The sequence below is a fragment of the Pseudomonas sp. WPR_5_2 genome, assembly GCF_003634475.1.
Lineage (GTDB): Bacteria > Pseudomonadota > Gammaproteobacteria > Pseudomonadales > Pseudomonadaceae > Aquipseudomonas > Aquipseudomonas izuensis.
On record NZ_RBLA01000001.1, the window covers coordinates 806,870 to 859,021 of the forward strand.

A 52,152-nucleotide genomic window follows, 5' to 3' on the forward strand; every position below is an offset into this window, starting at 1 on the left:
CAAGCCACGCTCCCACCGGGTTTGGTGTCGATTGCATAATTCGAGAACGACACAAGAACCTGTGGGAGCGAGCCTGCTCGCGATGGCGGTGTGTCAGGCGACATCATTGTTGGATGTGCTGGCCTCATCGCGAGCAGGCTCGCTCCCACAAGGGGGCAGGTGTTGAGTTCGGGATCAGTGCTTGGCCACCAGATCCTTCGGCAACTTGAAGGTCCAGAGCATGCCGCCCTGGTTGAAATCCTTCACCCGCTTGGCCACTTCGCCGCCCCACAGCGGAACCGCGCCGCCCCAGCCGGACAGCACCGAGACGTACTGCTCGCCGTCCATTTCCCAAGTCACGGGTGAGCCGAGCACGCCGGAGCCAGTCTGGAACTCCCAGACCTTCTCGCCGGTCTTGGCATTGAACGCCTGCAGGAAACCTTCCGGCGTGCCGGTAAACACCAGGTTGCCCTTGGTGGTCAGCACCCCACCCCACAACGGCGCGTAGTTCTTGTGCCGCCAGACTTCCTTGCCGGTCTTCGGATCGATGGCCCGCAGCACACCGATGTAGTCTTCATTCAACGGTTTGATGGTGAACCCGGCGCCAAGGAACGCTGCGCCTTTCTTGTAGGCAATCCCTTCGTTCCAGATGTCCATGCCCCACTCGTTGGACGGCACGTAGAACAGTCCGGTGTCCTTGTTGTAGGCCATCGGCATCCAGTTTTTCGCGCCGAGAAACGCCGGCGCCACGAACACCGAACTGCCCTTGGCTTCTGAACCCGGCGCACCGGGACGGCTGGCTTCGTTGTAGATCGGCCGGCCGGTTTTATCCAGACCCGTGGCCCAGGTGATCTTGTCCACGAACGGGAAACCACGGATGAACTTGCCGTTGGTGCGATCCAGCACGTAGAAGAAGCCGTTGCGGTCGGCGGTGGCCGCCGCTTTGATTTCCTTGCCGCCTTCGTTGTAGTTGAACGACACCAGCTCGTTCACGCCGTCATAGTCCCAGCCATCGTGGGGCGTGCTCTGGAAGTGCCACTTGATGGTGCCGTCGTCCGGGTTGAGCGCCAGGCGCGACGATGAGTAGAGATTGTCGCCCGGGCGCAGGTGCGAGTTCCATGGTGCCGGGTTGCCGGTGCCGAACAGCAGCAGGTTGGTTTCCGGATCGTAATAGCCGCCAAGCCAGGGCGCCGCACCGCCGGTCTTCCACAGGTCGCCCGGCCAGGTCTTGCCTGCCTCGCCACCAGAGATACCGTTTTCCACGGCCTTGCCGTCCTTGTACACGTAACCCATATGGCCCTCGACCGTCGGCCGGGTCCACAGCAAGTCACCGTTTTTCGGATCGTAAGCTTCGATCTTGCCCACCACGCCGAACTCGCCACCGGCCACGCCGGTAATCAGCTTGCCGTTGACCACCAGTGGCGCGGCGCTGATTGAGTAGCCTTCCTTGTGGTCGGCGACTTTCTTGCTCCAGACAACTTTACCGGTGTCCTTGTTCAGCGCCACGAGCTTGGCGTCGAGGGTGCCGAAGATCACCAGGTCGCCATACAGCGCGACACCGCGGTTGATCACGTCACAGCAGGGGCGAATGTCATCGGGCAGGCGCGCATCGTATTGCCAGAGCTTCTTGCCGGTGCGTGCATCCACGGCGAACACCCGAGAGTACGACCCGGTCATGTACATCACGCCGTCCTTAACCATCGGCTGCGCCTGCTGGCCGCGCTGTTTTTCGCCGCCGAAGGAAAACGCCCACGCCGGGCGCAATTCCTTGACGTTCTCGACGTTGAGAATATCCAGCGGGCTATAGCGCTGCCCCTGAACGCCCAGGCCGTTGGTGACGACCTGCTCCGGGTTCTTGGGGTCTTGGAGAATGTCCTGGTCGGAAACGCCGGCCAGCGCCTGGCCGGACAACAGCATGGCACTGAGCAACAGGCTCAGGACGAAGGGCTGGCGACGTGCGGGTTGAGTCATGACGGCTTCCTCTGCGGTTTTTGTTATGCCCGGGAAATTTTCCCGGTCTGGTGCAGATTCTTGAGCGCCGCCGCCCTGCCAACAATTGGCCGCAATGTGGAGATTTCTAGTTCCTTGGTACAGGTTCGCCTCCCCCTGTAGGAGCGAGCCTGCTCGCGATGAACCCGAGAACGCCGCGGGGTGTCAGATTTCCAGCGTTATCGTTGACCACCATCGCGAGCAGGCTCGCTCCTACAGGGGGGCGGTGTTGATTATTGCTGCGTGGTGGAATCAACCCGTGTCATCTGTGCGCGCTCATAGCGCGGATACAGATGACTGATGCTGCGAATCAGCTCATAGCGACTCAGGCTGATCCCGGCGAATCGCTCCGGGATGGGACTGCGGATCATCTCGGCCATATCGCTGCCATTGGCCGCGCCGTCGCGCATCAGTTGATCGAGCCAGCTGAGGTAATCGTGCATCTGGACGAAGGGTTGTGCATCGCTGGCCACCGGTCCGTGACCGGGTACGATCAGTGACCAGGGCAACCCCTGCAGGGTCGCGATATCCCCCAGCCACACCGCCAGCCCTGGGCTGTTGGGCGTGGTCAGGGCCCGTTGATAAAACACCAGGTCCCCGGCGAACAGCACGCCGGTTTGCTGGTCGAGAATAGCCAGATCCGCACCCGTATGCCCACCCAGACCTATCAGGCGCAGATCATGATTCCCAAAACTTTCCACGCCAGGGGTCAGCGTTTGCGTCGGCAAGACCACCTCGGTGCCACGCATCCAGTCGCCCACCAGTCGATACATGTTTTCGGCCATGGCATCGCCCTGCTTTTTCAGCAGTTCGGTGGTGCCGGCCAGTGCGGCGATCGGCACGTCGGTGAAGGCCTGATTACCCAGTACATGATCGGGATGGTGATGGGTGAGCAACACCTGGATCACCGGTTTATCGGTGGTGGCGGCAATGGCCCGGCGCATGGCCTCGCCATAACGCTTCGAGGGTCCGGTGTCGATCACCACCACGCCGCGCTCGGTCACGATAAACGCGGTGTTGACGATATTGCCGCCATTGTCCTTGCCGAAATTATCGGTGCTGCCTTCCAGCAGCCAGGTGTCTTCGGCGATCTGCCGGGGCCTGAGCGAGTATTCGAGATCGGCCATGGCCGGCAGGCCGACGGCGATGAACAACAGCAGCATCCAGCGCATGACAGGCTCCTTTGGATCAGGGAATCGACGCATCAAATTGATTGCCGCTGTTATCGCGCAGCAGCAGGCGCGTCTGCCCTGCCCCCTCCAGATCGAACGCCAGGCTGGGGTTTTCGCTGACGGCGGGGAACAGTTCGAGGCGTGCCAGCAGTTGATCCTGTTGACCGCGCAACTCGGCCTGGTTGATAAAAAACTCCGGGATGCCGCTGACCATGCCGTTGTCCATCGGATGCGCCACCTGCAAGCGCAAGCGACTGAAATCCTTGCGCGGGTAGCGCCCGCCCAGCACCTCACCGACGTGTTCCTCCCAGCCCGGTTCGGTGCGTACCACGCTCGGCGCGGTGCAACCGCCGCCGGCCGCGTCGATCAGGGTCGAGCCGACATGCCACACCCCGTCACGGGTCAGGACCGCTGCGCGCAACGGTGTAGCCTGCTCGACGCGGATGCGGATCGACAGCCACGGCAGCACGCCAGTCACCGGCTCGAAATCGACGATTTTCGGCAAGGGATTGAGCTCGGCCCAGGCGAAGATTTTCACCACCTCGCCCTTGAACGCCCGGGCGTCGATCTCCAGGGGTACCTGTCGCGCATCTTCAGCAAAGGGCGGTGCCAGCAGCTTGACCCGCTCATCGAACACAAACGGTGCATCGCCCAGAAACTGCTTCTGATAAAAGGCCCACATCACCGATGGCACCGGGTCTTTGCCCGGACCAACTTCAGCGGCATGTACATTCAGGCTTAAACAGCAGGCCCACAGACAACTCCATTGCCATTTCATCGCCCACTCCTATTGGTACATTTCGGGCACGTCGTAGCGCAGGCCGTAATGCCCGTAGATGGATCTGACCGAACCCTCGCGGATCAGCCCTTCCAGCACTTCTTCCACGGCATACGCCAGTTGCCGGTTGCTTTCATGCACCGCCATGCCGATTTCCCAGAGTTGCTTGCCCATGTTCGGGTAGGCATTTTCGGCCAGCGCAATTTGCGGGTCGGCGGCTTCATGCACCTGCCAGTCGATCTCGCCGCGCATGGCCATGACCGCGTCGACCTCACCAGCCTTCATGGCGGCAAATGCCTGGGGCACGCCGGGGTAGTGATGGGTCTTGCCAGCGAGCATGCCGTTGAATACTGAGGTCAGGTAGAACGACGGCACGCTGTCGACTTCGACACCGATCGGGTGCTGCTCGAACACCGCAACGCTGGCGACTTTGTCGAGGCGGCGACGATCATAGGCGACTTGCCATTGCTCGTTCTGGTAAGGGCCGAACATCACCACATGGCCGTTTTCCAGTTCGCCAAGTTCATTGCGCTTTTGCGCGTAGTCGCGATCGTAAGGCACACGCATCATCAGGTCGGCCAGTTGCTGGTTGTGCAAGGCACTGGCACGCCAGATGTAGTCGCGCAGGTCGTCGTCGAGCTTTTCCCCGGGCGGCGCCCAGATCAGCGTCAGGCGCACGCCCAACGCCTTGGCCAGCGCCTGGGCCAACTCCACGTCGACGCCTTGGGGCTTGCCATCCTGCTCGAAACTGTAGGGCGCGAAATCCTTGTACACCGCCACCTTCAGCTCCCCGGCAGCGATCATTTCGTCGTAGTTGCGCACCTGCGCCTGCACCGACTGGCAGCACAGCCACACCGCGCCGAGCAATATCGCAAGCAGGCGCATGGGGTCACTCCTCGACGTGCACGGTGTCCAGATAAGTGCGAACCGCCCACAACGCTTCCTGACTCAGGTAGTCGGCCATTTTCGGCATGTACACCCGACCATCGCGCACTGCGCCATTGCGCACCCGTTCGACGAACCACTCATCACCGGCGTCAGCGGCATCGAGCATGCGCAAATCGGGGGCGATGCCACCGGACTTGGCTTCCAGGCCATGACAAGCCGCGCAGTTCTGGTTGTAGGCCGATGAGCCGATTTCCACTGCCTTATCGTGCTCCGGGGACGTACGGTAAGGATTCACCGAAGCCCAACCATCGGCATTGACCGGCACACCGGAATCCTTGATGGCAGTCAGTCCTTTGGTTTCGACGGCCTGTGGCACCACATTACCGTGGGCCCAGACGGAGCCGGCGCTGATAAGACCGGCCAACAGTCCGGTGACGAGCAAGGCGTTGCGTTTCGTTGTCATTGTTATGCCCTCAGGTTGCACGCAAAACCTCTTGGCAGAGGCTATGGCGCCATCTTAGGAACCCCGGCGCAGCGGTCCCATGCTGCTTTGGTGGCCGGCGTCTAATCCCTTGGTAGTAAGGCGTTTGGCGGGACGCCCGGATCATGTGGGCGCGCGCCGTGGAGCCGGTCGACGCCGATCAGGGTCAGGATCAGCAGAAATGGCAAAAGCAGTGCCTTGACGATACGCATGGTCAGTCCCCCCTGGAGTCATGGCCGCAAGAGCCCATGCTAAAACCGCGCCGACCGCCCGCAGCTACTACCTTGGTACTGGCTCGTCGATACTTTCTGCATATTTCCACGATGCCTGGGGCTTCCTATGCTGGCGCTACCTGTAATGGAGTGCCCTATGCGCCAGCTTGCCCCATACGCCCTGATCTACCTGTTGGCGATTGCCTGTGCCGCCGGGCTGGCGACCCAAAGCCAGGCCGCGGACGCGCCCTTGCAGGTACCCATCGGCTACCTGGGCTATCGCCCCGATCCCGGCCCGCTGCTGTCCAACGTGATTCCCGAACCCGCCGACGCCGGGCTGCGAGGCGCTGAACTGGCGATTATCGACAGCAACAGCACCGGGCGCTTTCTCAATCACAACTACAGCCTGGCCAGCGCCAGCGTCGATAGCCCCGAAGCCTTGCTCATCGCTGCGAAAGCCCAGCATGAACAAGGCCTGCGCCTGTTTGTGGTGAACGCGCCAGCCAGCAGCCTGCGCCAACTCAGTGCAGCCCTGCCCGACAGCCTGCTGTTCAACGCCGGCAGCCCCGACGACAGCCTGCGCACCACCGATTGCCTGGCGAACGTGCTGCACAGCTTGCCGAGCCGGGCGATGCTCGCCGACGCACTGGCGCAGTTCCTGGTGATACGTAAATGGCAACGGGTACTGCTGATCGTCGGCCCGACCGCCGATGACCAGGCCTACGCCGCCGCCCTGCGCCGGGCGGCCAAGCGCTTCGGCTTGCGGCTGGTTGCGGAGAAACCCTGGAGTTTCGATAACGATCAACGGCGCAGCGCCCAGGCCGACATGCCGCTGTTCACCCAGACCGCCGAATACGACGCGGTGCTGGTGGCGGACGAACGTGGGGACTTCGGCGAGTACGTGCCATACCAGACCTGGTACCCGCGCCCGGTCGCCGGCACCCAGGGCCTGACGCCGGTGGGTTGGCACAAGACCGTGGAAACCTACGGCGCCGCGCAGTTACAAAAGCGCTTCGAAGCCCTCGCCGGACGCTGGATGAACGACCGCGACTTCGCTGCGTGGATCGCCGTACGCAGCATTGCCAGCGCCGTGAGCAAACTGCGCCAGACCGAGCCGATGGCGATTCGTGCTCTGGAAATCAGCGATCAGTTGCCGCTGGACGGTTTCAAGGGGCGCAAGCTCAGCTACCGCCCGTGGAACGGCCAGCTGCGCCAACCGATTCCCATCGTGCAACCCCGGGCGCTGGTCAGCACTTCGCCGCAAGACGGCTTCCTGCACCCCTTCAACGAGATGGACAGCCTGGGTTACGACAAACCCGAGGTCAGCTGCCGCTTTCCCTGACCACAACAACTACAACAACAAGGACACTGTCATGCGCCGCACACTGCTTAGCCGTTCCCTACTCTCTTGGGCCCTGCTGCTTGCCGCCGGCCACGCGGTCGCCAGCACCGCCTGGGTCTCCAACGAAAAGGACAACAACCTGAGCCTGATCGACATGCAGACCCTGCAAGTCACCGAGACCCTGCCGGTCGGCCAGCGCCCCCGGGGTCTGCTGCTGTCCCACGACAACACGTTGCTGTACATCTGCGCCAGCGACTCGGACCGGGTTCAGGTGATGGACGTTGCCACCCGCAAGATCATCAAGGAACTGCCTTCGGGCAAGGACCCCGAGCAATTCGCCCTGCACCCCAACAACCGCTGGCTGTACGTCTCCAACGAAGACGATGCGCTGGTCACGGTGATCGACACCGAGACCTCCAAGGTCCTGGGACAGATCAACGTCGGCGTCGAGCCCGAAGGCATGGCGGTCAGCCCCGATGGCAAGTGGGCGGTGAACACCAGCGAAACCACCAACATGCTGCACTGGATCGACACCAGCACCCAAACCTTGGCCGACAGCACACTGGTAGATCAGCGTCCGCGTTTCGTCGAGTTCAGCAATGACGGTTCGCAACTCTGGGCCTCGGCGGAAATCGGCGGCACGGTGACGATTCTCGACGTCGCCAGCCGCCACATCCTCAAGACCCTGAACTTCCAGATCAAGGGCGTGCACCCGGACAAGGTGCAGCCTGTGGGGATCAAGCTCAGCGCCGACGGCAAATACGCCTTCGTAGCCCTGGGCCCGGCCAATCACGTGGCCGTCATCGACGCCAAGTCCTTCGAGATTCTTGATTACCTGTTGGTGGGCCGACGTGTCTGGCAACTGGCGTTTACGCCGGACCAAAAGCAATTGCTCGCCACCAATGGCGTCAGCGGCGATGTGTCGGTGATCGATGTCGACAGCCTCAAGGTCAGCAAGTCAGTGAAGGTCGGGCGTTACCCTTGGGGCGTGGTGGTGACGCCATGAACGCCCTGGAAGTCAGCGACCTGAACTTCTCCTATGGTTCTCGGGAAGCGTTGCGCCAGGTGAACTTCAACTTGGCACCGGGGCGTTTCGCCGCGTTGCTGGGGCCCAACGGCGCCGGCAAATCAACCCTGATCGCCCTGCTGACCCGGCTCTATGATTTGCAGCACGGCGATATCCGGGTGGGCAATTGCTCATTGCGCCAAGCGCCGCGCCCCGCGCTCAAACAGCTGGGCGTAGTGTTTCAGCAAAGCACCCTGGACCTGGACCTCAGCGTCGAACAGAACTTGCGTTATCACGCCGCGCTGCATGGTTTGTCGCGACATGAGACCGGCTTGCGCGTCAACGCGGAACTGGCCCGCCAGGGTCTGGATGAACGTCGCGGCGAGCGGGTACGAAACCTCAACGGCGGTCATCGCCGCAGGGTAGAAATCGCCCGCGCCCTGCTACATCAACCGCGCCTGTTATTGCTGGATGAGGCCAGCGCCGGCCTCGACCCGGCCAGTCGCCTGGCGCTCAACCGACACATTCGCACTCTTTGCCGCGAACAGCAGATCAGTGTGCTCTGGACCACTCACCTGCTGGATGAAGTGCAGCCCAGCGACGACTTGTTGATTCTCCATCAGGGCCGGCTGGTGGCCAGCGGACAGGCCGATGTGCTGAGCCTGGCGCACGGCGGCGACCTTGACACCGCCTTCACTTGCCTGACCACCACAGGAGCTGCCTGATGAATGCTTACTGGCAATGTTTCAGCGGCATCGTCCTGCGTGAATGGCTGCGCTTTGTGCTGCAACGCACGCGATTTCTCAGCGCCCTGGTACGGCCGCTGCTATGGCTGCTGGTGTTCGCCGCCGGTTTTCGCGCGGCACTGGGCATCGCCATTATCGAACCCTACGACACTTACATCCCATACGAGGTCTACATCATTCCGGGCCTGGCCTGCATGATCCTGCTGTTCAACGGCATGCAGGGCTCGCTGTCGATGGTCTACGACCGCGAAATGGGCAGCATGCGCGTGCTGCTGACCAGCCCCCTGCCCCGGACCTTTCTGCTGTGCAGCAAATTGCTGGCCACGTCGCTGATCTCGCTGTTGCAGGTGTATGCCTTCCTGGCGATTGCCTGGGTCTACGGCGTGCAGCCGCCGGCCATGGGCCTGCTGCTGGTGCTGCCCGCCCTGTTGCTGGTTGCATTGATGCTCAGCGCCCTGGGGCTGTTGCTGTCCAACGCCATCCGCCAGCTGGAAAACTTCGCCGGGGTGATGAACTTCGTGATTTTTCCGCTGTTTTTCCTGTCATCGGCGCTGTATCCGCTGTGGAAAATGCGCGAGGCCAGCGAATGGTTGTATTGGCTGTGTGCGGTCAATCCGTTCAGCCATGCGGTGGAGCTGGTGCGATTTGCCTTGTATGAGCGGTTCAACCCGCTGGCGCTGGCCGTGTGTGCGGGGCTGACGTTGGTATTCGCGCTCCTTGCCGTCCTGACCTTCAACCCCCAACACGCGGCCCTGCGCAAATCCACCTAACAAAACCAATCCCCTGTAGGAGCGAGCCTGCTCGCGAATGCGATCTGTCAGCCACATCAGAGTTTGATGTGCCACCGCAATCGCGAGCAGGCTCGCTCCCACAGGGGTTCTTCATTGGACGAGGAAAAATTACGACTTTAGTACTGGTTTTACCGACCTATCGTCGCATTCCCAACGCACTGCCACTGGCATGTAATGGGCGCATAACGATAAGGATCAATCCCCATGCCGCGTGCCCGACGTCGCCTGTTGCGTCCCACTCTCGCTGCGTTGTCGCTCAGCCTGTGGCTGGCTGGCGCGCAGGCGCAAACTCCGTTGTTTTCCCCTGATGGCTATCGCATCGACCTGTACCGCAGCCCCACGCCGGACCTCATGCAGGACGCGACCATCATCGATACACCCGTCCTGCAAACCCTGCTTGAGCAAAACCCGCCACCGGTGCTGATCGATGTCTATCGCCGCCAATGGCTGCAAGGTCGCTTCATCGAGGACCAACCTCACGAAAACCTGCCCGGCAGCCATTGGCTGGCCAACACCGGCGATGGCGAGCTGACGCCACAATGGCAGGACTACTTTGCGGGCAACCTGAAAAAGCTGACCCGTGGCGACCCGACGCGACCGCTGGTCTTCTACTGTCGCGCCGACTGCTGGCTGAGCTGGAATGCGGTCAAGCGTGCGGCGCGCCTGGGCTATACATCACTGTACTGGTACCGCGATGGCCTGGATGCCTGGCAAGCGGCCAAACTGCCGGTGACTCGAGCCCAGCCTGAACCCTTTCCCTGAGCTTTACGCGTGCACGTTGTTGCCACACCATAATCAAAATAATGAGGTGAAAGGCTATGTACAAAATTCTGATTGCCGACGATCACCCGCTGTTTCGCGAAGCCATACATAACGTCATCAGTGATGGTTTTGCCGGCAGTGAGGTGATGGAAACCGCCGACCTCGACAGCGCCCTGGCACTGACCCGGGACCACGATGACCTGGACCTGATCCTGCTCGACCTGAACATGCCCGGCATGCACGGGCTCAATGGCCTGATCAACCTGCGCAACGAAGCACCGACCATTCCCGTGGTGATCGTCTCTGCCGAACAGGACAAGCAGATCGTCCTGCAAGCCATCACCTATGGCGCGGTGGGCTTCATCACCAAATCCTCGCCCCGGACGCAAATGACCGATGCCATCCAGCAGATTCTCAATGGCAACGTCTACTTGCCGCCAGACATCATCCGCACGGCCAGAAGCAGCACGCATCGGCGCAACGACACGCCGAGCTTCCCACCGGAACTGCTCCAGGCCCTGACCCGCAAGCAGTTGCAGGTACTGGAACGCATGACCAAGGGCGAGTCGAACAAACAGATCGCCTACAGCCTGGAAATCGCCGAAACCACAGTCAAAGCTCACGTCTCGGCGATCCTGCGCAAGCTCAACGTGCACAACCGGGTGCAAGCAATACTGAGTGCCGGGGATATCGATTTCGGGGCTTATTTGCGGCGGTGAAACAGGTAGTGCGCGTCGCTCCCATCGCTGGCAAGCCAGCTCCCACAGGGCTTTTTGAACAACACACATCCATTGTGGGAGCCGGCTTGCCAGCGATGAGGCCCGCATCGACACCCGGGAAATCAGGATCTGGCGAGCAAATGACTCATCGCCATCTTCAGCTTCATCGGCCGTACCGGCTTGTGCATCAAGGTATGGCCCAGTTCACGGATCTGCTGCTTGAGCTCATTGCTGTAGTTGGCGGTGATCATCAGGGCCGGGATCGGTGAAGCACGACGAGCGTTGATCCGGGCGACGGCATCGACGCCATTCTGATCGTTGGCCAGGTGGTAGTCGGCGATCAATAAATCAGCGTCGGCATGATAGTTGTCCACCTGCCGCGCCAGGTCGTCTTCCGACAGGGACGTCACCACCCGACATCCCCAACCTTCCAACAGCGTGCGCATGCCGGCGCAAATGGTCGCGTCGTTGTCCAGCACCCACACCCGTGCCCCGCGCAGCCGTTCGAGCATCGGCTCACTCATCGGCAGGCTGGGCAAAGGTTTGGGCGCGGTGGCGCTCACGGGCACCTCTACCGAGAACATCGAGCCCCTGCCCGGCCACGAACGCACATCGATACGATGTCCGAGAATGCTGGCGATTTTCTCGACGATGGCCAGCCCCAGACCCAAACCACGATCCTGATCCGGCCGCTGCACATCCCCGCGCTTGAACTCCAGAAAAATCTCTTCCAGACGATTCTCCGCAATGCCTACGCCGCTGTCCCAGACCTGGATCGACAGGCGCTGGCGATGGCGCCGACAACCAAGGATCACGCGGCCGCTGGGGGTGTAGCGAATGGCATTGCTCAACAGGTTGCGCAGGATCCGCGCCAGCAGCTGGATATCGCTGCGCACCCATGCCGAACAGCCGATGAAGTGCAATTGCAGGCCTTCGCTGCGCGCGACCTGGGTGTATTCGCCGGCGAGATTTTCCAGCAGTTCGCTCAAGGCGAACGGTGCGATGTCGGCCTGGATCACCCCGGCATCGAGCTTGGAAATATCCACCAGAGTGCCTAACAGGTTTTCTACGTCTTCCAGGGAATTGCTGACATTGCGCACCAGCATCTCGCTGGCCATCGGCTCGCGCCGCTCCAGCAAGGCGCTGGTGAACAGCCGCGCGGCGTTGAGCGGTTGCAGCAGATCGTGGCTGACGGCGGCGAGAAACTTGGTCTTCGACAAGTTAGCCTGTTCCGCTTCCAGCTTGGCTTCGCGCAAGCGTGATTCGACCTGGCGACGTTCCTCGATTTCGCGCCGCAACTGGTCGTTGAGATTGGTCAATTCCGCGGTGCGCTCGCGAACCCGCAGCTCGAGGTTCTGATAAGCCTGATGCAATGCCTCGGCGGTGCGCCGGCGTTCGGTAATGTCGCGGATCAATACGAAAATCCCTACCACTTCACCGTTGGCCAGACGATTGGGCACATAGGAACGCAACATATAACGTTCCTGGTCGTTGACGTTGGTTTCGGCGAATTCGAAGGTCACGCTTTCCCCCGCCAGCGCCCTGCTCACATAGGACTCCAGCCGCTGGTAATGCTGCTCACTGTGCACTTCGCGCAGGCTCTGGCCGAGCATCACCCCGCGCGGCCAGCAGTACCATTCTTCGTAGACCTTATTGGTGAACTCATACACCAGATCGGCGTTGAGGTAGGCAATCAATGCCGGCACATGGTCGGTGATCAGGCGAATCCAGCGCTCGCTTTCACTCAAGGCTTCGGCGTGCTGGTAGCGTTCGGTGATGTCGGTGAAGGTATTGACGAAACCGCCAGTGGGCAACGGATGGGTGCGTACTTCCAGGACCCGGCCATCGCACAACCGTTGTTCGCACTCCTGTATGGGACGACCGTTCGAACCACGGCTGGCCGGGGTCAGCAAGGTCAACTCACTGTCGGCGATCACATCGGCAAACGGGCGATGAGCCGCCACCGGAGCCAGGCCGCTGAGCTCGACGAATCGCCGGTTCCACAGTTCCAGAATGCCTTCTGCGTTGACCATCGCCACCCCTTGGGACAGATTGTCGACCGCCCGTTGCAAGAGGTGTGACTTCTGCGCCACCGCCTGTTCGCGGCGCACGGTTTCGCTGAGTTTGACGTCAGTGATGTCAGTGAACAGGATCACCCGCCCGCCTTCCTGGGTCGGTCGCTCGCTGACTTGCAGCCAGCGACCGTCCTGCAGGCGATACAGCAGGTTTTCATCGGCATGCCCGCGGGGTTCCTCGGTAAACAGCCCATTGTTCATCATCAGGCGCTTGACCTCGGTCAGGCGCATGCCGGCGTTGATCCGCACCCGGCTGTTGCTCCAGAACGCCTTGAAACGGCTGTTGAACAGGACAATGCGCTGCTCGGCGTCGAACAGCACGAAGGCATCGGAAATACTCTCCATCGCGTCGATCAGATGTCGATGGGCGGTTTCGGCGCGCAGGCGGGCTTCGCTGAGCAAATGGTTCCCAGCCTTGAGTTCGCCCATGGCCTGATTCAAGGCGTCTGTGCGCTCGCGCACCTGCTCGGCCAGCACCACCGAATGCTGGAACGCCGCGTAGGGATCGTTGCCACGGGTGATGCCGGACTCGATCCGTTCGATCAGCGCGGCGTTTATCCGCTGCAGTTTCCGGTTGTCGTGTTGCAGGTCGGTAATCTTCGCCTGCAAATCAACGCTTGCCGAGAGACCGGCCCCGGGCAATGGCAACGCCGGTGAAGGTCTGGTTGATGTGCGTGCCATTGAACTGTTCTCCGTAGGTGTTGAAACCCATCACCCGCTGCTCGCGCAAAAAGCTGCCGATCTGTTCCAGGCTGCCGTTGTCTTCCAGCTCCAGGCGCCGCAGAAAACAGTCACAGCCGATGGTCAGCAGCAAATCGCCGAGACGTTCCTGCAAGCCGGTGAACAGGCTTTGCAGGTTCGGCAGCAAGGGCCCGGGGGTCATGGCGGTGAGGACGATGCCGTTCTCCACGGCACAATAAAAACTCAGGCTCAGGTCCGAATGAGCTTGCTGAATGGCCCGCACGTAATATTGCTCGTTGAACCGAACCGCCAGCGGGTGCGCGGCGAAAACCCGGTGGTCGAGCTCGGCCACCGGTACGCCGATGTGCCGGGCGTACTCGGCGGCAGCGGGCTCGGCATTGAGTTCGAAGACCCGTCGCGAAGCGCTGTCGACGCCAGTGACCACCAGTTTCTCCGCCCGTGGCAGGATGTGATGGGTGGTGAACACTTCAAAGTCCAGCCAGGTATTGACCAGCACCACCAGAGCCGCGCCGCTGTGAAATCCACCGTCGAAATACACATGGGTGTGAGTCAGGCAGTTGTCGTCCCCGGCCGAACCGCCGAAATGCGGAATGTCACCCAGCGCCGCGCTCAAGGCCGCGAGAACCGTTTCCTCACGACTGGACAATCCATCGAGCAAGGTCAGGGCAAAACTATTGCCCTTGATCGGGGCCAGCGTGTTACTGCGGCAACCACTGACCAGGCGCTCGACCATCTGCTGCGCGTCGATGAGGCTGAAGTGCTCCATTTCATCGATCAGTTCCAGAGCAATGGAAAAGTGTCGATGGTCGAAGCCCACCGCTGTCACGCAATTGCGCCCGTAACCCAGCGGGGTAATTTCCCCGGCGCTGGTGCAACCGGCCAGGCGTATGCCGCCGAAACTCTGCTGCAAGGCCCGGCCCAGCGCCTGCAAATCGTATCCGGCGGAACAGAAGAACAACACGAAACCCAGATTCGGATGCAACAACTGCCGCGCCAGGTCCTGTGCCGCCTGCTGAGGATCGGTGGCCAGGGACATGGCGCTGACGATACCTTCGTTCTGAACCTGCGCCATCGTCGCCCCCCGCAGGTGCGTGTGTATGAAGTGCGAGTGTACGAAGGCTTGGGACCGGGACGTATGCTACTTGGGTAGCGGTCAGGCGGTTCGATGGGATGAGATTGTTTGAGGCGATGGGGACTTGAAGGCTGTAGCAAAAGGAGAGATGCACGCGCTTTTGTGGCGAGGGAGCTCGCTCCCGCTGGCCTGCGCAGCAGGCCCGAAACCGGACGATGCGCGATCAGAATCAGGACCGCTACGTGCTCCAACGGGAGCAAGCGCCCTCATGAAAAATCAGAGCGAATACCAGCCAAATTTAAAGCTGCAGGGTTCCCCTGCAACATAGAATCTCCCACAGGAGCTGGTTCCGGTTTAGAGAACGGCGTTCAGCAGCATATAACCGGCAACCACCAGGCAGACGCTGGCAAACCCCACCTGCAACGACCGCGCCGGGACGCGGGCGCAGAGTTTTCGGCCGATGATCATGCCGACGATGCTGGAGACAATGAAAGCCACGCCCAGCCCGTCGATGCGCACCCCGGCGTGCAACGCGCCGATCACGCCGATGGCCGAGATCAGGCTGATCACCATCAGGGACGTGGCGATGATCCCGCGCATCTGCACGTCGGTCAGTTGCTTGAAGGCCGGCACAATCAGAAAGCCGCCACCCACGCCCAACAAACCCGAGACCACGCCGGTCACCGCGCCGAGGGCCGCGAGGGTCGCGGTGCATTTGGCCGTCCAGGAAAAGCGCCCGGTCTGCTGGTCGAGCATGCAGTTTTTCTGACCCCAATTGGCATGGCCGTGATCACTGGGTCCCTCGTCCTTGCGCTCCCGACGCAGCATCCGCCCGGCCACCATGACCATCAGCAGACTGAAGAGGATCATCAGGACTTTTTCCGGCAACTGATGGGCGAAGTAGATGCCCACCGGCGAAAAAACAGCGCCGAGCGCCGCAATCAACAACGCCGCACGATAGCGCACCAAACCGTGGCGCAATCCATCGATAGCCCCGACCGCCGCCGCACTGCCCACGGCAAACAGTGCAACGGGTGCCGCCGCGGTCATGCTCCACCCCAGGCCCAGCACCAGCGCCGGTACGGCAAGAATGCCGCCGCCGGCCCCGGTCAAACCCAGCACCAGCCCCATGACCACACCAAAAAAACTCGCCAGCAACATAGAACGCTCGTAATCCATGACAAAGGCCGGGAACGCCCGGTATCGATTGAGTGACAGGATAGAGCCCGCACGTTTTTTTTCATTAACAGAATTGACGCGGGACTGGTCAGCACAGCGAGAATGAAACTAACCTCATGGCTTCTCCACGAAGAAAAACACCATGTCAGCCTTGATTGAAGCCTTTTTTGACGACGCCTCGTCCACCTACAGCTATGTGATCTACGAAGCTGAAGGCGGGCAATGCGCAATCGTCGACCCGGTGCTCGACTACAACGCCGCCGCCGGCCGAACCGCTACCGTGCACGCCGACCGGATCATCGCATTCGTGCGCGAGCACCGGCTGCAAGTGCAGTGGCTGCTGGAAACCCACGCCCACGCCGATCACCTCTCCGCCGCGCCGTACCTGCGCCGGGAACTGGGCGGCAAGATCGCCATCGGCCAATCGATCTGCAAGGTGCAGGACGTATTCAAGGCGCTGTTCAATCTTGAACCGCAATTCCGTATCGACGGTTCGCAGTTCGATCACCTGTTCGCCCCCGACGAGTCATTCCACATCGGCAACCTCAAGGCCACGGCCCTGCATGTGCCCGGCCATACCCCGGCGGACATGGCGTACCTGATCGGCAACGATGTGATTCTGGTGGGCGATACGCTGTTCATGCCGGACGTGGGTACCGCGCGCTGCGACTTTCCCGGTGGCGATGCCCACCAGATGTTCACCTCGATCCACAAGCTGCTGGCCTTCCCCGCCAGCGTGCGCCTCTACGTCTGCCACGACTACCCGCCCGCGGGCCGCGAACCGGGCTGCATGACTACGGTGGCCGAACAGCGTAAAAGCAACATCCACGTGCGCGACGGCATCGACGAAGCAGCCTTTGTCGACATGCGCACCCGCCGCGATGCCGGGTTGGGCATGCCGACGCTATTGCTGCCGGCGATTCAGGTCAATGTACGGGCGGGGAACCTGCCACCGGCAGAGGACAATGGCGTGACCTACCTGAAAATCCCCTTGAACAAATTCTAAGCCCGCCCCCTGCGCAAACCTGTGGGAGCAAAGCTTGCTCGCGATGGCGGCGTATCAGGCACCCTCGCAGTTGACTGGACGGACGCCATCGCGAGCAAGCTTTGCTCCCACAGGGTTTGCTTACCTCAGGTGCCCAAGGTCAAGCCGTTGGCCGGCAACGGCAGCGCCGTCTTGTAGCGCACCTGCTTGAGCGCAAAGCTCGAACGGATGTTCGCCACCCCTGGCACCTTGGTCAGAAAGTCCATCATGAAACGCTCCAGCGACTGGATGGTCGGCACCAGGACCCGGATCAGGTAATCCGGGTCGCCGGCCATCAGGTAGCACTCCATCACTTCCGGGCGATCCGAGATCGCCTCCTCGAAATGCTGCAACGCCTCCTCCACCTGTTTTTCCAGGCTGACATGGATGAACACATTCACGTGCAGCCCCAGCAGGTCGGCATCGAGCAAGGTCACTTGCTCGCGAATCAGGCCCAGTTCTTCCATCGCCTTGACCCGGTTGAAACACGGCGTCGGCGACAGGTTGACCGATCGCGCGAGGTCAGCGTTGGTGATGCGTGCGTTCTCCTGAAGGCTGTTGAGAATGCCGATATCGGTACGGTCCAGTTTGCGCATGAGACAAAAACACCTGTTTTTTATGTTTATGCAGATTTTTTATCTGCAAATGATCTTTAGCGCAACGAAACAGAGAGAAATATTCTTCTTGGCCGGGCCTATGATTGTTGTAGGACAAGATTTCGTTTACCGAACGAAGCCTGTCAGCTCACTACAAGAAATTCACAAGATCGAGCGTAGAAGCCATGAACCAAGCGTACGAACCGCTGCGCCTTCACGTCCCGGAACCTTCGGGCCGTCCCGGCTGTAAAACCGACTTCTCCTACCTGCACCTGACCGATGCCGGCACGGTGCGCAAACCCCCAATCGACGTTGAACCCGCCGAAACGGCCGATCTGGCCCGCGGCCTGATTCGCGTGCTCGACGATCAGGGCAATGCCCTGGGCCCGTGGGCCGAAGGCGTGCCGGTGGAGATCCTGCGCAAAGGCATGCGCGCCATGCTCAAGACGCGGATCTACGATAACCGCATGGTCGTCGCCCAGCGCCAGAAGAAAATGTCCTTCTACATGCAGAGCCTCGGCGAAGAAGCCATCGGCAGTGCCCAGGCACTGGCGTTGAACATCGACGACATGTGCTTCCCCACCTACCGCCAGCAAAGCATCCTGATGGCCCGCGACGTACCGCTGGTCGATCTGATCTGCCAGCTGCTGTCCAACGAGCGCGATCCGCTCAAGGGACGCCAGTTGCCGATCATGTACTCGGTGAAAGAGGCCGGTTTCTTCACCATTTCCGGCAACCTCGCCACCCAATTCGTACAAGCCGTGGGCTGGGCCATGGCCTCGGCGATCAAGGGCGATACCAAGATCGCCTCGGCATGGATCGGCGATGGCGCCACCGCCGAGTCGGACTTCCACACCGCCCTGACCTTCGCCCACGTGTACCGCGCGCCGGTGATCCTCAACGTGGTCAACAACCAGTGGGCCATCTCCACCTTCCAGGCCATTGCCGGTGGTGAAGCCACCACCTTCGCCGGTCGTGGTGTCGGTTGCGGCATTGCCTCCCTGCGGGTCGACGGCAACGATTTCTACGCGGTCTACGCCGCTTCCGCCTGGGCCGCCGAACGCGCCCGCCGCAACCTCGGCCCGACCATGATCGAATGGGTCACCTACCGCGCCGGCCCGCACTCGACCTCCGATGATCCGTCCAAATACCGTCCTGCCGACGACTGGAGCCACTTCCCGTTGGGCGATCCGATCGCGCGCCTCAAGCAGCACCTGATCAAGGTCGGCCACTGGTCCGAAGAGGAACACTCCGCCGTCAGCGCCGAGCTGGAAGCCGAAGTGATCGCCGCGCAGAAACAGGCCGAGCAATTCGGGACCCTCGCCGGGGGCCAGATTCCAAGCGCCGCGACCATGTTCGAAGACGTCTATAAAGAGATGCCGGAGCATTTGAAGCGCCAGCGTCAGCAGTTGGGGATCTGACATGAACGATCACAACAACAATATTCAGCTGGAAACCGCCATGACCACGACCACCATGACCATGATCCAGGCCCTGCGCTCGGCCATGGATGTGATGCTTGAGCGTGACGACAATGTGGTCGTGTTCGGCCAGGACGTAGGCTACTTCGGCGGCGTGTTCCGTTGCACCGAAGGCCTGCAGACCAAGTACGGCACCTCGCGGGTGTTCGATGCGCCGATCTCCGAGAGCGGCATCGTCGGTGTCGCCGTGGGCATGGGCGCCTACGGCTTGCGCCCGGTGGCCGAGATCCAGTTCGCCGACTACGTGTACCCGGCGTCCGACCAGATCATTTCCGAAGCAGCGCGCCTGCGTTATCGCTCGGCCGGCGAATTCACCGCACCGATGACCCTGCGCATGCCATGCGGCGGCGGCATCTACGGTGGCCAGACACACAGCCAGAGCATCGAGGCGATGTTCACCCAGGTCTGCGGCCTGCGCACCGTGATGCCGTCCAATCCCTACGACGCCAAGGGTTTACTGATCGCCTCCATCGAAAACGATGACCCGGTGATCTTCCTGGAACCAAAACGCCTGTACAACGGCCCGTTCGACGGCCACCACGACCGCCCGGTAACGCCGTGGTCGAAACACCCCGCCGCGCAAGTACCGGATGGCTACTACACCGTGCCGCTGGACGTTGCCGCCATTACCCGTCCGGGCAAGGACGTGACCATCCTGACCTACGGCACCACCGTCTATGTGTCGCAAGTCGCCGCGGAAGAAAGCGGCATCGATGCCGAAGTCATCGACCTGCGCAGCCTGTGGCCGCTCGACCTGGAAACCATCACCAAGTCGGTGAAGAAAACCGGGCGCTGCGTGATCGTTCACGAAGCGACTCGCACCTGCGGTTTCGGTGCCGAACTGGCTGCACTGGTGCAAGAGCACTGTTTCCATCACCTGGAAGCGCCGATCGAACGCGTCACCGGTTGGGACACCCCCTACCCGCATGCGCAAGAGTGGGCGTATTTCCCAGGGCCGTCCCGTGTGGGCGCGGCGTTGAAACGGGTTATGGAGGTCTGAATGGGCACGCACGTTATCAAGATGCCGGACATTGGCGAAGGCATCGCAGAAGTTGAATTGTCTCAGTGGCACGTGAAAGTCGGCGATCTGGTCGTCGAGGATCAGGTGCTGGCCGATGTCATGACCGACAAGGCGATGGTAGATATTCCGTCGCCGGTGCATGGCAAGGTGATCGCATTGGGTGGTGTGCCCGGCGAAGTCATGGCGGTTGGCAGTATCCTGATCAGCATTGAAGTCGAAGGCGCGGGCAACGTGAAGGAATCGGCTGCACCAGCGGCGGCTCCCGTTAAAGCAACGCCAGCAGTCGCCGCGCCGAAAGTCGAACCGGTCGTGGAAAGCAAACCGGTGGCAGCACCGCGTCCGGCAGCCGTATGCCAGGGACCGATGGTCGCCCGCGAAGCCAATGAACGCCCGCTGGCCTCCCCGGCCGTGCGCAAACATGCGCTGGACCTCGGCATTCAGTTGCGTCTGGTACGTGGCTCCGGCCCGGCCGGTCGTGTGCTGCACGAAGACCTCGATGCCTACCTGGCCCAGGGCCAATCCAATGCATCGTCCGTCAGCAGCGCCTACATCCAGCGTAACGACGAAGAGCAGATCCCGGTGATCGGCATGCGCCGCAAGATTGCCCAGCGCATGCAGGACGCCACGCAACGCGCCGCACACTTCAGCTATGTCGAGGAAATCGACGTGACGGCCGTGGAAGAGCTGCGCGCGCACCTCAACGAGAAACACGGCGCGACCCGCGGCAAGCTGACCCTGCTGCCATTCCTGGTCCGCGCCATGGTCGTCGCCCTGCGCGACTTCCCGCAGATCAACGCCCGCTACGACGACGAAGCCCAGGTCATCACCCGCCTCGGCGCGGTGCACGTGGGCATCGCCACCCAGGCCGACATCGGCTTGATGGTGCCGGTGGTGCGTCACGCCGAAGCTCGCAGCCTGTGGGACAGCGCGGCGGAAATCGCCCGCCTGGCCACCGCCGCACGCAACGGCAAGGCCAGCCGCGATGAGCTGTCCAGCTCCAGCATCACCCTGACCAGCCTGGGCGCGTTGGGCGGCATCGTCAGCACCCCGGTGCTGAACCTGCCGGAAGTGGCGATTGTGGGCGTGAACAAGATTGTCGAACGGCCGATGGTGATCAAAGGCCAGATCGTAGTCCGCAAGATGATGAACCTCTCCAGCTCCTTCGATCACCGCGTGGTCGACGGCATGGACGCGGCGCTCTTCATCCAGGCCATCCGTGGCCTGCTCGAACAACCCGCCACGCTGTTTATGGAGTAAGTCATGCAAACTCTGCACACCACGCTGCTGATCATCGGTGGCGGCCCTGGCGGTTATGTGACGGCGATCCGTGCTGGCCAGTTGGGTATTTCGACCATCCTGGTGGAAGGTGAATCCCTGGGTGGCACCTGCCTGAACATCGGCTGCATTCCGTCCAAGGCCCTGATTCATGTTGCCGAGCAGTTCCATCAAACGCAGCGCCACAGCCAGCAGTCGACACTGGGCATCAACGTGTCGGCACCGACGCTGGATATCGGCAAAAGCGTCGAATGGAAGGACGGCATCGTCGATCGCCTGACCACCGGCGTCGCAGCACTGCTGAAAAAGAACAAGGTTCAGGTCATTCAAGGCTGGGCCAAAGTGGTTGACGGCAAAACCGTCGACGTTGGCGACACGCGCATTATTTGCGAACACCTGGTGCTGGCCACGGGTTCCAAAAGCGTGAGCCTGCCAATACTGCCGATGGGTGGTCCGATCATTTCCTCCACCGAAGCCCTGGCGCCGAAGTCCGTTCCGAAGCGGTTGATCGTGGTCGGTGGCGGTTATATCGGTCTGGAGCTTGGGATCGCCTATCGCAAGCTCGGTGTAGACGTCAGCGTGGTCGAGGCTCAGGAACGTATCCTGCCTGCATATGACGCCGAATTGACCCAGCCGGTGCATGAAGAACTGAAAAAACTCGGCGTAAGACTTTACTTGAATCATAGCGTGCAAGGCTTTGATTCAAATACTAATACCCTGCAAATCAGTACACCCGATGATCGCACATTGAATCTGGAAACCGATCAGGTGCTGGTCGCCGTGGGCCGTAAACCGAACACCCAGGGCTGGAACCTCGAAGCGCTGAACCTGGACATGAACGGTTCGTCGATCAAGATCGACAACCGCTGCCAGACCAGCATGCGCAACGTGTATGCCATCGGTGACCTGAGCGGCGAACCGATGCTCGCCCACCGGGCCATGGCCCAGGGCGAGATGGTCGCCGAGTTGATCAGCGGTAAGTCCCGCGAATTCAACCCCACCGCCATCGCCGCCGTGTGTTTCACCGACCCGGAACTGGTGGTGGTCGGCCAGACCCCGGACGAGGCCAACGCCGCCGGCCTGGATTGCATCGTTTCCAGCTTCCCGTTCGCCGCCAATGGCCGGGCGATGACGCTGGAGTCGAAAAGCGGCTTCGTGCGCGTGGTCGCCCGTCGTGACAATCATGTGATTGTCGGCTGGCAGGCGGTGGGCGTTGGGGTCTCCGAGTTGTCCACGGCGTTCGCGCAAAGCCTGGAAATGGGCGCACGACTGGAAGACATCGGCGGCACCATCCATGCCCATCCGACGCTCGGTGAGGCGGTGCAGGAAGCGGCGTTGCGGGCCCTTGGCCACGCACTGCATCTGTAACTCAAAGCGATTGATGGCTGCGTTGCTGGCCTCTTCGCGAGCAGGCTCGCTCCCACAGGGGGAATGCATTTCAAATGTGGGAGCGAGCCTGCTCGCGAATTCTTGAGGTCAACATGATTTATCTGCCCATCAGCCGATAGTCCGGGCTGCGAAATAGGCCCGGAATGAAGTATTGTTGTGCCCATCCGGAAAAACGTCAGAAGCCTTGAACCGTTTCGGCGGTTGTTAAGTGAAAGAGGGTGTCATGGGTAACGAAAGCATCAACTGGGACAAGCTGGGTTTTGACTACATCAAGACCGACAAACGCTATCTGTCGTACTTTCGCAATGGCGAGTGGGACAAAGGCACCCTGACCGAAGATAATGTGCTGCACATCAGCGAAGGCTCTACTGCCCTTCACTATGGCCAGCAATGCTTCGAAGGCCTGAAGGCCTATCGTTGCAAGGACGGCTCGATCAACCTGTTCCGCCCGGACCAGAACGCCGCGCGCATGCAGCGCAGCTGCGCCCGCCTGCTGATGCCGCATGTGTCCACCGAACAGTTCATCGAAGCCTGCAAGGAAGTGGTCCGCGCCAACGAGCGCTTCATCCCGCCTTACGGCACCGGCGGCGCGCTGTACCTGCGTCCGTTCGTGATCGGCGTGGGTGACAACATCGGCGTGCGTACCGCCCCCGAGTTCATCTTCTCGGTGTTTGCGATCCCGGTCGGCGCCTACTTCAAGGGCGGCCTGACCCCGCACAACTTCCTGATTTCCACCTACGACCGCGCAGCGCCACAAGGCACCGGTGCGGCCAAGGTCGGTGGCAACTACGCGGCCAGCCTGATGCCCGGCTCCCAGGCCAAGAAGGCGCACTTCGCCGACTGCATCTACCTGGACCCGCTGACCCACACCAAGATCGAGGAAGTCGGTTCGGCCAACTTCTTCGGGATCACCCACGACAACAAGTTCGTGACCCCGAACTCGCCGTCGGTGCTGCCGGGCATCACCCGCCTGTCACTGATCGAGCTGGCCAAGACCCGTCTGGGCCTGGAAGTGATCGAAGGCGACGTGTTCATCGACAAGCTCTCGGACTTCAAGGAAGCCGGCGCTTGCGGTACTGCTGCCGTAATCACGCCGATCGGCGGCATCAACTACAACGACCACCTGCACGTGTTCCACAGCGAAACCGAAGTCGGCCCGATCACCCAGAAGCTCTACAAAGAGCTGACCGGCGTGCAAACCGGCGACATCGAAGCGCCAGCAGGCTGGATCGTCAAGGTTTGATCTGACGTCAATCCGCCATAAAAAATCGCCGCCCTCGGTAGTCGAAGGCGGCGATTTTTTTTGCCTGGCGCCAAGGCGGGTCTAAACCAGGTGGCCCACACGCTCCGGGTCCGGCCAGAACAAGGCCGCCTGACCACAAGGAGCGCCCTGCTCGTCTATCAGCGTCCACACGCTGCCGTGGTGAATCATGAAGGCTTGGCCCATTCGGTCCACCCGATAACCGCTGTAGCCATGGGCAATACCTTTGGCCGTGACCTGTTCCAGCAGGGTCTGACGCATTTCCCTGTCCAGCGGCGACGCACTGAACCGCGAAGGCATGCCGATGAACTGCTCGCGCGGGTACTTGAAACTCGCCAGTGCCTGCTCGTTGGCATAGTAAAACAGCGGATCGGCTTGCGTGCCATGGGCCAGCAAGGCGTAAGGCGCTTGGGCATGCAGCCAGGCCAGACGTTCGTCTTCGCCCAGGGAATCCGGTGTAGGCAAGCTTGTGCCGGTCCAATGCCGATAAGCGGCATCCAGCTGTTGGACCATCTCCTTGAATTCGTTGAATGGCGACATGGGTTTCCTTGCAGAATTTCCAGACGGGTGAACCGCAGCGACGCTACTGAAAAATCGTCGCAATAAACAGACCCTGGCGAATGAAATGCTCCCGTAGCTGCGATGCGGCGACCAGGTTCGATAACAAACCTTTAAATATCAATGTGTAACAGGCATAACATGATGTTGATTCGACACCCTTGTCGATCGATCATCCGACATCGATAGCACCACACCAAACCGCGCGCTGATCTCCTTGCGACCCAGGGCGGTCAGCGCCAGGGCCCGACTATCCAGATCCTGCGTCACCCATTTGCGCCTGATCGTCATTTGCAGCAGCGCCGCGCCCAGCGCCCCACCCACATGCGGCCGACGCATGCTCCAGTCCAGGCACGGGCACGCAAAGCGGCGGCGTTTCGAAGCCAGATCCCTGACCTCGATGCCCAGGCCCTCGAGCAGCGCCTCGCCGCTGTCGCTCAGCCGATAGACCTGCTCATCCACCTCCAGCAACCACCCCGCTTCGATCATCCGGTCATGCAGCAGCACGGCCAGGGTGCCGGCCATGTGGTCGTAGCAGGTGCGGGCAAATTGCAGGCGGTCCGGGGTGCGCGAATGAAAGGTCGGCACGACGTTCTGGCCGATCACCATCAATGCCTCCAGAGCCTGGGCCACCCGCTTGTCCGCCAGGCTGTAATAACGATGTCGGCCCTGAACGTACAGGCGTACCAGCGCCAACTCCTTGAGTTTGGCCAGATGCGCGCTGGCCGTGGAGGCGCTGACTTCGGCAATCGCCGCGAGCTCGGTGCTGGTTCGGGCATGACCGTCCAGCAGCGAACAGAGGATTTTCGTCCGCGCCGGTTCCGCAATGGCCGCCGCCACCTGCGATACGCCGATGTCATGTTGTTCTAGGTTCATATTTCGCTCCCGGACGAATCAACGCCTGTTCGGACTGGAGATAGTAGCAACACTTTCCAACAACAAAAGGCTGTAACCATGGACCCGATCATCGCTGCAACTCATGCCGATCCGTATCCCTACTACGCCCAATTGCGCGCCGAGGGTGGGCTGATCTTTCATCCAGGTCTGAATCTATGGTTGGCCACCAGTGCCCGCGCGGTCGCCGCGGTGCTGGCGCACCCCGCCTGCCATGTTCGTCCGGTCCATGAGCCTGTGCCCAAGGCGATCGCCGACGGCATGGCCGGCAAGGTGTTTGGTCAGTTGATGCGGATGAATGAAGGCGAACGCCAGCGCTGCCCTCGCTCGGCCATCGAGCCGGGGCTGCAAGGGATCGAGCCGGCGGAAATCGAAGCGCTGGTCGCTGCCCGCCTGATTGCGCCGGGCGCTGAAGGGTTGCAGGCCGCCATGTTCCGCGGGCCGGTGTGTATTGTCGCGGCGCTGTTGGGCTTTTCCCCGGCGCAGGGCCGCATCATCAGTGAGCTGACCGCAGACTTCGTTGCCTGCCTGTCGCCCCTGAGCACGCCGGCGCAACTGGGCGCCGCCCATGCCGCCGCTGAACAGTTGCATGGCTATTTTGTCGAGCTTCTCGATGAACAGGCGCCTCGAAGCACCCTGCTCGCCGGCTTCTGCCAACGCTTGGCGACGAACACCGACACCCTGATTGCCAACCTGATCGGCCTGCTGTCGCAGACGTTTGAAGCCACGGCCGGGTTGATCGGTAACGCTGTGCTGGCCCTGATGCAAAAACCGGCATTGCGTAGCGAATCAATGCAACTGGGCGACTTGCTGGCAGAAGTCCAGCGCTTCGACCCTTCGGTGCAGAACACCCGGCGTTTCGTCAGCGCGTCTTGTGAAATCGAGGGTGTCAGCTTGAACCCAGGTGACGTGGTCCTGGTGCTGCTGGCGTCGGCCAACCGCGATCCTCGACTCAACGACAACCCTGATGCCTTCCTGCTCAACCGTCCGGACAGACGCAGTTTTACGTTCGGGGCCGGTCGCCATCAATGTCCGGGGCAGATTCTGGCGATGAGTATTGCGAGCGCCACTGTCGAGCAGATACTGGCGGCTAACCCGGCGCTGGATCGCTTGACCTGGAGCTACCGACCATCCGTGAATGGGCGGATTCCCATCTTTGCCAATCTTCAGGTCTGAAAACCGAGTAATCGTTCATCGCGAGCAGGCTCGCTCCCACAGGGAATTTGTGCACGACACATAATCCATGTGGGAGCGAGCCTGCTCGCAAAGGCGATCGAACTAACAACACTCACCGATTCGCCCAATCAATCATCCCGCGTCAGCACTTCCAGCAATTCAATCTCGAAAACCAGGTTCGAGTTCGGCGGGATCTTGCCCATCGTGCGCTCGCCATAAGCCAGGTGTGCCGGCACCAGCAATTTGCGCTTGCCACCGACTTGCATGCCCATGATGCCCTGGTCCCAGCCCTTGATCACACGTCCGGTGCCGATCACGCACTGGAACGGCTTGCCCCGGCTCCAGGAAGAATCGAATTCCGTACCGTCTTCCAGCCATCCGCGGTACTGCGTGGTGATCAGTGCGCCTTTGACGGCGGCTTTTCCGTCACCCACCTGGAGTTCGATTACCTGAAGGTCGTCATTCATTGTTTTCACTCGTATCCTTGTCGCCCGAAAGGCTTGATGGGCGCCGTTTTCCCAGATTTTCAGCCAATTGGCAACCATCGCCCCCACTTGACGATGGTTTGCCGCTATTTGCCGAAGTTAGGCTGAACTAAGCTAACAACCACTACTCCACACGGTTCATTACGCCATGATGGCCTTCTTCGAATGATATTGCTTTGGACCAGCGCCGCCATCGGCTCGGTGATGCTCATTTTGATCGTCGTGTTGATCCTGCGCGAGCGCGGATTGCGTCGGCAACTGGCCGAATATCGCTCGATCATCAATGAACTTGCCGAGGGCCATAACATCCGCCAGGACGGTGACGTCGAGCGCTTCAAGCGCAGCCAGTACTTCGCCCGCATCGGCACCTGGGACTGGGATGTCGACACCGACAAGCTCTACTGGTCCGAAGCAATCTACGCCATGTTCGGGTTCAGGATCGGCGAAGTGACCCCCTCCTACAGCCTGTTTTGCGCCTGCGTGCACCCGGACGACCGGGCGAGGGTCCGGGCCGGCGAGCTGCGCTGCCTGGCAACCGGCGAAAACCACGACGAGGAATACCGCGTGGTCTGGCCCGACGGCACCATCCGCTGGCTGCGGGAAACCGGCAACGTGGTCAAGAACGATCACGATGAAACGATCAAGATGATGGGCGTGGTGCGCGATATCACCGAGGAAAAAGCCTCGGCCAGCTACCTGCAACACCTGGCCCATTTCGACCCGCTGACCGGATTGCCCAACCGGCTGGTGCTGGAGGAACGCCTGTCCGACGCACTGGAACAGGCGCGTGTCAGCGCCACGAGGGTGGCACTGGTGTTTGTCGACCTTAACGGTTTCAAGGCCATCAATGACCGCTACGGACATGCGGCTGGCGACCGTGTGTTGATCACCACCGCCACCCGGCTGAAAAAAATACTGAACACCGCCGACACCGTCGCCCGAATCGGCGGCGACGAATTCGTGGTGATTCTCCAGGGCCTGCCCCAAGGCATCTGCCTGCAGGATGAAGCCCGCAGCATCTGCCAGAAAATCTTCGTCGAACTCTCCCCGCCCGTGACCATCGGCAATGACCAGCGCCACATCGGCACCAGCCTGGGCGTCGCCGTATTCCCCGACCATGCGCCGAGCATGGACCGGCTGATCCACATTGCCGACCTGGCGATGTATGAGGCCAAGCGCAGCGGGAACAATCAGTATCGGTTGGGTGAGCAGGTGGTGTTTCATCCAACATGAATGCTGACTGGCAGGGCCTCTTCGCGGGCAAGCCTTGCTCCTACAGATCGCAGTGATGCTTCTGTGGGAGCAAAGCTTGCCCGCGATGGCGTCCGCCCATACGACACACCCGCATTGATCCACCCCGCGCATCAATGCATGCCAACTATGCAATTAACATATCGCTCCCCCTGCTCCACTATCCACCCCAATAAGAACCGTGCGCCGCGTCCAGGCGACGCACGTCATAAAAGCGGTGGAGTACTTATCTATGACAGCCTCAATCCCACGCGGACGCTCTCGGGCCAGTGCGATTTTCCGGGTTACCTCGGGTAACTTCCTTGAACAGTTCGACTTCTTCCTCTTCGGTTTTTACGCCACGCAAATCGCTGCCGTGTTCTTCCCGGCCAGTAGTGAGTTCGCCTCGCTGATGATGACCTTTGCCGTATTCGGCGCAGGCTTCCTGATGCGTCCACTGGGTGCCGTGGTGCTGGGTGCGTATATCGATGATGTGGGCCGACGCAAAGGCTTGATCGTGACGTTGTCGATCATGGCCAGCGGCACGATCCTGATCGTACTGGTGCCCGGTTATGAAACCATCGGCCTGTTCGCCCCCGCGCTCGTGCTCATTGGCCGCTTGCTACAGGGCTTCTCGGCCGGTGCGGAACTGGGTGGTGTTTCGGTGTATCTCTCGGAGATCGCGACGCCTGGCAATAAAGGCTTCTTCACCAGTTGGCAGTCGGGCAGCCAGCAAGTGGCGATCGTCGTCGCGGCGGCGTTGGGCTATGGCCTGAACCAATGGATGGCGCCAGCGGTGATTGCCGACTGGGGTTGGCGGATTCCGTTTTTCGTCGGCTGCATGATCGTGCCATTCATCTTCTTCCTGCGCCGTAACCTGGAAGAGTCTGAAGAATTCGCCGCGCGCAAACACCGGCCAGGCATGGCCGAAGTGTTCCGCACCCTGGCACAGAACTGGGTGATCGTGGTCGCGAGCATGCTGATGGTCGCCCTGACCACCACGGCGTTCTACCTGATCACCGTGTACGCGCCGACTTTCGGCAAAACCGTGCTGCACCTGAGCACGTCCGATGCATTGCTGGTGACCTTGTTGGTGGGCGTCTCGAACTTCTTCTGGCTGCCGATCGGTGGCGCGTTGTCGGACCGCATCGGGCGGCGTCCGGTGTTGATTACCATGGCCCTGCTGGCGCTCGCTTCGACCTATCCGGCGTTGTCCTATCTGGTACAAGCGCCGAGCTTCCTCAACATGCTGTTGGTGCTGCTGTGGTTGTCGTTCATTTACGGTTTGTACAACGGCGCGATGATTCCGGCGCTCACCGAAATCATGCCGGTGGAGGTGCGGGTCGCGGGGTTCTCCCTGGCCTACAGCCTGGCTACCGCAGTGTTTGGCGGGTTCACCCCGGCGATGTCGACGTTGCTGATCCAGTACAGCGGCGACAAGGCGGCGCCTGGGTACTGGATGAGTTTCGCGGCACTCTGCGCGTTGTGCGCGACGCTGTTTCTCTATCGCCGTGTCAGTGGTCGCCTGCAACCGGCCCTGTCGTGAACCTGCCCTGTTCGAGAATGCCCATGAAAAAGCTATTGAATGTCGCGGCCCTGGCGCTGCTCATCAGCGTGAGCGCTGTCGCCCATGCACAAGAGATTCGCGTGATGACCTCCGGCGGCTTCACCGCCGCCTACAAGATCCTCGGACCGAAGTTCGCCGCCGCCACCGGTAACACCCTGGACACGGCCCTCGGCCCGTCGATGGGAAAAGCCCCGGAAGCGATCCCCAACCGCCTCGCCCGGGGAGAACGAGCCGACGTGGTGATCATGGTCGGCTACGCGCTGGACGATCTGATCAAGCAAGGCAAAGTCGATCCGGCATCCCGGGTCGAACTGGCTGACTCACGGATCGGCCTGGTGGTTCGCGAAGGCGCGCCCAAGCCGGACATCAGTTCCGTCGACAGTCTGAAAAAGACATTGCTCGACGCCAAGTCAGTCGCCTATTCCGACAGCGCCAGCGGCGTGTACATCGAGCAGCAATTGTTCAAACGCCTGGGCATCGAGGGTCAGCTCAAAGCCAAGTCGACGATGGTGCCGAAAATCCCCGTGGCCTCCGTGGTTGCCACTGGCGACTATCAATTGGGATTCCAGCAGGTCAGCGAATTGCTGCCGGTGCCGGGAGTGACTTTTGTGGCGAAGATTCCGGAGTCGGTGCAATCGGTCACCCGTTTTGCCGCGGGTGTTCCGGTGGACGCGCAACACCCGGCCGAGGCCAAGGCGCTGCTGGCGTTCATGGCTTCGGCCCAGGCTCAGGCGGATGTGAAAGCCACTGGGCTGGACTCGGTCAGTCACTGAGGGTCGGCGGCACGACTTTCATTTCCACCACCAGGCGCTCCAGCGCCAGGGCCGCCGGGGTCAGCGTGCGCCCCCGGCGCTTGATCAATCCGACACTGCGCATCACCTGCGGGTCGGTGAGCGGCACCCGCGTCAGAATCGGGTGGTCCGCCGCCGGCATCGCCATCAACGGCACCGCCGCCACGCCCAGCCCCGCTTCCACCAGGCCGATCATGGTCGTTACGTGCAGGGTTTCACAGATGCTCTGACGCTGCGGCACCACTCTGGCCAGCGCCTGATCCAGCAGAAAGCGGTTGCCCGATGTCTTGCCCAGCGAGATATAGTCCTGCTGATAAAACTCGTCCCAGGTCACGCTGGTGCGCCCGGCCAACGGATGATCGCGTCGGCAGGCCACCACATAACTCTCTTGCACCAACGGCTCGAAATCCACTTCGGCCTCAAGGGTACCCATGAAGCTCAGGCCAAAATCCGCCTCGCCGTTGACCACCGCACTCAGCACTTCGTGGGCGCTGGAATCCAGCACCTTGACCTTGATTCGTGGAAATTGCCGGTGATAGTGCGCGATGACCCGCGGCATGAAGTAGTACGCCGCCGACGGCACGCAGGCGACGGTGACGTGGCCGAGGCGGGTCGAAGCGACTTCACTGATGCCCAGCAATGCCATGTCCAAATCGTCCAGCAGACGCTCGACGTTGGGAATGAAACCGCGCCCGGCCTGGGTCAGACTGACTTTGCGCGTGGTTCGATCGAACAATCTCACGCCGAGGGCGTCCTCCAGCTTTTCTATCCGTCGGCTCAGGGCTGGCTGAGAGATGCGCACGGCATCGGCGGCCTTGCGAAAGCTGCCCTGCTCGACTACCGCGCGAAAGGCTTGCAGGTCGTTGAGGTCGAAATTGATGGCCATGGTGCGCACCCGGGGTCGAATCCGATTGATCCGATTGGTCTATGAATGTAAGCAATTAATGCAAAATGTAACATCATCTGTGCATTTCAGGCCGCCATCGCGAGCAGGCTCGCTCCCACAGAGACGGTTGTCGGTCACAAAAATGCGTGCTCGACACCGAACAATTGTGGGAGCGAGCCTGCTCGCGCTGACGGTCTGTCAGCCATCAACGATGCACGGTCAAAGCTGACGCACGAAGCCGCAGCCTTTATCCTTGTCGCCCCCGCCGTACCGAGTAAATGGAGTTTTTCCCATGCCCCATGAAGGCAATCTATTGCAAGCCGCCGTCGTGTTTCTGTTCGCGGCAGTCCTCACCGTTCCCCTGGCCAAACGCCTGCAACTGGGGGCGGTGCTGGGTTATCTGTTTGCCGGGGTGATCATCGGCCCCTCGGTGCTGGGCCTGATCGGCAACCCGAGCAGCGTCAGCCACATCTCGGAACTCGGCGTGGTGCTGCTGCTGTTCATCATCGGCCTGGAATTGTCGCCGCGACGCCTGTGGGTGATGCGCAAATCGGTATTCGGCGTTGGCTTGGCGCAGGTGCTGTTGACCGGCTCGGTGATTGGCGTGGTGGCGCTGTTTCTGTTTGGCCAGCCCTTGAACAGCGCGATCGTGCTGGGCCTGGGGCTGGCCCTGTCGTCCACCGCGTTTGGCCTGCAAAGCCTGGCCGAACGCAAGGAATTGACCAGCCCCCACGGGCGTCTGGCCTTCGCGATTCTGTTGTTTCAAGACATCGCCGCGATCCCGTTGATCGCCATGGTGCCGTTGCTGGCCGGCGTCGATCACAACGCCAGCGCGGCGCAAGATGTGAACCATGGTTTGCGGGTGCTGGCCAGCATCGCCGTGGTGGTGATCGGCGGCCGTTATCTGTTGCGTCCGGTGTTCAGAGTGGTGGCGAAAACCGGCTTGCCGGAGGTGTCTACCGCCACCGCGCTGCTGGTGGTGATCGGCACCGCATGGCTGATGGATCTGGTCGGGGTATCCATGGCCCTCGGCGCGTTCCTCGCCGGTCTGCTGCTGGCGGACTCCGAGTACCGTCATGAGCTGGAAGCGCAAATCGAACCGTTCAAGGGCCTGTTGCTGGGCCTGTTTTTCATCAGCGTCGGCATGGGCGCGAACCTGAGCCTGCTGCTGAGCGCCCCGATCACGGTATTGGGCCTGACCCTGCTGCTGATCGCCATCAAGCTGCCGTTGCTGTTTGTCGTGGGCCGACTGGCCGGGGGCTTGAGCAAAGTCAGCGCCATTCGCCTGGGCATCGTCCTGGCGGCCGGAGGTGAGTTTGCCTTTGTGGTGTTCAAGATTGGCCGCGATCAAGGCTTGTTCGAACCGCGCCTGTACGACTTGCTGGTGCTGACCATCACCCTGTCCATGGCCCTCACGCCCTTGTTGCTGCTGGCCTGCGCGCGTCTGGTCAACCCCAGGGTGCAACCGGTGGTGGTGCCGGAGAAATTCCGCGAAATCGATACCGATGCGCCCCGCGTAGTGATCGCCGGCATGGGCCGTATGGGCCAGATCGTGGCGCGGATCCTGCGGGCACAGAACATCAAGTTCGTCGCCCTCGACACCTCGGTGGAAACCATCGAGCTGTCCCGCAGTTTCGGCGGTGTGCCGGTGTTCTACGGCGACCCGATGCGCCCGGAAATCCTCAGCGCGGCCAAGGTCGAGCAAGCCGAGTTCTTCGTGATCGCCACCGATGACCCGGACACCAACATCAAGACCGCCGAGCTGGTGCACAAGCTCTACCCGCACATGAAGATCATCGCCCGCGCCCGTAACCGCCAGCATGTGCATCGTTTGGTGGACGTGGGTGCCCACGCCGTTCGCGAAACCTTCTACTCGAGCCTGGAAATGAGCCGGCAGACGCTGATCGGCCTGGGCTTGACCCAGGCCCAGGCGGATGCGCGGATCAAGCGTTTCAAGCATCACGACGAACAGGTACTCGAAGCCCAGCATGCGATCTACGACGATGCGGCGAAAGTCATGCAGACGGCGCAGGAAGCACGGGCGGAACTGGCGCGGTTGTTTGAGTCGGACCAGCTGGAAGAGCAAGCCGGCAAAAAATGAGGTGACTGTAATGGCCTCATCGCGGGCAAGCCCGCTCCCACAGTGATTGTTGGCGATCACAAATTTTGTGTACACCCGCTGACCCTGTGGGAGCGGGCTTGCCCGCGATGAACGACAACGCGGTTTATCAGACGAACCCAATTTTCAAGGACACTGCTTTGGCCGACCCATCCTCCCCCGCCCTGAAGGAAATCTTCAACGCCGAGCGCCTCGAGCACATCGCCATCGAGATGACCGCGGTCTATCCCGACTTCGACGCCAAGGCGTTCCTGAAACTGGCCAAGGCGGGGTTGGCGGATCTGTCGGTGATGCAGCGCATGGCCCGCGTCAGCGAATGCCTGCATGCGGTATTGCCGCTGGACTATGAAGCGTCGCTGGAGATGTTGCGCGCCCTCGCCCCGCGCCTCAACAGTGGGTTCGTCAGCATGTGCCTGCCGCATTACGTGGCGACTTACGGCGCAGACCGGTTCGAGTTGTCCATGGAGGCGCTCAAGTACTTCACCGTGTTCGGCTCTTCGGAGTTCGCGGTCCGCCCGTTCCTGCGCAACGATTTCGAGCGTTCGCTGCAACTGATGCACGACTGGTCGCTGGATGACAACGAGCATGTCCGGCGCCTGGCCAGCGAAGGTTGCCGTCCGCGCCTGCCGTGGTCGTTTCGCCTGGAGCGGATTCAGGCTGACCCGAGTCTCGCCGCAAGCATTCTCGACAACCTCAAGGCCGATACCAGTCTGTACGTGCGCAAGTCCGTGGCCAACCACCTCAACGACATCACCAAGGCGCATCCCGAGTGGGTGCTTGACCTGATCGAGGGCTGGTCACTGGACAACAAACACACCGCCTGGATTGCCCGGCACGCCCTGCGCAGCCTGATCAAACAGGGCAATCAGCGGGCGCTGGCGATCATGGGAGCCGGTGGCAAGCCTGAAGTCGAGATCATCGATGTGCAGGTCAACCCGCCAGTGATTGGCCTGGGAGAGAAAATCACCCTGTCCTTCGCCGTCAAATCCACGGTCGAGGCCAGCCAGCGTCTGGTGATCGACTACGCCATCGATTACGTGAAAGCCAATGGCAGCACCTCGGCGAAGGTGTTCAAGCTCAAGGCCCTGACCTTGCCTGGCAATGCCACCGAATCCATCGCCCGTAGCCAGCACATCAAGGCACTCACCACTCGCCGGCACTACGCTGGCACGCATGCGGTGCATGTATTGGTGAATGGCGAACGGCTGGCGAGCACGGCGTTCGAAATCCTTCCTTGAAACACGACCCGGCACTCTGTGGGAGCAAATCTTGCTCGCGATAGCGTCAATTCAGGCACACCGCGTTATCGTTGTTCGCGAGCAAGCATTGCTCCTACAAGGGTTGTGCGCCCAGCAGAAGATCCTGTTCACGCTCACATAACTGCACCACGTAATCCCACATCACCCGCAATCGCACGGATTTGTGCAGCTCGCGGCGGGTGCTGATCCAATAGCTGCGCAGGATGCTTTCATCTGCAAATAGCGGCACCAGCCCGGGGTCGGCGCTGGCCATGTAGCACGGCAGCACGGCGATGCCCAGGCCCGCGCGGGCCGCTTGTTGCTGAGCGATGACGCTGGTGCTGTGAAAGACCACCTGCGGGTTGCGGCAGAAACTGTTGAGGAACATCAGTTCCTGGCTGAACAGCAGGTCGTCGACGTAACCGATCCAGGCATGCCGCCCCAGGTCATCTCGATTGACCAGCGGTGGCGCCTTGTCGAGATAATCCTGGCTGGCATACAGCGCCAGGCGATAGTCCGTGAGTTTGCGCGTGACCAGCATGTCGGCGGCCGGGCGTTCGAGGTGGATGCTGATTTCCGCTTCGCGGTTGAGGATGCTGACGAAGCGCGGCACCGCCACCAACTCCACCTCCAGGCCCGGATAACGTTCGAACAGGCCATTCATGCGGCTGGCGAGAAACATGATGCCCAGCCCTTCCGTGACCCCGACGCGGATCTTGCCCAGCGGCGCCGTGGATTGGGTGATTTCCTCCTGGGCCAGCAGCGCAACGTTCTCCATGGCTTCGGCGTGCTTGAGCAGCGCCTCGCCGGCCGGTGTCAGCTCATAGCCCTGGGCATGCTGCACGAACAGCGCGGTGCCGAGGCTCTTTTCAATGGCCTCGATATGCCGTGCCACCGTGGCATGGGTGGTGTTCAGGCGGCGGGCCGCAGTGAGCAACCGCCCGCTGCGCTGCAACTCCAGAAAAAACCGCAGGTCATTCCAGTCGAACATGAATCATCCTTGAGGCTTGGCGGTTGAAGACGCTGTTTAAAAACGCACAGCAGCTGGGTAAAAACTAACATTCTTTAAACGAAAGCTAACAACTAGGATGGAACACAACAAGAACAACAACACGAGGTCAGGGATGCAAACCGCCCTTGATGAATACGACTACATCGTGGTCGGCGCCGGGCCGGCCGGTTGTTTGCTGGCCAATCGACTGTCGGCCGAGCCTCAACATCGGGTGCTGCTGCTCGAAGCCGGTGGCCGCGATAACTATGCGTGGATTCACATCCCCGTGGGTTATCTGTTTTGCATCGGCAACCCGCGCACCGACTGGTGCTTCAAGACCGAAGCGCAACCCGGCCTGCAAGGCCGTACCTTGAGTTATCCGCGCGGCAAAGTGCTGGGTGGCTGCTCGTCGATCAACGGCATGATCTACATGCGCGGCCAGGCCGGCGATTACGACCGCTGGGCCGCCGATGGCAATCCCGGCTGGAGCTGGCAGGACGTGCTGCCGTTGTTCAAGAAAAGCGAAAATCACTTTGCCGGGGCGTCCGAGTTTCATGGTGCCGACGGCCAATGGCGAGTGGAACGCCAGCGCCTGTCGTGGCCGATTCTCGATGCCTTCCGCAGTGCTGCCGAGCAAAGCGGCATTGCCAGCATCGATGACTTCAACCAGGGCGATAACGAAGGTTGTGGCTACTTTCAGGTCAACCAGAAGGCCGGTATCCGCTGGAACGCGGCCAAGGCGTTTCTCAAGCCGATCCGCCACCGTCCGAATCTGACCGTGCTGACCGGGGTCGAGGTCGACCGCGTGCTACTGGAAAACGCCCGGGCCTCGGCGGTCAGCGTCCGCTGGCAGGGTCAGGCGAAAACCTTCAAGGCGCGCAAGGAAATCATCCTGTGCGCTGGCTCCGTCGGTTCGCCGAGCATCCTGCAACGATCAGGGATCGGCCCTCGCCCGTTGTTGCAACGCCTGGGTATCGGCGTCATTCATGAACTGTCTGGCGTGGGCGGCAATCTGCAGGATCACCTGCAATTGCGGCTGATCTACAAACTGGAAAATGCCCGCACGCTCAATCAGATCGCCGGCAGCCTGTGGGGCAAGATGGGCATGGGCCTGCGTTATCTGTACGACCGCAGCGGCCCGCTGTCCATGGCGCCAAGCCAACTGGGCGCCTTCGCCCGCTCGGGGCCGGAGCAGGCTTCGGCCAATCTTGAGTACCACGTGCAACCGTTGTCCCTGGAGCGCTTCGGCGAACCGCTGCATGCCTTTCCGGCGTTCACGGCATCGGTCTGCGACTTGCGCCCGCAAAGTCGAGGCAAGGTGGAAATCCGTTCCGTGAATCCACAAGAAGCACCGTTGATCCAGCCCAACTATCTGAGCCATCCGGAAGACTTGCGCGTTGCCGCCGACGCCATTCGCCTGACCCGGCGCATCGTTGCCGCGCCGGCCCTGCAAGCGTTCAAGCCCGTCGAATACCTGCCCGGCGACAGCCTGCAAAGCGAAGAACAACTGCACGAAGCCGCCGCGCGGATCGGCACCACGATTTTCCATCCGGTCGGCACCTGCCGCATGGGCAACGATGCGGACGCGGTGGTCGATGCCCAATTGCGCGTCCACGGCATCCCTGGCTTGCGCATTGCCGACGCCTCGATCATGCCGCGCATCACCTCGGGCAATACCTGTTCGCCTACGCTGATGATCGCGGAGAAGGCTGCGCAACTGATTCTAAATCTTGCTGTAGACACTCCCCCAGTGGGAGCGAGCCTGCTCGCGAAGGCGGCGGATCTTCAACATTGATGGTGGCTGACCCACCGCATTCGCGAGCAGGCTCGCTCCCACAAGGGATTTACATCTGATTCACGGACACGCAACACCAGTGGAACAACAAAAACAATCACTGTGAGGGATACCGATATGTCAGAACATGTTCAGCCCCTGGAAGCCTTGCGTAGCGCGGGCACCAGTCAGGAAACCCAGAAAGTCATCTTCGCCTCGTCACTCGGCACGGTCTTCGAGTGGTATGACTTTTTCCTCTATGGCGCCCTCGCGGCGGTCATCAGCAAGCAGTTCTTCGCCGGGGTCAACGACACCACGGCCTTCATCTTTGCCCTGATGGCCTTCGCCGCCGGCTTCATTGTCAGGCCGTTCGGCGCCCTGGTGTTCGGCCGGTTGGGGGACATGATCGGACGCAAGTACACCTTCCTCGCCACCATCATCCTCATGGGCCTGGCGACCTTTTGCGTCGGCCTGTTACCGAACTACGCCAGCATCGGCATCGCCGCGCCGATCATCCTCGTGGCGCTGCGTATGCTTCAGGGCCTGGCCCTGGGCGGCGAGTACGGTGGTGCCGCGACCTATGTCGCGGAACACGCGCCCATCGGCAAACGTGGCTTCCACACCAGCTGGATTCAATCCACCGCCACCCTCGGCCTGTTGCTGTCGCTGCTGGTGGTGCTCGGCTGCCGCTACTTCACCGGCGACCAGTTCGAGGTCTGGGGCTGGCGCATTCCGTTCCTTTTTTCGATCATCCTGCTGGGCATTTCGACCTGGATTCGCCTGAGCCTGCATGAGTCGCCGGCCTTCGTGAAAATGAAAGAGGAAGGCAAACTCTGCAAGTCGCCCATCCGCGATTCCTTCGGCAAATGGGAAAACCTCAAGGTCGTGTTGATCGCCCTGTTCAGCATCAACGCCGGGCAGGCCGTAACCTTCTACGCGGCGCAGTTCTACGTGCTGTTCTTCCTCACCCAGTTCCTGAAAATGGACCCGGCCGTGGCCAACGGCCTGCTGATCGTCAGCGTGACCATCGGCGCGCCGTTCTTCATTTTCTTCGGCTGGCTGTCGGACAAGGTCGGGCGCAAGCCGGTGCTGATGCTCGGCCTGTTGCTGGCCACTGCCCTGTACTTCCCGATCTTCAAGACCCTGGCCCACTACGCCAACCCGGCCATCGACCAGGCCAGCCGTCAGGCGTCGATCACCGTGCTGGCCGACCCGGCCACTTGCACCTTCCAGTTCGACCCGGTGGGCAAGGCGAAATTTGATAGCCCCTGCGACAAGGTCAAGACCTTCCTGGTCAAGCAGGGTCTGCCGTACAACAGCGCCGCCGCCCCGGCTGGCAGCGGCGTGCAGGTGAGTGTCGGCGACGTGAAGATCGACGGTTTCGACGAGGCTGCCCTACGCGGTGCGGTGACCCTCGCCGGCTACCCGCAAAAGGCCGACATGCAGCAGATCAACAAACCGATGATCGTGGCACTGATCGTCGCGTTGATCATCATCTCCGCCATGTGCTACGGCCCGTTGGCGGCGTTGATGGTCGAACTGTTCCCGACCCGCATTCGCTACACCTCGATGTCCCTGCCCTACCACATCGGCAACGGCTGGTTCGGCGGCTTCCTGCCGACGGTGTCCTTCGCGCTGGTGGTGTACACCGGGGATATTTTCTACGGGCTGTGGTACCCGGTGCTGATTACCGGGGTGAGCCTGGTGGTGGGGATGATTTGCCTGCGTGAGACGCGGAACGTGGATCTGGACAAAAACTGAGGCGAGCTGGAAAAAACTGTGGGAGCGAGCCTGCTCGCGAATAGGCCGTGTCAGTCGACGTTGATGTCGCCTGATACACCGCTTTCGTCGGAACGCCGCCCGGAGCCGGCGCGCTCCCACAGTGGTTTGTGAATCACTCCTCGAGTTCGACGATCTCGAACTTCACCTGATCCGGATAAAACGCCATGTATTCGCGAATCTGCGAGACAGACACCTTGGGATTCTCGTAGCTCCACACCGCATTGGCGCCTTCATGCCCGGGAACCTGCAGACTGAAGTAGCTGGCATCGCCCTTGTAGGGGCAATAACTGGTGTGATCGGTCCGGGCGTAATACTTTTCGTCGATGTCTTCTCGCGGTACGTAATACACCGGCGGGTAATTGGCCTCCAGCAGCACCAGTGCCCGCGAAGACGCGGCCACCTGGATACCGTGAAATTTCACCAACAGGCAGCCGGGCTGCTCGGCAATGGTGATGACAGGACTAGGACCGGTGCTTTTCATGGAATACGTTCCTCATGACGATGATTGACCGCGTTATCGTTCATCGCGAGCAAGCTCGCTCCTACAGCGATGGGCTGCGCAGCAGCCCCAAAACCTGAGACCACGATGTATCAGGTATAACCCAAGTTTCGCATTCACAACGGCTTCGCAGCCGAACGGGACTTTGCGCGGGATTGAACGCTTGAATCCTGGCCCCGGGGGAATTTCGTCTACGATTTATAAACCGTTTACATCCCTACTGCGCAGGTACGCAGTCGTGGCGTGGGGTTGCGAATCTCAGTCGCTGAGGATCCCCACATGCCTGCCACAACCTTTTCTCTCAATCAGAAAATCATCACCCTGGACGCCCGGCCGGACCGCCTGGACCTGCGCGATCGCATGTTTACGCCTCGGGTCCAATCACTGCCGGCAACCTGGCCTGCGCAAAACGACATTGTCAGCCAATTTTCGGATTATCTGGGCCGGGGCCTGGTACTCAATCAAGGCAACGAAGGCGCGTGCACCGGCTTCGGACTGGCAGCCGTGGTGAACTATTTATTGTGGAGAAACGACCGTGCGTCCCCCAAGACCAGTCCGCGCCAGCTCTATCACCTGGCCAAGCTGTATGACGAATGGCCGGGCGAAGACTACACGGGTTCCAGTTGTCGCGGAGCCTTGAAGGGATGGCATAAGCATGGCGTTTGCGCCGAGGAACTGTGGCCCTATACCGTAAAGGCCGACGGCTCGGTTCCGGCATTTGAAGCGCCGGACCCGAGGTGGGCAGCCGACGCCGTGACCCGCCCGCTAGGGGTTTACTACCGCGTCGAGAAAGATGACATCACCGCCATGATGGCGGCGTTGCATGAAGCCAACGCGATTTACGTTTCGGCCAATGTGCATCAGGGTTGGGCATTGATGCAGCCTCAAAGCAAAAAAAAACCGGTGGTGCAGTTCCAGGACATGTCTCAACTTCCGGTCATTCAATGGCCCTCAAAGGCTGAGGGCGGACACGCCTTTGCATTGATCGGCTACACCCACCAAGGGTTCATCGTGCAGAACTCCTGGTCGACCGACTGGGGATTCGCAGGCTTCGCCATCCTGACCTTCGAAGACTGGCTCGCCAACGGCACCGACGCGTGGACCGTCGCCCTCGGCGTGCCGATCGAACACGGCGCGATATCGCGCAATGCGCGCCCTTCGCGCTCCAGGGCCGATGTGCAATCGGCGTTTCGCAGCGCCCTTTCAAGTACCAGCGCCAAGCGCGAAGGTTTCTCGCTGTTTACCGCCAGCAATCGTGACGCCGACCGCAAAGGACCTGCATTGTTAACCGTCGATCAGGCCTACGGCTTGACCATCGTGATGGAAAACAATGGCAGCATCGGCCCGCGTCTTACCGACGTGGAAAACGTCAGCGCCGGCGTCAGGCGAATCGTCTACGAATCACCTCGCGCCTGGTACGACAAACTGCCCGCGGCGGACAAACCCTCCGTCCTGCGTATCGCAGTTTTCACCCACGGCGGGCTCAACTCCGAGCAGGACTCCATCAACCGGATTTGTGCGATGGCGCCCTACTTCCTCGAAAACGGCATTTATCCCTTGTTCATCACTTGGCGCACCGGTGTGCTCGAGACGCTGATCGACATCGTCCATGACACGATGCCCGGACTGTTTCCCGAAGCTGGCGGATTCAGCGATGTGTTGAAAGTCATCAAGGACAAAGCCCTGGAAAGCCTGGATCGCACGGTAGAACTGGCCACCAAAAAGCTCGGGGGCGATCAGTGGAGTCAGATGAAGCAGAATGCCGATGCGGCCGCCGTGGCAGGCTTGACTCCCCGGGGCCTGGTGGAAATGGCCGACTGGCTGAAAAAGCTGATCGGTGACATGGGCCAAAAGAACGTAGAGCTACACCTGATCGGACATTCCGCGGGCTCCTTGATCAATGGACGCCTGATTCAATTGTTGTGGGCCAGAGGTTTGCCCGTTGAAACGTCGACGCTGCTGGCCCCCGCCTGCACCCTCGACTTCGCCAACCAGACCTTCCGTAAAGTCATCGAGACCGGTGGCCTCAAGCGCAAGGATTTCCATATCCACATGATGTCCGATAACCGTGAACAAAGTGACAACGTCGTCGGCGTGTACCACAAGTCACTGCTGTACCTCGTGTCCCGGGCCTATGAAGAACTGCATCGCATGCCGCTGCTGGGCATGGCCAAGAGCCTGGACAAGGATTTCCAGAATTTCGCCGATCCCGCCCTGGCGGAGTGGAACATTGCCGCCAGGAACATGACCGAACAGTGGAACAGTTTCTACTGGGGCAAGGACGGGAAACCGGCAAAAGACATTCCGTCAGGTTTTGCCGCGACGGGCAACGGGCTTGCCGACGAGTTCGCCAATACCCTGCATATCTTCAACGACCAGAAAATGAACTATGGTGCGGGCACCAAAGCGGACACCTCCCATGGTGGGTTCGACAATGACGTAAACGTCATTACCACGGCATTGCTGACTATTCTCCGGCAAGTGCCTGGTACGAAGCTGAAGCAGCCGGTGGTCAATCTCAACTACTGACGGATCCAGGAGAATGACATGCCGGACTCGCCCATCGCACCGCCAGGCGCTCGCACGCTGCTTTATCGCGGGGACATCCAGGCGTGCGACCCCTGGTTCAAGACATCGGTGGAGTTAACTGCCGCCGAGCGCTATTTCTTCCGCGCATCGGGATCGTGGACCGACTGGACACAGGTCCATGATCCCAACGGATCACCCATGGCAAACCTGCGGCTTTTCGAGCGCTTTATCCGCTGCAAGGAGGCGGACGCCACCTGGTTTACGCTCGTGGGAACGATCAACAAGGATCCCGCCAGTTTTTTTGCCATCGGTGACGGTCGCCGTTGGCCGACGGGCTGGATTGCGCCGGCGTCTGGTCGACTGTTCTGCTTCGCCAACGACGCGAGGTTGATGTACTTCAACAACCGAGGTGCCATCACACTGGAGGTATGGACCACCTGAAATGGCAACGCAGCAACTGTATATTCATACAGATAAAGATTGCCCCCACGCTCATCTCCGGCCATTCTGTGCACCTCCCGGACACTGATCGACGATGGTGGTTATGCGGCTGTACCTCTGTGAAAAACCTTCCCAGGCCAAAGACATTGCGGCCGTGCTCGGCGCCAAACGTCGCGGCGATGGCTGCTGGCTGGGAACGGACGTCACGGTGACCTGGTGTATCGGCCATCTGCTGGAAACCGCGCCGCCGGATGCCTATGACGCACGTTATAAACGCTGGGTACTGGCCGACCTGCCGATCATTCCGGACAAATGGAAAATGACCGTCAAACCCCGCACCGCCAGCCAGTACAAGGCCGTCAAGCGCCTGCTCGGCGAGGCCAGCGAACTGATCATTGCCACCGACGCCGACCGCGAAGGTGAAATGATCGCCCGGGAACTGGTGGAGCATTGCCGTTATCGCGGTCCGATCCGCCGCCTGTGGCTGTCGGCACTGGACGATGCCTCGATCCGCAAGGCCCTGGCCGCGCTCAAGCCGGGGGCCGAGACCTTCAGCCTTTACCATTCCGCATTGGGGCGCAGCCGGGCCGACTGGCTGATCGGGATGAACATGAGCCGGCTGTTCACCCTGCTGGGGCGCCAGTCAGGCTATCAAGGCGTATTGCCGGTCGGCCGGGTGCAAACGCCGACCCTGCGCCTGGTGGTAGACCGCGACCGCAGCATTGCCGATTTCGTACCGGTCGCCTACTGGGCCATCGACGTGCAACTGCTGCATGACGGCACCACCTTCACCGCCCAATGGCGGGCGACCTCCGATGCCTGCGACGATCAGGATCGCTGCCTGAATCAGGCATTGGCCCGGCAGGCAGCCGCGGCGATGACGGGCGCTGCGAGCGCCAGGGTCATCAAACTGCGCACCGAGCGGATGCGCGAAGTGGCCCCGCTGCCGTTCGACCTGGGCACGCTGCAGGAAGTCTGTTCAAAGAAACTCGGGCTCGGCGCCCAGGAAACCCTCGATATTGCCCAGGCGCTCTACGAAACCCATAAAGTCATCACCTACCCGCGCAGCGACTGTGGCTACCTGCCGTTGAGCCAGCACAGCGAAGCGCCGGGCATTCTGGCGGCATTGCGCCAGGCCGATCCGGCGCTGGACGCCTTGCACGGTCATCTCGAACCGCTACGCCGCTCACGGGCCTGGAACGATGCCAAGGTCAGCGCGCACCATGGCATCATTCCCACCGCTGCCGCGAAAAACCTCGATCGTCTGGTGGGCAAGCAGCGCGCGGTCTACACCCTGATCCGCGCACGGTATCTGGCGCAGTTCCTGCCCAATCATGAATACGACCGCACCCAGGCCGACTTCGACTGCGCCGGTGAAGCCTTGCGCGCGGTCGGCAAGCAGATCGTCGAAGCCGGCTGGAAACGGGCCTTGCCCGAAGCCCTTGCCCCGGCCAAAGGACGTGAGGCACCGGCACCGCAAACCTTGCCGAACCTCAGGGAGGGAATTGACTGCGCGGTAGCGGCCGTGCAACTCAAGGACTTGTGGACTCAACCACCCAAGCCGTTCACCGAGGGTGATTTGATCAAGGCCATGAAAAACGTGGCCAAGCTGGTGGAAGATCCGCTGCTCAAGCAGAAGCTCAAGGACACCACCGGTATCGGCACCGAAGCGACCCGCGCCTCGATCATCCAGGGCCTGCTCGATCGCGGTTATCTGGTCAAGAACGGCAAGGCACTGTCTGCAACCCCGGCCGCGTTCAGCCTGATCGATGCCGTGCCGCGGGCGATTGCCGATCCGGGTACCACCGCAATCTGGGAGCAGGCACTGGACATGGTGCAAAGCGGAGAAATGAGCCTCGAAGAATTCGTGACCAAACAGGCCGCCTGGATGAGCAAGCAGGTCAGCCGTTGCGCCGGCCTGAGCCTGACCATCAGCGGCCCGGCCAGCCCTGCCGGGCGTGGCGCCACACCGTGGAAAAACAAGCGCAAACCGGCGAAACGCAAAACGTCAACCGGTAGCAAACGAACGGCGAAACCGACAAGCAAGGTCTGAAGCGAATCAGGCCACAGGGTTATTGTGGTTCGATCTATCCTTGGCTGAGGGGTATCGCGTCTCAGGAGCCACCTCCCATGTCGTCAATCGAACTGCACGCCGCCCAGCGCGACGAACTGGAAACCCTCGAAAACCTGATGCAGTTCTACACCTATGACTTCAGCGAGTGGCTGCCACTGAAGCTGGGGGAACATGGCTTTTTCAATATTCAGCCCCTGCCAGACTATTGGCGAAACCCCGCGACCCGACCATTCCTGGTCCGTGTCGACGGTGAACTGGCTGGTTTCGTAACGGTAGACAACGAGACCCACCTGCCCGGCGCCCGGTACAACATCGGCTACCTGTTTATTGCGCGGCGCTTTCGTGGCCAGGGTGTCGCGAGGTTTGTCGTTTCCACCCTCTTGAGTCGCTTCCCCGGTCAATGGCAGATTTTACATCTTGATGCGAACCTTGGCGCTCGGGCGTTCTGGACCACGGTAATGCCAGACTTTTGCCCAAACGGTTTTGACCAGCATCAACAGTCAATCAAGGGTCTACCCTGCACCCTTTACCGATTTTCGATGTAGTCGTCACCCCCCTCGATGGGTGCTTTTCTAGCCCCCTTCCCTAATTCCACACAGCTTTGTCCGACAATATGTAGTGACCAAAAATAATCACTACAAAACCGTTGACGCCTGCGATTTGCCCTTGCATGATGCAGACGTCTCCCCGATCGGGAGTACAGGCAACACGTTTGAGCAAGCTCGTCTGACCGCCGAGCTGTTTTTTCCGGATACACGCTGCCCACAAGGCAGATTGAAGAAGCTGACCTGGCCTGAACGTCCAGTACAAGGGCGAGAAGCGCTGGCGATCCATCCTCATGAAGCTTGTGGCCGACCTTGAAAACGTCGGCAGGGCCAGAAGGTTTTCGCCGCTTCTCTTCGTTGTGACGCTATTGCGTAGCAGTTATTCAACACGACTACATGCAACAGACGCAGGACCTCGCCTCTATCGGCGGACGACTGCTGACGTCCTGGTTTCGGTGCCAGGGATCAACTAACCGATGGGCTACTTGTATTAGCGAATCAACTTTGAAAGATCACCAATTGGTCAAGGGAGCTTTATGATGAATCTGAACAATCAACCGACTATCGAAGAACTGGCTCGTCTGTTCGCGGCGAAAAAAGATACGCTCGACAACCATATTCTTTGGATCAGCAAATCGGGCAGCGTTCATATCGACTGCCTGTCGCCCCACACCCATGAAGCGGAGTTCGACCAGAACAACCAGAACCTGTTGGCCCGACTGAAGATGTACCGTCGCGGCCAGGGCTATGTCGGCAAGAAAGCCGCGGCCGACAAGGACTTCATTGGTAATGTTCTACAAACGCTGAAACAGGCTTGGGCCTCGTTGCAGAATCAGAATGAAGTTCGGGTGATTGACCGGTTGTACTAATTGAAATGAGTCATTACTGACTTATTAATGAAAAGGGCCTGTTCCCAATAGGAGCAGGCCTTTTTTATTGAATCTAATACACAAATGATCAGATCACTCCAGCCCGCTCCCACAAGGTTTTGTGTTGTCTATGAGAGCGGGTTATCCAACACCAATTCCAAAAACGCCAATGAAGCCGCGCTGTGATAGTTGTTTTTACGCCGCAGCAGTGCCGCCCCACGCCTGGGCGCCTGTCCCACCAATGGAATCTTGCGTAATGCCCGCTCCCCCGTGGCGATGGGTTCCGGAAGAATCGTCGCAATGGCTGTGTGACGAATGACTTCCAGCAATGTATTGACCGAATTGACCTCGATGGCCACCTTCGGCGTGATCTGTGCCTGAGCGAAGTACTCATCAATGCAAGTACGGGTGACGAAACCCGGGGTCAACAACGCGAACTGCAGTTGCGCCACCTCTTCGCTGGTCAATGCCTCCTCGCGTTCATACAACGGATGCGCCCGACCGACCATCAGCGCCAGGGTCTCGGTAAACGCCGGAAGCGACTCGATCTCGGCGTTTCTCACCTGATCGAACGCGATCGCGATATCCAGTGAATCACCCGCCAGCCCGACCTCGATGTCGTCCATCGACAGTTCGAAAATCTCCAGGTGGATGTTCGGGTACCGCGCCGCGTAATCGCGCACCAGCGGCCCCACCAGATACGCCATGAACGTCGGGGTCATGGCCAGGCGCAAGGTGCCACGGGACAAGTCCTTCACGTCATGCAGCGCACGCTTGCCCGCCTCCAGTTCCACCAGCACCCGACGGGCGCATTCAATGTAGGCCTGGCCCGCATCGGTCGGCTTGACCGTGCGCGAGGTGCGGTCGAACAGACTGACACCGAGGGTTTCTTCCAATTGCCGAATCTGTTGCGACAGGGTCGGCTGGGACACGTGCAAGGCTTCGGCGGCGCGGGTGAACCCGCCGTTGTCGGCGACGGCCAGCAAGTAACGCAAATGACGCAGCAACATGGGACCTCCATCTATAGGCAGTGCTTATACATTGCATTGTATATCGGTCTTGGACGCTATGAGTTGATCGGCAGAAGATGAGCCCACACCCAAGCGCTACCCACTGCAACAGGAGATCTGCCATGCAACACTCCCACGCTTACAACGACACCAGCCTCGAACTGACTGCCAAAATCCTGGACGCCAAGGCTCGCAAAAACCTGTCCTTCGAAGACATGGCGCAAGGCACTGGCCTGGGCCTGGCTTACGTCACCGCGGCCCTGCTCGGCCAGCACCCTCTGCCGCAAAGCGCGGCGAAAGTGATCGGCGAAAAACTCGACCTGGATGCCGACACCGTGGCCCGCCTGCAGATCATCCCGCTGCGCGGCAGCCTCTCGGGTGTCCCGACCGACCCGACCATCTACCGTTTCTACGAAATGATCCAGATCTACGGCACCACCTTGAAAGCCCTGGTCCATGAGCAGTTTGGCGACGGCATCATCAGCGCAATCAACTTCAAGCTCGACATGAAGAAAGTCGAAGATCCGGAAGGCGGCTCCCGCGCGGTGATCACCCTCGACGGCAAATTCCTGCCCCTGCGTCCTTTCTGAGTTGATAGCGGCCCGCACCGCCGTGCGGGCCAAACCCGGCATATCCATGAGGACACATCCATGAAAGCGCTCATCGAAGGTTTTCTGAAGTTCCAGAAAGAAGCCTTTCCACAACGTACCGATCTGTTCAAGCACCTGGCCACTACCCAACACCCAGGCACCTTGTTCATCACCTGTTCCGACAGCCGAGTCGTGCCGGAACTGCTGACCCAGCAAGAGCCCGGTGAGCTGTTCGTGATCCGGAACGCCGGCAACATCGTGCCCTCCTACAGCCCCCATCCTGGCGGTGTGTCCGCCACGGTCGAGTACGCTGTCGCCGTGCTGGGAGTGACCGATATCGTGATCTGCGGCCATTCGGACTGCGGCGCGATGACCGCTGTCGCCAAGTGCACCTGCATGGATCACCTGCCTGCCGTCAGCGGCTGGCTGCAACACGCCGAGTCGGCAAAAGTCATCAACGAATCCCGCCCTCACGGGAGTGACGCGGCGAAGGTGAGTTCAATGGTCCGGGAGAATGTCATCGCGCAACTGGCCAATATCCAGACGCACCCGAGCGTACGCCTGGCTCAGGAGAAAGGCCTGTTGAATTTGCATGGTTGGGTTTACGACATCGAGACCGGTTCAGTCGATGCCCTGGATGCCAACAGCCACCGCTTCGTGGCGCTCGCCGAGTATCCGGACACCTGTGCCATTCAAGCACGACCCGCAGCAGCAGCCTGACGTTTGAACCCACTGACAGCGAGACGATCGACCCAGCGCTCCCGGCTCACGGGAGCGCTGCACCGACACGATCGACAGGGTTATTTATCGTCCATCCTCGTTGACGATTGTGACCGTTTTTCAGGGGCCTCTTCAGCGTTGGGTGGTTCTGGAATGCTGCCCGGCGTGAACACGTGAGTCAGCAAGTCCCGGGCATCGACTTCGGTGACACCCTGAACCGAACGAGCCAGGCTTACCGCCTGCTCACACTGTTTATGGGTGTTGACGCGCCCGCTCAACGCCACCGTGCCCCCATGGGTCTTGACATGGATTTGCAGGCCAAAGCTGGGTTCGGCCATTGCCAGGGCTGACTTCACCCGGGCGGTGATCCACGTGTCGTGAACGCCCCTTTCCAGATCCTGAGAGTAATGTTGAAACGAATGAAGTTTCATGCTGCAACCCTCTTCACGTCATCAGATGCGCTGTCCTTCCCATTTGCTGTACAGCCCTCTGCCTCTCAGGCGAGCGTCTGGGACATCTGATTCGTTTTGGAGTGCTCGCCACGGCAATACAGACACTCATTAAGTATAGTGCGGCCGGCACCCCGGGGACGGGGAGCCGACTCAACGTTTGACCGATAGATCCGTCTGGGTCATGCGGCTGCGAATGGTGAACACACCGTCGCCCGACAGAATCGCGCTGCGCGCAAACAAACGCCCGCTCTCCCAGTTCGACAGGCCCAGTTCCGGCTTGTTGAGCGCGTACTGGCCGTCGACCCACCGGGTAATGCCGTTGCCGACAAAAGGTGCATTGACCGCGTTATAGAAACGCTCCTGAGCCGCCGCGTCTTCACTGATCAGCGACACGGTGAACTGCGGGCTGTAGCGATTGAACAAGGCGATGGCGCTGTCCAGGTCGTCGACGATTTTCAGGCTGACTTCCGGGGTTTCCTCCCATTCCCACTCGCGGCCCAACTGATCTTCCGGCAGCGGTTCGGCCAGGGCTTCGGTGCGGTAGCCTTCGGCGCGGTACACCTCGACGGTCGTGCTTTGCCAATCGGCGGGCAGGTACGTTTCGCTGCCTTCGACGATGTGCAGTTTGCAGCCCTGGCCCCGGGCCTTGCCGGCCTGTTGCAGCGCATCGAGAAACAGTGGCACCAGCTCTGCGGCGCGGTCGCGGTGGATCAGGCAGACGTTCAGGGTGTTGCAGACCTTGCGGTCAAGGGAGTTGCGCACCACGCAGGTGAAGCGTGTGGCATCGGCATCGGTATCGGCGATCAGCCAGGCACCACCGGTGCCGTGCAGGCTGACGGCGGTGCCGGCCTGTTGCGCGATGCTGCCCAACTGGCTGACGGCACGCCCCGAACCACGGGCCACGGCCAGCGACAGGCGCCGGTCGGCGAACATCGCCCAACCGGCGGCGTGATTGACGCTTTCCACCAGCGACACCGCACCGCTCGGCAAACCGGCGTCGGCAAGCGCCGGATTCAACGCATGGGTGACGATCGCCTGAGCCGTGCCCAACGCATCGCTGCCAATGCGCAGCACCGCCGTGTTACCGGTGCGCAACACGCCGGCGGCATCGGCGAACACATTCGGCCGGCCTTCGAAGACGAATGCAACGATGCCCAACGGTGATACCACTTGCTCGACTTTCCAGCCATCGTGCTCGACGCAACTGATCACTTTGCCGCGAGTGGCCGACGCATCGCGCCAGGCGCGCAGCCCGGCAATCATGTCCCGGCGCATGCGCTCATCGGCCAGCAAGCGCGTGGTCGAACGGCCACGGGTCTTGGCCCGCTCGATGTCGGCCTGGTTGGCCGCTTCGATCAAGGCCCAGCAATCCGGGGTTTCCAGGCGTTGGGCGAACAGGTCGAAGAAGTGGCTGATCGCCTGATCCGACACCGCCGACATCGCGCTGAACGCCGCTTCGGCGCGTTCGATCGCGACCGCCGCCGCCTGCTGGTCGGCCACCGGAATCAACAGCAATTCGCCGCTGACCTGCTCCACCAGCAGGTGATCTCCGGGCTGGAAGCGTGCCGCCAGTTCGGGGCTGACCACAGTGACACGATTACCGGCGAAAGGGATCGGCGTGCCAGCGACTAGACGTTCGAGCGCAAGAGACATGAAGCGGTATCACCATGCAATGGGCGGGCGGAAAATGTATAGCAAAAGTCCCTGAGCGTCACCCGCCACCGGCCTGCGCCGATGATCGCAAAAGCGCCGGCACCGCCCCGGCGCACCTACGCTTAAACCGTGCACCCGCGTTTCCATTTTCGAAGGAGGCCGTCATGAGCGATGAATTCAGAAGCCATGGCGCGGCCCTTGACGACGAAGGTCTGGAAAATGCATTGGACCTGGCCAAAGTCAGCGCTGCGCAATTGTGGGCTGTTCTGGCAGTAGAAACCTCCGGCAACGGATACTTTTCCGATCGCCGTCCGAAAATCCTCTTCGAGCGACACGTATTCAGCCGCTTGACCCACCAGATGTTTGACGCGCAACACCCTGATATCAGCAGTAAAACCCCCGGTAACTATGGCGCTACGGGGGATCATCAGTACGACCGTCTGAACCAGGCCATCCGCCTGAACCGCAATGCGGCGCTGCAAAGTGCTTCATGGGGCTTGGGGCAGACCATGGGATTCAACTACACCACCACCGGCTCGGCGGACGTGGAGGCAATGGTCAAGCGCATGGTGATGTCCGAAAACGAGCAATTGCTGTGCACCGTCGGCGAACTGATCGGCAGTGGATCGGTGGCGGCGTTGCGAGCCAAGGACTGGGCGAATTTCGCCCGACGCTACAACGGCCCCAATTACGCCATCAACAACTACGACTTGCGGCTCAGTGCCGCCTACCAAAAGTTTTCCTATGGCGGCACCCCGGACCTGAGGATCCGCATGGCCCAGGCCTATCTGACGTACCTGGGCTGGCACCCCGGCCCGATTGACGGCATCGTCGGCAAACAGACCCGGGACGCGATGAACCTGTTCCAGGCCAAAGAGGGCCTGGACCTGACCACAGTGCTGGATGACCAGACGCTGGAACGCTTGCGCAGTAACATCCTGGCGTTGCCGCTCTGACCCGCAATACCTGCACACATCCCCTGTAGGAGCGAGCCTGCTCGCGAAGGGGCCGGTACATCCAACATCGCCGATACCTGATACACCGCTTTCGCTGGCAAGCCAGCTCCCACAAGGCCTGGGTTGGTCAGGAAACCAGGCGAACACCCCCAAATCACTGTGGGAGCTGGCTTGCCAGCGATGGGGCCGGTACATCCAACATCGCCGATACCTGATACACCGCTTTCGCTGGCAAGCCAGCTCCCACAGGGCCTGGGTTGGTCAGGAAACCAGGCGAACACCCCCAAATCACTGTGGGAGCTGGCTTGCCAGCGATGGGGCCGGCACATCCAACATCGCCGATACCTGACACACCGCTTTCGCTGGCAAGCCAGCTCCCACAG

General features: G+C 60.8%; 47 protein-coding genes. 28 read left to right on the forward strand and 19 right to left on the reverse strand.

The features are described 5' to 3' along the window. Positions 1-174: 174 nt before the first annotated feature. The 6 genes from BJ917_RS03535 to BJ917_RS32175 all read right to left on the reverse strand — a co-directional run bounded on the left by BJ917_RS03535 (position 175) and on the right by BJ917_RS32175 (position 5,499). Positions 175-1,950, reverse strand: coding sequence for a PQQ-dependent methanol/ethanol family dehydrogenase (locus BJ917_RS03535; protein WP_096510905.1), 1,776 nt, complete (start codon positions 1,948-1,950; stop codon positions 175-177). A 251-nt stretch (positions 1,951-2,201) separates the two neighbouring features. After that, positions 2,202-3,140 (reverse strand): quinoprotein relay system zinc metallohydrolase 1, encoded by a 939-nt coding sequence (locus BJ917_RS03540; RefSeq protein ID WP_121101919.1) that lies wholly within the window; start codon positions 3,138-3,140, stop codon positions 2,202-2,204. Positions 3,141-3,156: 16 nt separating this feature from the next. Further along, positions 3,157-3,918 carry a quinoprotein dehydrogenase-associated SoxYZ-like carrier gene (locus BJ917_RS03545; RefSeq protein ID WP_096510901.1) on the reverse strand — a complete coding sequence of 254 codons (762 nt, stop codon included), beginning with the start codon at positions 3,916-3,918 and terminating at the stop codon, positions 3,157-3,159. Positions 3,919-3,927: 9 nt separating this feature from the next. Further along, positions 3,928-4,803 (reverse strand): ABC transporter substrate-binding protein, encoded by an 876-nt coding sequence (locus BJ917_RS03550; protein WP_096510899.1) that lies wholly within the window; start codon positions 4,801-4,803, stop codon positions 3,928-3,930. Positions 4,804-4,807: 4 nt separating this feature from the next. Next, positions 4,808-5,269, reverse strand: coding sequence for a cytochrome c-550 PedF (gene pedF, locus BJ917_RS03555; RefSeq protein WP_096510897.1), 462 nt, complete (start codon positions 5,267-5,269; stop codon positions 4,808-4,810). 101 nt (positions 5,270-5,370) lie between these two features. Beyond that, positions 5,371-5,499: a hypothetical protein gene (locus BJ917_RS32175; RefSeq protein WP_256658493.1), complete on the reverse strand. Its 129-nt coding sequence runs from the start codon at positions 5,497-5,499 to the stop codon at positions 5,371-5,373. Positions 5,500-5,656: 157 nt separating this feature from the next. On the opposite strand from BJ917_RS32175, the gene BJ917_RS03560 reads away from it, so the two are divergent. From BJ917_RS03560 to BJ917_RS03585, 6 genes are all read left to right on the forward strand, one after another. Continuing rightward, the gene (locus BJ917_RS03560) at positions 5,657-6,841 is read left to right on the forward strand and encodes an ABC transporter substrate-binding protein (protein WP_121101922.1); all 1,185 of its coding nucleotides are present in this window, start codon (positions 5,657-5,659) and stop codon (positions 6,839-6,841) included. 31 nt (positions 6,842-6,872) lie between these two features. Continuing rightward, a complete protein-coding gene (locus BJ917_RS03565; RefSeq protein ID WP_096510893.1) occupies positions 6,873-7,847 on the forward strand; it encodes a YVTN family beta-propeller repeat protein in 975 nt (324 codons plus the stop codon). Beyond that, positions 7,844-8,572, forward strand: coding sequence for an ABC transporter ATP-binding protein (locus BJ917_RS03570; protein WP_121101925.1), 729 nt, complete (start codon positions 7,844-7,846; stop codon positions 8,570-8,572). The genes BJ917_RS03565 and BJ917_RS03570 overlap by 4 nt, the downstream gene beginning before the upstream one ends. Beyond that, positions 8,572-9,363 carry an ABC transporter permease gene (locus BJ917_RS03575; protein WP_096510889.1) on the forward strand — a complete coding sequence of 264 codons (792 nt, stop codon included), beginning with the start codon at positions 8,572-8,574 and terminating at the stop codon, positions 9,361-9,363. The genes BJ917_RS03570 and BJ917_RS03575 overlap by 1 nt, the downstream gene beginning before the upstream one ends. A gap of 225 nt (positions 9,364-9,588) precedes the next feature. Beyond that, complete coding sequence (locus BJ917_RS03580) at positions 9,589-10,146, forward strand: PQQ-dependent catabolism-associated CXXCW motif protein (RefSeq protein WP_096510887.1); 558 nt, start codon at positions 9,589-9,591, stop codon at positions 10,144-10,146. A 56-nt stretch (positions 10,147-10,202) separates the two neighbouring features. Next, on the forward strand, positions 10,203-10,865 hold the full coding sequence (locus BJ917_RS03585) for a response regulator transcription factor (RefSeq protein ID WP_096510885.1): 663 nt from the start codon (positions 10,203-10,205) through the stop codon (positions 10,863-10,865). Between the two features lie 122 nt (positions 10,866-10,987). Here the strand turns inward: BJ917_RS03585 and nahK are convergent, their stop codons facing one another. The 3 genes from nahK to BJ917_RS03605 form a co-directional block, all read right to left on the reverse strand. Beyond that, positions 10,988-13,621 carry a hybrid sensor histidine kinase/response regulator NahK/ErcS' gene (nahK, locus tag BJ917_RS03590; protein WP_256658494.1) on the reverse strand — a complete coding sequence of 878 codons (2,634 nt, stop codon included), beginning with the start codon at positions 13,619-13,621 and terminating at the stop codon, positions 10,988-10,990. After that, on the reverse strand, positions 13,551-14,714 hold the full coding sequence (nosP, locus tag BJ917_RS03595) for a nitric oxide-sensing protein NosP (RefSeq protein ID WP_121101931.1): 1,164 nt from the start codon (positions 14,712-14,714) through the stop codon (positions 13,551-13,553). The genes nahK and nosP overlap by 71 nt, the downstream gene beginning before the upstream one ends. 354 nt (positions 14,715-15,068) lie before the next feature. Next, positions 15,069-15,875, reverse strand: a complete 807-nt coding sequence (locus BJ917_RS03605; protein WP_121101936.1) for a sulfite exporter TauE/SafE family protein — start codon at positions 15,873-15,875, stop codon at positions 15,069-15,071. 160 nt (positions 15,876-16,035) lie between these two features. Between BJ917_RS03605 and BJ917_RS03610 the strand changes: the two genes are divergently transcribed. Continuing rightward, positions 16,036-16,899 carry an MBL fold metallo-hydrolase gene (locus tag BJ917_RS03610; RefSeq protein WP_096510878.1) on the forward strand — a complete coding sequence of 288 codons (864 nt, stop codon included), beginning with the start codon at positions 16,036-16,038 and terminating at the stop codon, positions 16,897-16,899. Positions 16,900-17,024: 125 nt separating this feature from the next. Here BJ917_RS03610 and bkdR read toward each other — a convergent pair whose 3' ends face one another. Further along, the gene (gene bkdR, locus BJ917_RS03615) at positions 17,025-17,513 is read right to left on the reverse strand and encodes a Bkd operon transcriptional regulator BkdR (RefSeq protein ID WP_008059350.1); all 489 of its coding nucleotides are present in this window, start codon (positions 17,511-17,513) and stop codon (positions 17,025-17,027) included. A 185-nt stretch (positions 17,514-17,698) separates the two neighbouring features. On the opposite strand from bkdR, the gene BJ917_RS03620 reads away from it, so the two are divergent. The 5 genes from BJ917_RS03620 to BJ917_RS03640 all read left to right on the forward strand — a co-directional run bounded on the left by BJ917_RS03620 (position 17,699) and on the right by BJ917_RS03640 (position 23,922). Further along, complete coding sequence (locus BJ917_RS03620) at positions 17,699-18,934, forward strand: 3-methyl-2-oxobutanoate dehydrogenase (2-methylpropanoyl-transferring) subunit alpha (RefSeq protein WP_096510876.1); 1,236 nt, start codon at positions 17,699-17,701, stop codon at positions 18,932-18,934. A gap of 1 nt (position 18,935) precedes the next feature. Next, entirely contained in the window at positions 18,936-19,994 is a 1,059-nt protein-coding gene (locus BJ917_RS03625; RefSeq protein ID WP_096510874.1) for an alpha-ketoacid dehydrogenase subunit beta, read from the forward strand. Beyond that, a complete protein-coding gene (locus tag BJ917_RS03630) occupies positions 19,995-21,272 on the forward strand; it encodes a dihydrolipoamide acetyltransferase family protein (protein WP_121101939.1) in 1,278 nt (425 codons plus the stop codon). Between the two features lie 3 nt (positions 21,273-21,275). Then, on the forward strand, positions 21,276-22,658 hold the full coding sequence (gene lpdA, locus BJ917_RS03635; protein ID WP_121101942.1) for a dihydrolipoyl dehydrogenase: 1,383 nt from the start codon (positions 21,276-21,278) through the stop codon (positions 22,656-22,658). Positions 22,659-22,902: 244 nt separating this feature from the next. Then, positions 22,903-23,922 (forward strand): branched-chain amino acid aminotransferase, encoded by a 1,020-nt coding sequence (locus tag BJ917_RS03640; protein WP_096510868.1) that lies wholly within the window; start codon positions 22,903-22,905, stop codon positions 23,920-23,922. An 81-nt stretch (positions 23,923-24,003) separates the two neighbouring features. Here BJ917_RS03640 and BJ917_RS03645 read toward each other — a convergent pair whose 3' ends face one another. Continuing rightward, positions 24,004-24,480: an MEKHLA domain-containing protein gene (locus BJ917_RS03645; RefSeq protein ID WP_096510866.1), complete on the reverse strand. Its 477-nt coding sequence runs from the start codon at positions 24,478-24,480 to the stop codon at positions 24,004-24,006. Between the two features lie 138 nt (positions 24,481-24,618). After that, positions 24,619-25,374, reverse strand: coding sequence for a helix-turn-helix transcriptional regulator (locus BJ917_RS03650; RefSeq protein ID WP_121101945.1), 756 nt, complete (start codon positions 25,372-25,374; stop codon positions 24,619-24,621). Between the two features lie 78 nt (positions 25,375-25,452). Between BJ917_RS03650 and BJ917_RS03655 the strand changes: the two genes are divergently transcribed. Beyond that, a complete protein-coding gene (locus tag BJ917_RS03655) occupies positions 25,453-26,568 on the forward strand; it encodes a cytochrome P450 (protein WP_121101948.1) in 1,116 nt (371 codons plus the stop codon). A gap of 128 nt (positions 26,569-26,696) precedes the next feature. Here BJ917_RS03655 and BJ917_RS03660 read toward each other — a convergent pair whose 3' ends face one another. Continuing rightward, positions 26,697-27,035, reverse strand: a complete 339-nt coding sequence (locus BJ917_RS03660) for an FKBP-type peptidyl-prolyl cis-trans isomerase (protein WP_096510860.1) — start codon at positions 27,033-27,035, stop codon at positions 26,697-26,699. A 183-nt stretch (positions 27,036-27,218) separates the two neighbouring features. Between BJ917_RS03660 and BJ917_RS03665 the strand changes: the two genes are divergently transcribed. From BJ917_RS03665 to BJ917_RS03675, 3 genes are all read left to right on the forward strand, one after another. After that, the gene (locus BJ917_RS03665) at positions 27,219-28,286 is read left to right on the forward strand and encodes a sensor domain-containing diguanylate cyclase (RefSeq protein WP_121101951.1); all 1,068 of its coding nucleotides are present in this window, start codon (positions 27,219-27,221) and stop codon (positions 28,284-28,286) included. A gap of 250 nt (positions 28,287-28,536) precedes the next feature. Continuing rightward, the gene (locus BJ917_RS03670; protein ID WP_121101954.1) at positions 28,537-29,829 is read left to right on the forward strand and encodes an MFS transporter; all 1,293 of its coding nucleotides are present in this window, start codon (positions 28,537-28,539) and stop codon (positions 29,827-29,829) included. Positions 29,830-29,852: 23 nt separating this feature from the next. Next, complete coding sequence (locus tag BJ917_RS03675; RefSeq protein WP_096510854.1) at positions 29,853-30,623, forward strand: substrate-binding domain-containing protein; 771 nt, start codon at positions 29,853-29,855, stop codon at positions 30,621-30,623. On the opposite strand, the gene BJ917_RS03680 is transcribed toward BJ917_RS03675, so the two are convergent. Then, positions 30,613-31,527, reverse strand: coding sequence for a LysR family transcriptional regulator (locus BJ917_RS03680; protein WP_096510852.1), 915 nt, complete (start codon positions 31,525-31,527; stop codon positions 30,613-30,615). The two genes, BJ917_RS03675 and BJ917_RS03680, sit on opposite strands and share 11 nt — an antisense overlap. A 292-nt stretch (positions 31,528-31,819) precedes the next feature. On the opposite strand from BJ917_RS03680, the gene BJ917_RS03685 reads away from it, so the two are divergent. Next, positions 31,820-33,628: a monovalent cation:proton antiporter-2 (CPA2) family protein gene (locus tag BJ917_RS03685; protein WP_121101957.1), complete on the forward strand. Its 1,809-nt coding sequence runs from the start codon at positions 31,820-31,822 to the stop codon at positions 33,626-33,628. 158 nt (positions 33,629-33,786) lie between these two features. After that, the gene (locus BJ917_RS03690; RefSeq protein WP_121103090.1) at positions 33,787-34,884 is read left to right on the forward strand and encodes a DNA alkylation repair protein; all 1,098 of its coding nucleotides are present in this window, start codon (positions 33,787-33,789) and stop codon (positions 34,882-34,884) included. Between the two features lie 94 nt (positions 34,885-34,978). Here BJ917_RS03690 and BJ917_RS03695 read toward each other — a convergent pair whose 3' ends face one another. Further along, positions 34,979-35,875, reverse strand: a complete 897-nt coding sequence (locus tag BJ917_RS03695) for a LysR family transcriptional regulator (protein WP_121101960.1) — start codon at positions 35,873-35,875, stop codon at positions 34,979-34,981. Positions 35,876-36,008: 133 nt separating this feature from the next. On the opposite strand from BJ917_RS03695, the gene BJ917_RS03700 reads away from it, so the two are divergent. Continuing rightward, positions 36,009-37,670 (forward strand): GMC family oxidoreductase, encoded by a 1,662-nt coding sequence (locus tag BJ917_RS03700; protein ID WP_096510846.1) that lies wholly within the window; start codon positions 36,009-36,011, stop codon positions 37,668-37,670. A gap of 117 nt (positions 37,671-37,787) precedes the next feature. Beyond that, on the forward strand, positions 37,788-39,410 hold the full coding sequence (locus BJ917_RS03705; RefSeq protein ID WP_121101964.1) for an MFS transporter: 1,623 nt from the start codon (positions 37,788-37,790) through the stop codon (positions 39,408-39,410). Between the two features lie 133 nt (positions 39,411-39,543). On the opposite strand, the gene BJ917_RS03710 is transcribed toward BJ917_RS03705, so the two are convergent. Further along, entirely contained in the window at positions 39,544-39,912 is a 369-nt protein-coding gene (locus tag BJ917_RS03710) for a DUF427 domain-containing protein (RefSeq protein ID WP_121101967.1), read from the reverse strand. Positions 39,913-40,209: 297 nt separating this feature from the next. Here BJ917_RS03710 and BJ917_RS03715 point away from each other — a divergent pair, with 297 nt between their 5' ends. The 5 genes from BJ917_RS03715 (at position 40,210) to BJ917_RS03740 (ending at position 46,388) form a co-directional block, all read left to right on the forward strand. Further along, positions 40,210-42,459: a C1 family peptidase gene (locus BJ917_RS03715; RefSeq protein ID WP_121101970.1), complete on the forward strand. Its 2,250-nt coding sequence runs from the start codon at positions 40,210-40,212 to the stop codon at positions 42,457-42,459. Between the two features lie 18 nt (positions 42,460-42,477). Next, on the forward strand, positions 42,478-42,900 hold the full coding sequence (locus BJ917_RS03720; RefSeq protein WP_121101973.1) for a hypothetical protein: 423 nt from the start codon (positions 42,478-42,480) through the stop codon (positions 42,898-42,900). Between the two features lie 103 nt (positions 42,901-43,003). Then, complete coding sequence (locus BJ917_RS03725) at positions 43,004-44,953, forward strand: DNA topoisomerase III (protein ID WP_121101977.1); 1,950 nt, start codon at positions 43,004-43,006, stop codon at positions 44,951-44,953. 77 nt (positions 44,954-45,030) lie between these two features. Beyond that, complete coding sequence (locus BJ917_RS03730) at positions 45,031-45,519, forward strand: GNAT family N-acetyltransferase (RefSeq protein ID WP_096510837.1); 489 nt, start codon at positions 45,031-45,033, stop codon at positions 45,517-45,519. A gap of 539 nt (positions 45,520-46,058) precedes the next feature. After that, a complete protein-coding gene (locus BJ917_RS03740) occupies positions 46,059-46,388 on the forward strand; it encodes a hypothetical protein (RefSeq protein WP_096510833.1) in 330 nt (109 codons plus the stop codon). 128 nt (positions 46,389-46,516) lie between these two features. On the opposite strand, the gene cynR is transcribed toward BJ917_RS03740, so the two are convergent. After that, positions 46,517-47,398, reverse strand: coding sequence for a transcriptional regulator CynR (cynR, locus tag BJ917_RS03745; protein WP_096510831.1), 882 nt, complete (start codon positions 47,396-47,398; stop codon positions 46,517-46,519). A 122-nt stretch (positions 47,399-47,520) separates the two neighbouring features. On the opposite strand from cynR, the gene cynS reads away from it, so the two are divergent. Both cynS and BJ917_RS03755 read left to right on the forward strand, forming a co-directional pair. Next, positions 47,521-47,988: a cyanase gene (gene cynS / locus BJ917_RS03750; protein ID WP_121101980.1), complete on the forward strand. Its 468-nt coding sequence runs from the start codon at positions 47,521-47,523 to the stop codon at positions 47,986-47,988. A 60-nt stretch (positions 47,989-48,048) separates the two neighbouring features. Then, entirely contained in the window at positions 48,049-48,708 is a 660-nt protein-coding gene (locus BJ917_RS03755; RefSeq protein ID WP_096510827.1) for a carbonic anhydrase, read from the forward strand. 80 nt (positions 48,709-48,788) lie between these two features. On the opposite strand, the gene BJ917_RS03760 is transcribed toward BJ917_RS03755, so the two are convergent. Together BJ917_RS03760 and BJ917_RS03765 are read right to left on the reverse strand one after the other, a co-directional pair. Next, entirely contained in the window at positions 48,789-49,139 is a 351-nt protein-coding gene (locus BJ917_RS03760) for a BON domain-containing protein (protein WP_096510825.1), read from the reverse strand. Between the two features lie 171 nt (positions 49,140-49,310). Continuing rightward, entirely contained in the window at positions 49,311-50,813 is a 1,503-nt protein-coding gene (locus BJ917_RS03765) for an aldehyde dehydrogenase family protein (protein ID WP_121101984.1), read from the reverse strand. Positions 50,814-50,977: 164 nt separating this feature from the next. Between BJ917_RS03765 and BJ917_RS03770 the strand changes: the two genes are divergently transcribed. Then, positions 50,978-51,769 carry an N-acetylmuramidase domain-containing protein gene (locus BJ917_RS03770; RefSeq protein ID WP_096510821.1) on the forward strand — a complete coding sequence of 264 codons (792 nt, stop codon included), beginning with the start codon at positions 50,978-50,980 and terminating at the stop codon, positions 51,767-51,769. Positions 51,770-52,152: the final 383 nt, after the last annotated feature.

Excerpts from the sequence above, each read along its gene's own strand:
- BJ917_RS03535 (WP_096510905.1), bottom strand. The coding sequence starts at position 1,950 with ATGACTCAACCCGCACGTCGCCAGCCCTTCGTCCTGAGCCTGTTGCTC.
- BJ917_RS03540 (WP_121101919.1), bottom strand. The coding sequence starts at position 3,140 with ATGCGCTGGATGCTGCTGTTGTTCATCGCCGTCGGCCTGCCGGCCATG.
- BJ917_RS03545 (WP_096510901.1), bottom strand. The coding sequence starts at position 3,918 with ATGAAATGGCAATGGAGTTGTCTGTGGGCCTGCTGTTTAAGCCTGAAT.
- BJ917_RS03550 (WP_096510899.1), bottom strand. The coding sequence starts at position 4,803 with ATGCGCCTGCTTGCGATATTGCTCGGCGCGGTGTGGCTGTGCTGCCAG.
- pedF (WP_096510897.1), bottom strand. The coding sequence starts at position 5,269 with ATGACAACGAAACGCAACGCCTTGCTCGTCACCGGACTGTTGGCCGGT.
- BJ917_RS32175 (WP_256658493.1), bottom strand. The coding sequence starts at position 5,499 with ATGCGTATCGTCAAGGCACTGCTTTTGCCATTTCTGCTGATCCTGACC.
- BJ917_RS03560 (WP_121101922.1), top strand. The coding sequence starts at position 5,657 with ATGCGCCAGCTTGCCCCATACGCCCTGATCTACCTGTTGGCGATTGCC.
- BJ917_RS03565 (WP_096510893.1), top strand. The coding sequence starts at position 6,873 with ATGCGCCGCACACTGCTTAGCCGTTCCCTACTCTCTTGGGCCCTGCTG.
- BJ917_RS03570 (WP_121101925.1), top strand. The coding sequence starts at position 7,844 with ATGAACGCCCTGGAAGTCAGCGACCTGAACTTCTCCTATGGTTCTCGG.
- BJ917_RS03575 (WP_096510889.1), top strand. The coding sequence starts at position 8,572 with ATGAATGCTTACTGGCAATGTTTCAGCGGCATCGTCCTGCGTGAATGG.
- BJ917_RS03580 (WP_096510887.1), top strand. The coding sequence starts at position 9,589 with ATGCCGCGTGCCCGACGTCGCCTGTTGCGTCCCACTCTCGCTGCGTTG.
- BJ917_RS03585 (WP_096510885.1), top strand. The coding sequence starts at position 10,203 with ATGTACAAAATTCTGATTGCCGACGATCACCCGCTGTTTCGCGAAGCC.
- nahK (WP_256658494.1), bottom strand. The coding sequence starts at position 13,621 with ATGGCACGCACATCAACCAGACCTTCACCGGCGTTGCCATTGCCCGGG.
- nosP (WP_121101931.1), bottom strand. The coding sequence starts at position 14,714 with ATGGCGCAGGTTCAGAACGAAGGTATCGTCAGCGCCATGTCCCTGGCC.
- BJ917_RS03605 (WP_121101936.1), bottom strand. The coding sequence starts at position 15,875 with ATGTTGCTGGCGAGTTTTTTTGGTGTGGTCATGGGGCTGGTGCTGGGT.
- BJ917_RS03610 (WP_096510878.1), top strand. The coding sequence starts at position 16,036 with ATGTCAGCCTTGATTGAAGCCTTTTTTGACGACGCCTCGTCCACCTAC.
- bkdR (WP_008059350.1), bottom strand. The coding sequence starts at position 17,513 with ATGCGCAAACTGGACCGTACCGATATCGGCATTCTCAACAGCCTTCAG.
- BJ917_RS03620 (WP_096510876.1), top strand. The coding sequence starts at position 17,699 with ATGAACCAAGCGTACGAACCGCTGCGCCTTCACGTCCCGGAACCTTCG.
- BJ917_RS03625 (WP_096510874.1), top strand. The coding sequence starts at position 18,936 with ATGAACGATCACAACAACAATATTCAGCTGGAAACCGCCATGACCACG.
- BJ917_RS03630 (WP_121101939.1), top strand. The coding sequence starts at position 19,995 with ATGGGCACGCACGTTATCAAGATGCCGGACATTGGCGAAGGCATCGCA.
- lpdA (WP_121101942.1), top strand. The coding sequence starts at position 21,276 with ATGCAAACTCTGCACACCACGCTGCTGATCATCGGTGGCGGCCCTGGC.
- BJ917_RS03640 (WP_096510868.1), top strand. The coding sequence starts at position 22,903 with ATGGGTAACGAAAGCATCAACTGGGACAAGCTGGGTTTTGACTACATC.
- BJ917_RS03645 (WP_096510866.1), bottom strand. The coding sequence starts at position 24,480 with ATGTCGCCATTCAACGAATTCAAGGAGATGGTCCAACAGCTGGATGCC.
- BJ917_RS03650 (WP_121101945.1), bottom strand. The coding sequence starts at position 25,374 with ATGAACCTAGAACAACATGACATCGGCGTATCGCAGGTGGCGGCGGCC.
- BJ917_RS03655 (WP_121101948.1), top strand. The coding sequence starts at position 25,453 with ATGGACCCGATCATCGCTGCAACTCATGCCGATCCGTATCCCTACTAC.
- BJ917_RS03660 (WP_096510860.1), bottom strand. The coding sequence starts at position 27,035 with ATGAATGACGACCTTCAGGTAATCGAACTCCAGGTGGGTGACGGAAAA.
- BJ917_RS03665 (WP_121101951.1), top strand. The coding sequence starts at position 27,219 with ATGATATTGCTTTGGACCAGCGCCGCCATCGGCTCGGTGATGCTCATT.
- BJ917_RS03670 (WP_121101954.1), top strand. The coding sequence starts at position 28,537 with ATGACAGCCTCAATCCCACGCGGACGCTCTCGGGCCAGTGCGATTTTC.
- BJ917_RS03675 (WP_096510854.1), top strand. The coding sequence starts at position 29,853 with ATGAAAAAGCTATTGAATGTCGCGGCCCTGGCGCTGCTCATCAGCGTG.
- BJ917_RS03680 (WP_096510852.1), bottom strand. The coding sequence starts at position 31,527 with ATGGCCATCAATTTCGACCTCAACGACCTGCAAGCCTTTCGCGCGGTA.
- BJ917_RS03685 (WP_121101957.1), top strand. The coding sequence starts at position 31,820 with ATGCCCCATGAAGGCAATCTATTGCAAGCCGCCGTCGTGTTTCTGTTC.
- BJ917_RS03695 (WP_121101960.1), bottom strand. The coding sequence starts at position 35,875 with ATGTTCGACTGGAATGACCTGCGGTTTTTTCTGGAGTTGCAGCGCAGC.
- BJ917_RS03700 (WP_096510846.1), top strand. The coding sequence starts at position 36,009 with ATGCAAACCGCCCTTGATGAATACGACTACATCGTGGTCGGCGCCGGG.
- BJ917_RS03705 (WP_121101964.1), top strand. The coding sequence starts at position 37,788 with ATGTCAGAACATGTTCAGCCCCTGGAAGCCTTGCGTAGCGCGGGCACC.
- BJ917_RS03710 (WP_121101967.1), bottom strand. The coding sequence starts at position 39,912 with ATGAAAAGCACCGGTCCTAGTCCTGTCATCACCATTGCCGAGCAGCCC.
- BJ917_RS03715 (WP_121101970.1), top strand. The coding sequence starts at position 40,210 with ATGCCTGCCACAACCTTTTCTCTCAATCAGAAAATCATCACCCTGGAC.
- BJ917_RS03720 (WP_121101973.1), top strand. The coding sequence starts at position 42,478 with ATGCCGGACTCGCCCATCGCACCGCCAGGCGCTCGCACGCTGCTTTAT.
- BJ917_RS03725 (WP_121101977.1), top strand. The coding sequence starts at position 43,004 with ATGCGGCTGTACCTCTGTGAAAAACCTTCCCAGGCCAAAGACATTGCG.
- BJ917_RS03730 (WP_096510837.1), top strand. The coding sequence starts at position 45,031 with ATGTCGTCAATCGAACTGCACGCCGCCCAGCGCGACGAACTGGAAACC.
- BJ917_RS03740 (WP_096510833.1), top strand. The coding sequence starts at position 46,059 with ATGAATCTGAACAATCAACCGACTATCGAAGAACTGGCTCGTCTGTTC.
- cynR (WP_096510831.1), bottom strand. The coding sequence starts at position 47,398 with ATGTTGCTGCGTCATTTGCGTTACTTGCTGGCCGTCGCCGACAACGGC.
- cynS (WP_121101980.1), top strand. The coding sequence starts at position 47,521 with ATGCAACACTCCCACGCTTACAACGACACCAGCCTCGAACTGACTGCC.
- BJ917_RS03755 (WP_096510827.1), top strand. The coding sequence starts at position 48,049 with ATGAAAGCGCTCATCGAAGGTTTTCTGAAGTTCCAGAAAGAAGCCTTT.
- BJ917_RS03760 (WP_096510825.1), bottom strand. The coding sequence starts at position 49,139 with ATGAAACTTCATTCGTTTCAACATTACTCTCAGGATCTGGAAAGGGGC.
- BJ917_RS03765 (WP_121101984.1), bottom strand. The coding sequence starts at position 50,813 with ATGTCTCTTGCGCTCGAACGTCTAGTCGCTGGCACGCCGATCCCTTTC.
- BJ917_RS03770 (WP_096510821.1), top strand. The coding sequence starts at position 50,978 with ATGAGCGATGAATTCAGAAGCCATGGCGCGGCCCTTGACGACGAAGGT.